The sequence below is a fragment of the Paenibacillus liaoningensis genome, from assembly GCF_059609455.1.
This window is the reverse complement of record NZ_JCAALU010000021.1, coordinates 57,672-115,342: the sequence shown is the minus strand read 5'-3', so window position 1 is coordinate 115,342 and position 57,671 is coordinate 57,672. Positions and strand designations below refer to the sequence as shown.

Annotated in this window: 49 protein-coding genes (1 of these 49 only partly in view); 43 read left to right on the top strand and 6 right to left on the bottom strand. The window is 48.7% G+C overall.

The genetic code is table 11. The features are described 5' to 3' along the window. The first annotated feature begins 12 nt into the window (after positions 1–12). The 7 genes from AC6B99_RS28230 (at position 13) to AC6B99_RS28200 (ending at position 8,757) form a co-directional block, all read left to right on the top strand. Positions 13–1,035: an SAM-dependent methyltransferase gene (locus tag AC6B99_RS28230; protein WP_056040746.1), complete on the top strand. Its 1,023-nt coding sequence runs from the start codon at positions 13–15 to the stop codon at positions 1,033–1,035. Positions 1,036–1,110: 75 nt separating this feature from the next. Further along, positions 1,111–2,850, top strand: a complete 1,740-nt coding sequence (locus tag AC6B99_RS28225) for a cache domain-containing sensor histidine kinase (protein WP_496664788.1) — start codon at positions 1,111–1,113, stop codon at positions 2,848–2,850. Positions 2,851–2,860: 10 nt separating this feature from the next. Beyond that, entirely contained in the window at positions 2,861–4,408 is a 1,548-nt protein-coding gene (locus tag AC6B99_RS28220) for a response regulator transcription factor (protein WP_327204946.1), read from the top strand. A gap of 130 nt (positions 4,409–4,538) precedes the next feature. Next, positions 4,539–5,858 (top strand): ABC transporter substrate-binding protein, encoded by a 1,320-nt coding sequence (locus tag AC6B99_RS28215; protein ID WP_056040743.1) that lies wholly within the window; start codon positions 4,539–4,541, stop codon positions 5,856–5,858. A gap of 96 nt (positions 5,859–5,954) precedes the next feature. Further along, complete coding sequence (locus AC6B99_RS28210) at positions 5,955–6,854, top strand: carbohydrate ABC transporter permease (RefSeq protein ID WP_056040740.1); 900 nt, start codon at positions 5,955–5,957, stop codon at positions 6,852–6,854. Positions 6,855–6,856: 2 nt separating this feature from the next. Then, positions 6,857–7,693 (top strand): carbohydrate ABC transporter permease, encoded by an 837-nt coding sequence (locus tag AC6B99_RS28205; protein WP_056040738.1) that lies wholly within the window; start codon positions 6,857–6,859, stop codon positions 7,691–7,693. Positions 7,694–7,722: 29 nt separating this feature from the next. Next, positions 7,723–8,757 carry a glycoside hydrolase family 88/105 protein gene (locus AC6B99_RS28200; RefSeq protein WP_056040736.1) on the top strand — a complete coding sequence of 345 codons (1,035 nt, stop codon included), beginning with the start codon at positions 7,723–7,725 and terminating at the stop codon, positions 8,755–8,757. An 89-nt stretch (positions 8,758–8,846) separates the two neighbouring features. On the opposite strand, the gene AC6B99_RS28195 is transcribed toward AC6B99_RS28200, so the two are convergent. Further along, entirely contained in the window at positions 8,847–10,100 is a 1,254-nt protein-coding gene (locus tag AC6B99_RS28195; protein WP_056040734.1) for an MFS transporter, read from the bottom strand. Between the two features lie 258 nt (positions 10,101–10,358). Here AC6B99_RS28195 and AC6B99_RS28190 point away from each other — a divergent pair, with 258 nt between their 5' ends. The 5 genes from AC6B99_RS28190 (at position 10,359) to AC6B99_RS28170 (ending at position 16,907) form a co-directional block, all read left to right on the top strand. Then, complete coding sequence (locus tag AC6B99_RS28190; protein WP_494860093.1) at positions 10,359–11,825, top strand: M14 family zinc carboxypeptidase; 1,467 nt, start codon at positions 10,359–10,361, stop codon at positions 11,823–11,825. A gap of 364 nt (positions 11,826–12,189) precedes the next feature. Then, entirely contained in the window at positions 12,190–13,746 is a 1,557-nt protein-coding gene (locus AC6B99_RS28185) for an extracellular solute-binding protein (protein ID WP_494879128.1), read from the top strand. 97 nt (positions 13,747–13,843) lie between these two features. Beyond that, entirely contained in the window at positions 13,844–14,755 is a 912-nt protein-coding gene (locus tag AC6B99_RS28180) for an ABC transporter permease (protein ID WP_235533279.1), read from the top strand. Positions 14,756–14,802: 47 nt separating this feature from the next. Beyond that, the gene (locus AC6B99_RS28175) at positions 14,803–15,684 is read left to right on the top strand and encodes a carbohydrate ABC transporter permease (RefSeq protein WP_056040726.1); all 882 of its coding nucleotides are present in this window, start codon (positions 14,803–14,805) and stop codon (positions 15,682–15,684) included. A gap of 77 nt (positions 15,685–15,761) precedes the next feature. Beyond that, a complete protein-coding gene (locus tag AC6B99_RS28170) occupies positions 15,762–16,907 on the top strand; it encodes a glycoside hydrolase family 88/105 protein (protein ID WP_056040723.1) in 1,146 nt (381 codons plus the stop codon). A gap of 27 nt (positions 16,908–16,934) precedes the next feature. Here the strand turns inward: AC6B99_RS28170 and AC6B99_RS28165 are convergent, their stop codons facing one another. Next, the gene (locus AC6B99_RS28165) at positions 16,935–19,235 is read right to left on the bottom strand and encodes a helix-turn-helix domain-containing protein (RefSeq protein ID WP_081419027.1); all 2,301 of its coding nucleotides are present in this window, start codon (positions 19,233–19,235) and stop codon (positions 16,935–16,937) included. A gap of 92 nt (positions 19,236–19,327) precedes the next feature. Here AC6B99_RS28165 and AC6B99_RS28160 point away from each other — a divergent pair, with 92 nt between their 5' ends. The 10 genes from AC6B99_RS28160 (at position 19,328) to AC6B99_RS28115 (ending at position 32,447) form a co-directional block, all read left to right on the top strand. Beyond that, positions 19,328–20,845, top strand: a complete 1,518-nt coding sequence (locus tag AC6B99_RS28160; protein ID WP_496664774.1) for an extracellular solute-binding protein — start codon at positions 19,328–19,330, stop codon at positions 20,843–20,845. Positions 20,846–21,062: 217 nt separating this feature from the next. Then, positions 21,063–22,700: a serine/threonine protein kinase gene (locus tag AC6B99_RS28155; protein ID WP_496664773.1), complete on the top strand. Its 1,638-nt coding sequence runs from the start codon at positions 21,063–21,065 to the stop codon at positions 22,698–22,700. A 273-nt stretch (positions 22,701–22,973) separates the two neighbouring features. Continuing rightward, positions 22,974–24,530, top strand: a complete 1,557-nt coding sequence (locus tag AC6B99_RS28150; RefSeq protein ID WP_056040717.1) for an ABC-F family ATP-binding cassette domain-containing protein — start codon at positions 22,974–22,976, stop codon at positions 24,528–24,530. 259 nt (positions 24,531–24,789) lie between these two features. After that, positions 24,790–25,488 carry a response regulator transcription factor gene (locus AC6B99_RS28145; RefSeq protein ID WP_046232574.1) on the top strand — a complete coding sequence of 233 codons (699 nt, stop codon included), beginning with the start codon at positions 24,790–24,792 and terminating at the stop codon, positions 25,486–25,488. Next, entirely contained in the window at positions 25,485–26,840 is a 1,356-nt protein-coding gene (locus AC6B99_RS28140) for a HAMP domain-containing sensor histidine kinase (protein WP_056040715.1), read from the top strand. The genes AC6B99_RS28145 and AC6B99_RS28140 overlap by 4 nt, the downstream gene beginning before the upstream one ends. Positions 26,841–26,857: 17 nt before the next feature. Further along, complete coding sequence (locus tag AC6B99_RS28135; protein ID WP_494879134.1) at positions 26,858–27,718, top strand: nitrilase-related carbon-nitrogen hydrolase; 861 nt, start codon at positions 26,858–26,860, stop codon at positions 27,716–27,718. Positions 27,719–27,745: 27 nt separating this feature from the next. Beyond that, entirely contained in the window at positions 27,746–28,417 is a 672-nt protein-coding gene (locus AC6B99_RS28130; RefSeq protein WP_496664787.1) for a GNAT family N-acetyltransferase, read from the top strand. A 34-nt stretch (positions 28,418–28,451) separates the two neighbouring features. Further along, positions 28,452–29,126, top strand: coding sequence for a GNAT family N-acetyltransferase (locus AC6B99_RS28125; RefSeq protein ID WP_496664772.1), 675 nt, complete (start codon positions 28,452–28,454; stop codon positions 29,124–29,126). Further along, positions 29,123–29,923 (top strand): MBL fold metallo-hydrolase, encoded by an 801-nt coding sequence (locus AC6B99_RS28120; protein WP_496664786.1) that lies wholly within the window; start codon positions 29,123–29,125, stop codon positions 29,921–29,923. Before AC6B99_RS28125 ends, AC6B99_RS28120 begins: the two co-directional genes overlap by 4 nt. Before the next feature lie 580 nt (positions 29,924–30,503). After that, positions 30,504–32,447 (top strand): endonuclease MutS2, encoded by a 1,944-nt coding sequence (locus tag AC6B99_RS28115; RefSeq protein WP_496664785.1) that lies wholly within the window; start codon positions 30,504–30,506, stop codon positions 32,445–32,447. A 40-nt stretch (positions 32,448–32,487) separates the two neighbouring features. On the opposite strand, the gene AC6B99_RS28110 is transcribed toward AC6B99_RS28115, so the two are convergent. Continuing rightward, positions 32,488–33,129: a thiamine diphosphokinase gene (locus tag AC6B99_RS28110; protein ID WP_496664784.1), complete on the bottom strand. Its 642-nt coding sequence runs from the start codon at positions 33,127–33,129 to the stop codon at positions 32,488–32,490. 256 nt (positions 33,130–33,385) lie between these two features. On the opposite strand from AC6B99_RS28110, the gene AC6B99_RS28105 reads away from it, so the two are divergent. After that, the gene (locus AC6B99_RS28105; protein ID WP_056040868.1) at positions 33,386–34,018 is read left to right on the top strand and encodes a trimeric intracellular cation channel family protein; all 633 of its coding nucleotides are present in this window, start codon (positions 33,386–33,388) and stop codon (positions 34,016–34,018) included. After that, on the top strand, positions 34,019–34,486 hold the full coding sequence (locus AC6B99_RS28100) for a low molecular weight protein-tyrosine-phosphatase (protein WP_056040702.1): 468 nt from the start codon (positions 34,019–34,021) through the stop codon (positions 34,484–34,486). A gap of 120 nt (positions 34,487–34,606) precedes the next feature. Here AC6B99_RS28100 and AC6B99_RS28095 read toward each other — a convergent pair whose 3' ends face one another. Next, the gene (locus AC6B99_RS28095) at positions 34,607–35,347 is read right to left on the bottom strand and encodes an alpha/beta hydrolase (protein WP_056040700.1); all 741 of its coding nucleotides are present in this window, start codon (positions 35,345–35,347) and stop codon (positions 34,607–34,609) included. Positions 35,348–35,658: 311 nt separating this feature from the next. Between AC6B99_RS28095 and pdhA the strand changes: the two genes are divergently transcribed. From pdhA to AC6B99_RS28045, 10 genes are all read left to right on the top strand, one after another. Further along, on the top strand, positions 35,659–36,738 hold the full coding sequence (gene pdhA, locus AC6B99_RS28090; RefSeq protein ID WP_056040696.1) for a pyruvate dehydrogenase (acetyl-transferring) E1 component subunit alpha: 1,080 nt from the start codon (positions 35,659–35,661) through the stop codon (positions 36,736–36,738). Positions 36,739–36,768: 30 nt separating this feature from the next. Further along, a complete protein-coding gene (locus tag AC6B99_RS28085; RefSeq protein WP_056040694.1) occupies positions 36,769–37,746 on the top strand; it encodes an alpha-ketoacid dehydrogenase subunit beta in 978 nt (325 codons plus the stop codon). Between the two features lie 15 nt (positions 37,747–37,761). Further along, positions 37,762–39,078, top strand: coding sequence for a dihydrolipoamide acetyltransferase family protein (locus AC6B99_RS28080; protein WP_056040692.1), 1,317 nt, complete (start codon positions 37,762–37,764; stop codon positions 39,076–39,078). A 3-nt stretch (positions 39,079–39,081) separates the two neighbouring features. Continuing rightward, positions 39,082–40,497 carry a dihydrolipoyl dehydrogenase gene (lpdA, locus tag AC6B99_RS28075; protein WP_494860107.1) on the top strand — a complete coding sequence of 472 codons (1,416 nt, stop codon included), beginning with the start codon at positions 39,082–39,084 and terminating at the stop codon, positions 40,495–40,497. 217 nt (positions 40,498–40,714) lie between these two features. Beyond that, the gene (locus AC6B99_RS28070; protein ID WP_494879138.1) at positions 40,715–41,680 is read left to right on the top strand and encodes a thymidylate synthase; all 966 of its coding nucleotides are present in this window, start codon (positions 40,715–40,717) and stop codon (positions 41,678–41,680) included. A gap of 16 nt (positions 41,681–41,696) precedes the next feature. Then, on the top strand, positions 41,697–42,188 hold the full coding sequence (locus AC6B99_RS28065; RefSeq protein WP_496664771.1) for a dihydrofolate reductase: 492 nt from the start codon (positions 41,697–41,699) through the stop codon (positions 42,186–42,188). Between the two features lie 276 nt (positions 42,189–42,464). Continuing rightward, positions 42,465–43,952, top strand: coding sequence for a glutamate synthase subunit beta (locus AC6B99_RS28060; protein ID WP_056040684.1), 1,488 nt, complete (start codon positions 42,465–42,467; stop codon positions 43,950–43,952). A 74-nt stretch (positions 43,953–44,026) separates the two neighbouring features. Then, positions 44,027–44,359 carry a hypothetical protein gene (locus AC6B99_RS28055; RefSeq protein WP_235533270.1) on the top strand — a complete coding sequence of 111 codons (333 nt, stop codon included), beginning with the start codon at positions 44,027–44,029 and terminating at the stop codon, positions 44,357–44,359. Between the two features lie 50 nt (positions 44,360–44,409). Continuing rightward, the gene (locus AC6B99_RS28050) at positions 44,410–45,609 is read left to right on the top strand and encodes a hypothetical protein (protein ID WP_496664770.1); all 1,200 of its coding nucleotides are present in this window, start codon (positions 44,410–44,412) and stop codon (positions 45,607–45,609) included. A 12-nt stretch (positions 45,610–45,621) separates the two neighbouring features. Further along, positions 45,622–47,958, top strand: coding sequence for a DNA topoisomerase 3 (locus AC6B99_RS28045; RefSeq protein WP_494860122.1), 2,337 nt, complete (start codon positions 45,622–45,624; stop codon positions 47,956–47,958). A gap of 145 nt (positions 47,959–48,103) precedes the next feature. Here the strand turns inward: AC6B99_RS28045 and AC6B99_RS28040 are convergent, their stop codons facing one another. Then, positions 48,104–48,838 (bottom strand): HAD hydrolase-like protein, encoded by a 735-nt coding sequence (locus tag AC6B99_RS28040; RefSeq protein ID WP_494860124.1) that lies wholly within the window; start codon positions 48,836–48,838, stop codon positions 48,104–48,106. Positions 48,839–48,991: 153 nt separating this feature from the next. Beyond that, positions 48,992–49,216, bottom strand: a complete 225-nt coding sequence (locus tag AC6B99_RS28035) for a hypothetical protein (protein ID WP_056040867.1) — start codon at positions 49,214–49,216, stop codon at positions 48,992–48,994. A 382-nt stretch (positions 49,217–49,598) separates the two neighbouring features. Here AC6B99_RS28035 and AC6B99_RS28030 point away from each other — a divergent pair, with 382 nt between their 5' ends. The 9 genes from AC6B99_RS28030 to AC6B99_RS27990 form a co-directional block, all read left to right on the top strand. Continuing rightward, positions 49,599–50,324 carry a phosphonate ABC transporter ATP-binding protein gene (locus tag AC6B99_RS28030; protein ID WP_056040674.1) on the top strand — a complete coding sequence of 242 codons (726 nt, stop codon included), beginning with the start codon at positions 49,599–49,601 and terminating at the stop codon, positions 50,322–50,324. Beyond that, on the top strand, positions 50,321–50,836 hold the full coding sequence (locus AC6B99_RS28025; protein ID WP_056040673.1) for a GNAT family N-acetyltransferase: 516 nt from the start codon (positions 50,321–50,323) through the stop codon (positions 50,834–50,836). Before AC6B99_RS28030 ends, AC6B99_RS28025 begins: the two co-directional genes overlap by 4 nt. Positions 50,837–50,852: 16 nt before the next feature. Continuing rightward, positions 50,853–51,464: a DUF3298 and DUF4163 domain-containing protein gene (locus tag AC6B99_RS28020; protein WP_496664769.1), complete on the top strand. Its 612-nt coding sequence runs from the start codon at positions 50,853–50,855 to the stop codon at positions 51,462–51,464. A gap of 33 nt (positions 51,465–51,497) precedes the next feature. Continuing rightward, the gene (locus tag AC6B99_RS28015) at positions 51,498–52,091 is read left to right on the top strand and encodes a response regulator (protein ID WP_081419026.1); all 594 of its coding nucleotides are present in this window, start codon (positions 51,498–51,500) and stop codon (positions 52,089–52,091) included. A 130-nt stretch (positions 52,092–52,221) separates the two neighbouring features. Then, a complete protein-coding gene (locus AC6B99_RS28010) occupies positions 52,222–53,856 on the top strand; it encodes an amino acid permease (RefSeq protein WP_494860129.1) in 1,635 nt (544 codons plus the stop codon). A gap of 378 nt (positions 53,857–54,234) precedes the next feature. Continuing rightward, on the top strand, positions 54,235–55,257 hold the full coding sequence (locus AC6B99_RS28005) for a phosphotransferase (protein ID WP_496664768.1): 1,023 nt from the start codon (positions 54,235–54,237) through the stop codon (positions 55,255–55,257). Positions 55,258–55,290: 33 nt separating this feature from the next. Continuing rightward, on the top strand, positions 55,291–56,214 hold the full coding sequence (locus AC6B99_RS28000; RefSeq protein WP_496664767.1) for a polysaccharide deacetylase family protein: 924 nt from the start codon (positions 55,291–55,293) through the stop codon (positions 56,212–56,214). 38 nt (positions 56,215–56,252) lie between these two features. Further along, positions 56,253–57,212, top strand: a complete 960-nt coding sequence (locus AC6B99_RS27995; protein WP_056040663.1) for an AAA family ATPase — start codon at positions 56,253–56,255, stop codon at positions 57,210–57,212. A 150-nt stretch (positions 57,213–57,362) separates the two neighbouring features. Next, a protein-coding gene (locus AC6B99_RS27990; protein ID WP_496664766.1) for a DUF58 domain-containing protein crosses the window boundary here: on the top strand, positions 57,363–57,671 show its start. The gene runs 666 nt beyond the window's last position; 309 of the gene's 975 nt are visible here — the first part of the coding sequence; the start codon lies at positions 57,363–57,365; its stop codon lies off the right edge, out of view.

The following is a 57,671-nucleotide window of genomic DNA, read 5'->3' as shown; positions in this document are numbered from 1 at the left end:
GGAGGTGGCGTTATGAGCCGGTGGATTGGTACGGCTAATCAAGGATATGCTGCCTATGCGGTAGAAGAGCTGAGGCGTTTATTAGGACAGCTGAAAGTGACGCAGCTTGCAGCTGGAGAAGTGTTTTTGTTTGAAAGTCCGCTTTCAAGGGAAGAAACCTTGGAAGCGGTTCAGCGGCAGCTGCCGATTTTTTTAAGGCATTTGCAGCCGGTTGACCGCGTCATTGAGGCAAGCGGCGATGCGGATGATTTGGAAGAGCTGTCCAGAGTGGTGCGGAATGCACAGCTTTCTTTTGTGGACAAGCAGGTATCGATTCATTTGCGCAAGGCGAAGGTTACCGTCTATCCGTATTCTGCGGCAGATACGAAAGCGGTGCTGGATGCGGTGCTTGAGGAAATCGGAGCCGAATCTGCGAGACAATCGCCGGATATGATTATTGCGATTTATGCTGCTGCAAGCCAGCTTTATGTCGGCTGCGGCACACCAGTGGAGATGTTATCCGATTGGCCGGGCGGCGCTGTGCGTTTTCAACGGGAGGAAGGGCAAATTTCCCGGGCGAAGTTTAAGCTGCTGGAGGCGGAACGGGAGTTTGGTCTGCACTATGAAACTTTCCAGCAGGCGCTGGACATTGGTGCGGCACCGGGAGGCTGGACGTCGCTGCTGCTGGAACGAGGTCTCCGAGTGACGGCCGTCGACCCTGGCGAGCTGCATCCTTCGTTAAATGGCCATCCTGCATTAACCTACCATAAGCGTAATGCGTCGGATGTGAAGCTGCCCGCAGAAGCTTATGATTTGCTCGTCTGCGATATGAGCTGGAGCCCGATGCAAATGAGCAGGCTCGTGCTTGATCTACAGCAGTCCTTAGCGCGTGAAGCTACAGCGATTATTACCATTAAGCTCATGCACCGCAAGCCGCTGCAAACGATTCGAGATGTGTCAGAGCGGCTCAGCTCCGCTTTTACGATTGAGAGGGCCAAGCAGTTGTTCCACAATCGCGATGAAATTACATTATATTTAAAATATCGCAAGGCTTAGTTATAGAAGCAATTCGTGATGAGCGCTCCAACCGGGGCGCTTATTGTCGATAAGGGGGCAGTTCCTTTGCGTAATATGAGAGCGCTTTATGCGAATTTGCGTATTAAACATAAGCTGTTCCTTCTCCTCTCCGCCGTGCTATTAACCGTTGCGGTACTTGGCGGCGTTCTTCAGCAATATGCCTTCGACATCTACGATCAGAAAATCTATGAGCAATCTGCCAAAGCGTTAAGTCTCTCTGCCGTAAGCATTGAGAATGAGCTTCGAAAAATCGAGCAGTTGTCCTATACGATTGCAACAGACACCAAAGTACAGGAATATTTGCGGACTATTAAGAGCGGTGGAACGGAATACGATAACTATGTGCTTCAAATGAATATACAGGACCGCGTCGTTAATTTGGGCGGCTTGGATAAATATATTCATTCCGTTCAGCTATATGATGTGCATGATAAGGCTTATGCAACCGGCGTGCGCACGATAAATTTATCCAGTTCCAGATTGGAGCGGCTCAAGCTGGAAACGAAGCGAAATGAAGGGGGCAATACGTGGGTAGCGCCTGGCGAAGGCGACAGCTCGCTATCGGCAGCCCGTGAAATTCGCAGCTATAAAAATTTGGATATGGATTATTTAGGCACCATTGTCGTGCGCGTAGATGCGGTCAAGCTGTTCCATGACTTGTCGGCTGGCCTTGACAGCAGCGGAGCTAATATGATGATTGCCAGAGGTGCAGAATTAATTTATCCAGACAAGGCTATTTTTTCTGTCGAAGAGCTCTTAAGTTTGACAGATGGGTCAAGCGGATACCGCATTATGGAGCGGGAAGGCAATTCTTTTTTTGTCACCTACGTCGCTTCCAGCCGCATGAATTGGTATTATTATACGATCATCTCGTTTGATGATATTTTTCGCAATTTAGTTTGGGTCAAAAATTTCGTTATTGCCGCTTTTGGCTTGCTGTTTATTATTTCAGGCATATTTGCGCTGCGGGTCGCTAATGGGATTACAAAACCGATTGAACGGCTTAATGCCAATATGAAGCGCATTCAATTAGGGTATTTCGATTATGTTGAGGACCCAGCGGAGCGGGCGCTTGCGATGGATGAGGTAGGCCAAATGCAGCGAAACTTCCGCATTATGGTTGAGCGTATCAATGAGCTGATTCATGAAAACTATGTCAAGCAGCTTGCGATTAAGGATACGCAGTTCAAGGCGCTCCAGGCGAACATTAATCCGCATTTTTTGTACAATACACTTGATTCGATTAACTGGAGCGCCAAAATGAGCAATCAGCTGCAAATTTCGCAAATGGTGGAAGCGCTCGGCTCCTTGCTTCGCACATCGATCAACTTGAAGGAGTCGATTATTCCGCTGCGCAAGGAATTGGAAATCGTCAATCATTACATTACGATTCAAACGTTCCGCTTTGAGGAGCGCCTCGACTTCAAGCTTGATGTTCCAGAGGAGCTGCTCAGCTGCGGTTTGCCAAAGCTGGCGCTGCAGCCGCTGATTGAAAATGCCATCCATTATGGATTGGAAGAAATGATTGACAGCTGTACCATTAACATTCAGGCTTATATAGAGGAAGGGTACCTGTATATCGTTGTGCGGGATAATGGTCCCGGCATGGAGCAGGCTTATGCGGATAAGCTGTTAAGCGGCGAGGTGAAGACGAAAGGAACAGGGCTTGGGCTGCGAAATATTGATGAGCGCATTAAGCTGCTGTATGGCGAGGAATATGGCCTTCATGTGAGCAGCCAGCCGAATGAAGGGGCAGCGGTCAGCCTGAAGCTGCCTTATGAAAGGAAGGATTAGTTTGTTCAAAGTGCTGTTGGTAGACGACGAACGTATTATTTTGGAAGGCATTTCACAAATTGTTCCATGGACAAGCTCTGGCGCAGAGTTGATCGGCACTGCCCGAAATGGTTTGGAAGCGTTGACTTTTATTGAAGAACAACAGCCTGACATTATTATTTCAGATATCAAGATGCCAGGCATGGACGGACTTCAGCTTGTAGAGCGGGTAAAAGAGCTGTATCCGCAAATGGCATTCATTTTGCTTTCTGGGTTTAGTGAATTTGATTACGCGCGCACCGCGATGGCTTATGGAGTCAAACATTATTTGCTTAAGCCTTGTAATGAGACGAAGATTACGGAGGCGCTCATCGAGGTTATCGAAGATCTCCAGACGCAGCGCACGCAGCATCAATTCGTTCAAACGATTCAAAGCGAGCTGACCAGGGTGCTGCCCCATGCGAAAGCGCAATTTCTTAAAGAGCTCGTTACGAATAAAACGTATGGCAAGCGCGATTGGGATACGTATCGCCGGATGTTTCATATTACGCATGACACATTGCCAATCAGGCTCATCTTGATGCAGGTGGAAGGGATGTTTGAATACGAGCATATTTTTGCCCTGACGAACATTGCCGAAGAAAAGCTTGGCGAGGAAATTGTGCTGCTCAGTACAACGATCGGTCGGCACGTCCTGCTGCTTATTCAGGAAACAGAGCAGGAGGAGCAGCTGTTCTCCCGGCTGTCAGGCATGAAGTGCACCTTCACTGATTTTTATAAGCTTGAAACGACGATTGCCGTCAGCGGTGCTGGAGAAATTACGGATGCACGCAAAATGTACCGCGAGACGCTTGAATGCCTGAACTTCCGCTTTCATGTAGGAGAGGGCGCGATTATTACGCCTCAGGATCTTTCTACCGCAGCAGCAGTGCTGCCTTCGAGCTTCGATTATGACGAGGAGCAGCTTGGCATGGAGCTGAAAGCGGGGAACTGGGAAGCCGCGAGCGAGGAACTAGCCCGTTTTTTCCAATTGCTTGCCGATCAGCGCATGGATACGGTGCTGACAAAATCATATGTCATCCCGCTCTTTGTTACCATCTCCCGGCAAAGCGCACCGGATCGGTTAAACGATTATTTGCAAATGCTGGCACGGCTTGATGAGTTGGAGACGCTGAAGGCTATTGAAGCTTTCGTGAGACAAGCAGCTAAAGACATATGCGAGGCGAATTTTGATTCATTTGCCAGCAAGCAATCGACGGTTATAAAAAAAATGATCGAAGTTATCGCATCCAATCTCGCTGATCCGGCATTGTCGCTCAACTGGGTAGCGAATGAAATTTTATATATGAATGCGGATTATTTAGGCAAGCTGTTCAAGAAAGAAACGGGTGAGCGCTTCTCAGCCTACGTCATGAAGCTGCGTGTAGAGAAGGCGATGGAGGAAATTATGCGGACGGAGGACGTTAAAGTTTTCGAGCTTGCGGAGCGTTTTGGCTTCGGAGACAACCCGCAATATTTCAGCCAAGTTTTTAAAAAACATACCGGCTATACGCCATCCGACTACAAGAGATCACTATAAACGTATAGTGATCTCTGTTTTTTTAACAAAAAAAGCGGTTTTCTTTATTAAGAAAACGCATACAAAACGCTATACTTTGATTTGTAAGCAACATAAATAATCACTAAGAAGAAATAAGGGGGAATACGAAATGAAGAAGCAAGCTAAAAAAGTTGTTCTCGCCCTCATGGCGTCCGCACTCATGCTGGCTACCGCTTGTGGCAGCAACGCAGGAACGAATTCGGAAACAGGCACTAATGCAGGAACGAACAGCGGTGGCGGCGACAAGCCGATAACGCTTCGCATGGCATGGTGGGGTTCTGAAACGCGCCACGAATACACGAAAAAAGTCATTGACCTTTACAAAACGAAAAATCCAAATGTAACGATTGAAGTTGAATATGCAAACTATGATGATTATTGGAAAAAAATCGCTCCGCAAGCAGCAGCTAATGAGCTTCCGGACATTATGCAAATTGATACCGGCTACTATGCACAGTATGCAGGCAAAGGCCAACTGGCAGACCTGACTCCATACTTCGGCAAAGAAATTGATGTAACCAACATTTCTGAAAATGCTTTGAACGGTGGTAAATTGGGCGATGGCGTGTTCGGGATGAACCTTGGCGTCAACTCTCTCGGCTTCCATTACGATCCAGCAACGCTAGCTAAAGCTGGCGTAGACAGCATCCCGGAAAATTGGTCGTGGGATGATTATCTGTCTATCGCGGCGAAAGCGAAAGAGAACGGCATTTATATCGACAGCGGCATGCGTGCAGAAGTATTCTTCGGCTACTACCTCCGTACAGTAGGCAAGAAGCTTTACAATGAGGCAGGCAATGGACTTGGCTATGAAGATGACCAATTGTTCGTAGATTTCTTTGGCAAACTGGCTGATCTTGTGAAATCCGGCGCAGCGCCAACTCCAGATACACTCGCTCAAATTAAGGGTGTTGAAGATGATATGACGGTGAAAGGCACTCAAATCGGCGTATGGCAGTGGTCCAACCAGTTTGTTGCCCTTCAGCAAGCGGTTAACCGTCCAATGAAATTTGCTCCAGCGTTAAACCCAGGCGCTAAAGAAGGTCTGTACCTGAAGCCAAGCATGTTCTTCTCAATTTCGAAAAACTCGAAAGCGAAAGAAGAAGCAGCGAAATTTATCAACTTCTTCGTTAACGATACAGAAGCAAACAAGCTGATTCTTGGCGAGCGTGGCGTTCCAGTATCCAGCGTTATTAAAGAAGAGCTTAAACCGCTATTGTCCCCAGAGCAAGTTCAAGTATTTGATTATGTAGCTTGGTCGGAAGAAAACAGCTCCCCAATGGATCCAGTTGATCCAATCGGTGCTATCGAAGTATTTGCATCGCTGAAAAGCTTGACAGAGCAACTGAACTACGGACAAATTTCGGCAGAAGATGCTGCTAAGAAATTTAGAAGTGAAGCAGAAAACGTATTGAAGAAAAATAAATAAAAGTTGGAAAAGCGGGCGATGGCGCTTATAAGATGGCCCATCGCCCTTCCCTTAAACCGACTTAATAGACTTCACTAGGAGCAGGAGCTGGTAACGATGAAATCATTGTCCTTCCGTAACAATCTCGTTGGATACACGTTTATATCACCGTTTGTCATTGGCTTTCTAATTTTCACCCTCATACCTGCAGCCGCGTCCCTTTATTTCTCCTTTACGGATTATGATTTGCTGTCATCGCCCAGCTGGATAGGGCTTGAAAATTATACGTCCATGTTTACTTCGGATGACCGCTATTTGCAATCGCTTAAGGTTACGATGCTTTACGTGTTTCTGGGTGTTCCACTGCGGCTGATTTTCGCTTTATTCGTCGCTATGATCTTGAATACAACCTCGAAAGCTGTCGGGTTATATAGAACGGTGTATTACTTGCCTTCCATTATTGGAGGAAGCGTCGCAGTATCGATTATGTGGCGGAACCTGTTTGGCGATCAAGGGATTATCAATGTGATGCTTAATTCGTTAGGCGTAGACAGCGTACGCTGGTTCGGTGATCCAAATGCCGCATTGTTCATGCTCGTCACGTTATCGGTATGGCAGTTTGGTTCCTCGATGTTGATTTTCCTGGCGGGACTGAAAAATATCCCGAATGAATTGTACGAAGCATCCGGTGTTGACGGTGCGGGCTTCTTTACAAAGTTTTTCCGCATCACCTTGCCAATGCTGACGCCGATTATTTTGTTCAATCTGATTATGCAATTAATTAGTGCATTCATGACCTTCGTTCCGGCCTACATTATTTCCAAAGGTGAGGGCGGTCCGCTAGATGGCACGCTGCTGTACTCCTTGTATCTGTTCCGTCAAGCCTTCGTATTCTTCGATATGGGTTATGCTTCTGCAATGGCATGGGTCATGCTCATCATCGTTGGTATTTTGACAGCAGTCGTATTCGCAACATCCAAGCTATGGGTTCACTATGAATCGGAAGGAGGCCGCTAAACATGATATTGAAAAAATTTAAGTGGCCGATTTATCACATTTTCGTTGGCCTGCTGGCGATCGTTATGGTGTATCCCGTTATTTGGCTGCTCATGAGCTCTTTTAAGCCTAGTAATCTTATTTTCACAACTTCCAGCTCGCTCATTCCTGATCCATGGATTTGGAGCAACTACGTTACAGGTTGGATTGGGTCCTCTGGGCAATCATTTATGGGTTTTATTACAAACTCGCTGAAAATCGTTATTTTCTCGACGATCGGTGCCGTATTATCATCAGCTTTTATCGCCTTCGGTTTTGCTCGTCTGCAGTTTAAGGGCAGAGCGATCTGGTTCGCGGTGATGATGGTTACGCTGATGCTGCCGCATGACGTTGTACTCGTTCCGCAATACATTATGTTTTCCAAGCTGGGCTGGATCGGTACGATTTCACCGATTGTTGTACCTCAATACTTTGGTGTTCCGTTCTTCATCTTCCTGATGGTTCAATTTATTCGGACCATTCCAAGAGAGATGGATGAAGCGGCTACGATTGACGGAGTTGGGAAGTTCGGATTGTTTTTACGCATTATCCTGCCGCTCATTATTCCGGCGCTGGCAACAGCTTCGATTTTCTCCTTCTACTGGCGTTGGGAAGATTTGATGGGACCATTGCTTTATCTGAATAAACCAAGCTCTTATACCGTATCGCTCGGTTTGAAAATGTTCCTCGATAGCGAAAGTGTATCCAACTGGGGTGCCATGTTCGCAATGTCGATCGTAAGCTTGATTCCGGTTTTAGGCGTATTCTTCTTATTCCAGCGCTATATCGTTGAAGGAATAAGCACAAGCGGGTTGAAATAGTGACGATGAATAATGAGGAGACGATTGAAATGCCACAACTGCAATTTGATGAACAACATTTACGCGAAGTGATCGATAAAGTCGTAGACCGTACATTCCGCATGGATTTTGGCTGGGATTGGCCCGGCGGCGTCGCATTTTTCGGTGTATGCGAAGCTTATGAGGCAACGGGGAATGAAAAATACTTAACGCTGCTTAAAGAATGGGTGGACGAGAAGCTTGAGGATGATCTTCCTAAGCTGTCGGTTAACGGCGTATCGATTGGTCACGCTCTCATTACGTTATATAAGGCAACCGATGACCGCAAGTATTTAGATATTGCGATCAAAATGGCAGATTATTTGCAAAACGATGCGGTACGGTTTGCCGAAGGCATTTTCCAGCATACGGTTAATTCTGAAACGTACAATTTCCCTGAGCAGGCTTGGGTCGATACGATGATGATGGCGGGTTACTTCCTCATTCGCATGGGCGAGCTTCTGGGACGGGAAGACTATTTGGAGGACGGCTTGCTGCAATACCATGGTCATGAGCGTGTATTGCAAGACCCTGTCAGCAACTTGTATTATCATGGCTGGGATAATATTGCGCAAAACCATATGTCGAGCATTTTCTGGGCACGCGGCAATGGCTGGGCTGCGCTTACGATGGCCAAAGCGCTCCCGCTCATTGCCGTACAGCACCCATCCTTTATGATTATTGAAGGGTCGCTGCGCGATCAGGCCGCTACGCTGGTGCGCCTGCAATCAGAGAAGGGACTCTGGCATACGATTGTGACCGATCCTACTTCCTATGAGGAAACTTCCGGTTCGGCAGGCATCGCGGCAGGCTTGTTCACTTTCGGGTCGCTGTACAATAAATATATCCAGAAGTCGATCGACGGTATTTTGGAGCAAATTACCGAAGATGGCGCTGTACAAGGCGTATCGGCTGGAACGGCTGTTATGAATGATGCGGAAGGCTATAAAGGAGTATCCTACAAACGGATTCAAGGCTGGGGCCAGGGGCTAACACTCGCTTTCCTGGCTGCGGTGCTGCAATCGAAAAAACGCGAGTTTTCGTAGGAGACAGCCTGTGCGATAGCTGGACAAAAAAATGCAGTAAAAACGCTTCTCCACTTAAGGTGGGGAGGCGTTTTTTACTGCATGCTTATTTACTCAGTCAAAGCCTTCTCTGCTGCAGGAGCAATGCCGCTCTGCAACTTAAACAGTGGAAGGAGTATAGCTACACCTAGTAGGAAAAATAAACCTGCAATGATGTACATAGGCACGAGTGAAATCGCATTTTTCATCAAGCCCGACAACATCATCGTAACGACCATCGAGCCCATGAACATAGGTGTTAAGATGCCATTTACGCGACCGATAAACGACTCCTTCGTGTTTTGCAAAATTAAAGTGTTAATTCCGATTTGGATGCAAGGCAAAGCTAAACCGCTAATAAATTGAAGGCTAAGCGTGAACCAATAATCCTTCGAAAATCCCATTCCGATCATCGCGATACTATCGATTGTCATGCCAAGCGCTATTAGCTTCTGCGGCGATAGTTTACTGGAGAAGCTCATCGCAAGCACGCCGCCGATAATCATGGCTATCCCATTTACTAATAGAAACCACTGCAAATAATCCTCCGGTTTCCCAAGCCGCTCTGTAATAAGGAAGATACCCATTGGCTGAATTAAGCCAAGACCAAGCCCAGCAGCAATGAAGCCGCCGCCAAGTGTACGCAGTATTTTACTGGACCATACGTAGCGAAAGCCCGCTTTAATGTCTTCTAGCACGCGGGATTGCTGCTGCTGCTCTCCAGCATCATCTCGATCACGAGGCAGGAAAGCTAGCGAAACAGCAGATAACAGAAAGGCTGCGCCCATTACGCCAATGGCCGTCTCGATGCCATAGCTTTGGTAAACAAACGTACCAACGACGGGGCCGAATATCATAAAGACGGCGAACAGTGTCTGATAAAGCGACATACCCGTCTGGACTAGATGTTCGGGTACATGCAGCTTGAACAGCTTCATGCCAGCAGGCTGAGAAAATTGCGACAAAATAGCTGAAATTAAGGTGGCAAAAAAGACGGCATGCCAAGTTCCATTTTCCATGGCGAATAATACGGCCAAAATGGATACGGCGCTTAACAGGTCGCACCACACCATCGTCTTCTTCGGCCTCCAGCGGTCGGCGAACGTCCCGCCAATAAACGAAAATACGAAGATTGGCGCGAACTCCGCAACGGATATGAGCGATACGGCGAATGCATCATCATTAGTCATTTTTTTTACATAAAGCAGAACCGCGATATTTCGTACCCAGATGCCGATTTGCAAAAATAAAGTGGACATCAATATTGCTTGTACAAATCGATTGCTTAACAGCGATAATGCTGAAGCAGGTTGATTGGCTGTCATCCTTTTCACCTATCCTTTTTCACTTTTTAAGCAGCGTTGTATTCAATGGAAATTTTACAGGACATTCCAATGTGAAAAAAGGCTCCCTAGAACGAAAGTGTACTCCGCCTTAAGACGGATAAATGGGAGCTTCTGGCATCTAAACGGTATATCCATTACTATATTATTTTGTATTTCTAGCAGGTAAATATAGTATTTTTGTCGAAATTTCATGGATGTTGTTGAAATCTATCGAATACAGACAAGGGGCTTGTTTACATGCATTTGTTTTTGAGAAAAAAGACGTTATTATGGCTGCTTATTTTGGCGATTGTGCTGCCTACTCTAGTTGCAGCGAGTGGAGGGGGCTCCAAGCAAGCGATTATAAATCCAAAACAGCTCTACAGCTATGAAATAATGACGCGTGATATAAAGAAGCTCGATGAAGCTTATCCTGAGCTGATCCGTTATCGGAGCCTCGGAAAAAGTGAATATGGGCGCGAGCTGTGGGTAATGGAAATTGGCAATGGGCCTGTTAATGTATTGCTGAATGCATCCCATCATGCAAGGGAATGGATGACGACCATTACGGTCATGAATATGGCGGAAACGATGGCTGCAAGCGCAGCTAAGCAGGGAGTGTGGAAGCAGCTTAATACGGCTGATTTATTCGATCACATCACGTTTCACATTGTGCCTATGGTTAATCCCGATGGCGTAACCCTCCAACAAAAAGGGCTAGCTGCTTTTCCGCAGCAAAATCATGCCGAATTAATCAAAATGAACAAAAATAGCCGGGATTTCAAGCGCTGGAAAGCTAATGGCAAAGGTGTCGATTTGAACAGGCAGTATCCCGCCGATTGGGACACGATACGCCAAGCCGAATATGCGCCTTCCTATAAAAATTATAAAGGCAAAAAGCCGCTGGAAGCGAAAGAAGCCCAGCTTATGTACAATTTCACCAAACAAATAAAGCCGGAAATCGCAATATCCTATCACTCGTCCGGTGAAATCATATTTTGGAATTTTAAGACGAAAGCATCTAATTTGCCAAGAGACCGGGCATTTGTCCAAGCTTACGCAGCCATGACGGGCTATCGGGCGGTAGCTCCAGAAGCTAATCCTTCGGGGGGCGGTTTTACCGATTGGTTTATTACCGAGTTCGGCAAACCGGCCCTTACGCCAGAAATAGCTCCTGCTGTAGGGGAGACGAATGTACCGCTTAGCTACTGGGATCGGATCTGGAAGCAGCACAAGGACACGATGTGGCTTATTGGGACGACGGCTTACGAGCAAGCGATGCTGACAGAAAAAGCAAAAAAAGCGTCTGCCACCATTGAGCTGACCTCGCCAGCGACATCTTATCGTTATCCGGTTCTGAACCGAGAAACAGCTAGCAGCGTAAAATCAGGTGTCTATAAGGTGACAAGGGAAAAAGGAAGCTGGTATGAGATCCAAATAAGCGGGCAAGGGAGCAGATGGATAGCTAAAAGCGTGGCGAATCCGTGGAGCAAGCCAGTTCCAACTCCAACATCAAGTACAAGTCCAAACCCGACACCGACTGCAAGTCCTATTGTGACTCCGCCTTCACCTAGCCTGGCGGCACCGATTGCGTCGGAGCCATCAGCAGAGCAGGCGTCGACTGCTCCTTCAGCAACTGAAATTCCAATAGTGGAGGGGGCGCCGGTGGAAGATTCGGGATCGAGCGTGATTCCAACACCGATTCCAGCCCCCAGCTCAACTTGAAACTAAAACCATTCAAGGTGAAACGGCTGTCGCCGTCCTCTGGCGGCGCGGCGCGTTTCATTTCGAGAAATATAGAGTGAGGATAGAAAAATTATATACTTTCTTATATTTTTAGAAAGCATGCAGGGAGCGAATGAGCAACACCCTGCATGCTTTTTTGCTGCGCTTTTTTTGGCGGAAAAAGGGCCGGATTTGGGGTATAACCGCTATAATCCTTAGCTCACATTTGGCTGTAACCCTTGCGCCACAAGGGATTGCGTCACAACATATGGCGTGGTGATTATAGGCAAACCGCCCCGGCGGAGTATACGATAAAAGGGTAACAAGCGTACCTAAATGAATTCCAAATTCGGGAGGTCAAAGCATGAGAAAGAAACAAGCGGCAACAACATTTCGCGTCTTATGTACAACGACATTAGCAGGCTGCATTTTGGCAGGCTGTGCATCAGGCTCAGGCGTGAACGAGGGAAGCGCAACTTCAGGCACCAATCAAGGAGGCGCACCTACGAGCGAAACACAGGCTCCTTTTAAACTGACAATAATGACAAACTTGCATACACCAGAAGTTCCTACGGATGCCATTGAGAAAATGCTAGAGGAAAAAACGAACACGGATTTGACGATTAACTGGGTGCCAGACGGCAGCTATGAAGAAAAACTAAACTCGTCATTTGCAACCGGTTCCTTGCCTCAGGCCGTATACATGAAAAATCAGACGACCTACATTTTATTCCGCGACGCCATTCGCAACAATCAATTTTGGGAAATTGGCCCATTCATTAAGGACTACCCGAATTTAAGCAAGCTCGATGAGCTGGTTGTGAAAAATACAGCGGTAGACGGCAAAACGTATGCCATCTATCAAGAGCGTCCGCTATCGCGCCAAGGCATTATTTTCCGCAAAGACTGGGCGGATAAGCTAGGGCTCGCTGCACCAAAAACGACAGATGAGCTTTACAATATGCTGAAGCAGTTTAAGGAAGGCGATCCGGACGGCAACGGCAAGGCCGACACGATGGGTCTGACCGACCGCAGCGATTTGGTGTATGGCGCATTTAAGACGGTCGCCTCGTATTTTGGCACACCGAACAACTGGGGCTTGGCAGATGGCAAGCTGCAGCCGGAATTTATGTTCCCGCAGTATAAAGAAACGATGGATTTCTTCAAGAAGCTGTATGACGAAGGCCTAATCAATAAAGATTTCCCGGTTACGAGCAAGGAAGATCAGCAAAATCTGGTCATCACAGGAAAAGCGGGCATGTACATTGGCTCGATGGCGGATGTGCAAAGCTTGCATCAAAAAACCGTCGAAATTAATCCAAATGCCCTTTACGATGTAGCGAACCACATTAGTGGACCGGACGGCAATGCGGGCATTTGGTCGATTCCAGGCTATGGAAACCTAGTGTTGTTCCCGAAATCGTCCGTTAAATCGGAAGAAGAGCTGAAAAGCATCCTGGCTTTCTTTGACAAGCTGATGGAGCCAGAGCTGGCTAACCTCGTGAAATGGGGAGTTCCAGACAAGCATTACACCATTGTAGAAGGCGGCTTAGTCCAAAAAGTGGAAGATACAAAGATGACAGACCGCGAGCAAAAGCCATATGAAATTTTGCAAGTGGGCGGCGAAAGCACGATTGATATGCTGCGTGCCTACAATAAGCTTCCAGCTAAAGCAAAAGCTGAAGAACTTATTATCGAAAACAACAGCATGCTGATTAACGATCCAACAGCAGCGCTTGATTCCAAAACATTTGGCTTGAAGGGCGTAGAGCTTCAGCAAATTATTAACGATGCGACATACCGCTATATTTTGGGCAATCTGGACGCGGCAGGATTTGATGGTGAAATCGAGCGTTGGAAAAAAGGCGGCGGCGAGAGCATCATCACGGAATACAATGAATCTTTGGCTAAATCGCAATAGGGCAATAGGAATAGAACTCCTGTAAAAACAGGGAACCGAAAGGATGTTTCACATGAGCAGCAACTCAGCTTCGGCAGTAGCAGCCGTTAAGCCGGACATGAAGAAGCATGACCTTCGCCGGCGCATAATGAAAAACAAAGCCATCTATCTCATGATTTTGCCGGGACTGCTGTATTTTGTCTTATTCAAATATTTCCCCATGTGGGGGCTTGTGATCTCCTTCCAGGAATACCGTCCATACGACGGTATTCTCGGAAGTGATTGGGTAGGCTTCAAGCATTATCAGCGCTTGTTTACCGAGCCGATGTTTTGGACGATTTTTCGCAATACGATCATCTTGTTTCTGATGAATTTAATTTTCTTTTTTCCCGTCCCTATCATACTCGCGATTTTGTTAAATGAAGTAAGGCTGCAAGCCTTCAAGCGTTTTGTACAAACGATTGTGTACATTCCGCATTTTATGTCCTGGGTTATCATCGTATCGATTTCCTTCGTCATGGTCACGATGGATGGCGGGATGATCAATGAGGGCCTTGATGCGATGGGCATGCAGAAAATCAACTTTCTGCTAAGCGATGAATGGTTCCGGCCCATGTACATTGTGCAGGTAATCTGGCGTGAAGCAGGCTGGGGAACGATTGTGTACCTGGCGGCCATCGCGGCCATCGATCCGCAGCTGTACGAGGCATCGCGGATGGACGGTGCCAACCGTTTCCGCCAAATTTGGCATATTACATTGCCGTCGATCCGCAGCGTTATTGTAATCCTGCTCATTTTGAAAATTGGCGACGTGCTGGAGCTAGGATTTGAGCATGTGTATTTGCTGCTTAACGCAATGAACCGGAATGTGGCGGAAATCTTTGATACGTATGTGTATACAGCAGGGCTTAAACAGGGGCAGTTCAGCTATAGCACCGCGGTAGGCTTCTTCAAATCCTTCGTCGGTTTAGTATTGGTAATGTCTGCGAACTGGCTGGCCAAAAAATTCGGCGAAGAGGGCGTTTATTAAGCTCCACGTTTGCCGCCGAAGCAACATCTTGAGGAGGAAAGGCTATTATGGTGCATGACAAAACGATTGGCGGCCGCCTATTTGATGGCGCTGTCTATGTAATATTATTTTTAGTTGCGTTAGTGACGATTCTTCCTTTCCTGCATATTATTGCCGGATCGCTAACGACGGTTGATGAGCTGGCGCAAAAGCGATTCGTCCTGTTTCCAACGAAAATTAGTTGGGATGCGTACACCTATATTTTCTCAACCAATACCATTTTTCGCAGTATGCTGGTTTCGATTGGAGTTACTGGTTTTGGTACGCTGTTCAGCATGATACTTACATCATTGATGGCCTATGGCTTGTCAAGACGTGATCTGGTTGGTCGCAAGCAGCTGATGTTTATGATTGTGTTTACGATGCTGTTCAGCGGCGGGATGATTCCGACCTTCATCGTCGTGAAGTCGCTAGGCATGATCGACAGTTATGCAGCGCTAATTGTGCCAACGGCGATTAATGCGTTTAACCTGATTATTTTGCGCAGCTTCTTTCAAAATTTGCCGGATGGTCTTGAGGAGTCGGCAAAAATCGATGGCTGCACGGATTGGGGTATTTTATTTCGCATTGTCATTCCGCTCTCCATGCCGGCAATTGCAACGATTTCCCTCTTTTATGCCGTAACGTATTGGAACACATATTTGCCAGCGATTTTGTACATTGATAGTGCTGAAAAGTGGCCGATTCAAGTATTGCTGCGGCAAATTGTTATTTTGGCAAGCGGCTTGACGGCGGATTCTTCGGGCTTCTCGGGTGATTTCGTTACGCCTCCAGATCAGACGATCAAAATGGCCGTCATCGTGGTAGCGACCGTTCCGGTACTGCTCGTATATCCATTTTTGCAAAAGTATTTTGATAAAGGCGCTTTACTGGGCTCGGTGAAGGGGTAGTCTGCCTGCAGACACTTCCCTTCGGGGGTTCACAGTTTGTCATCCTTGTATCCTATATGAAGAGAGGTTGAAGTCAAATGAGTCTATCCACTTTAGCTGAAACGATGCGTGTACGCGATGCGTTAGCGCTGGAATGGGGCGTTGCCGCCTGCGATTCCTTAATGGCGAGATTTCCCCAAGCGCATGACTTGCCTCCAGCAAACCGCTGGCATTACCATCAAGGTGTGTTTTTGTATGGTATGCTCAAGGTATGGGAGCAAAATGGCGACGAGCGATATTTGCTTTATATTAAAAGCTACGCGGATGCCTTGATCGATCCATATGGGAATCTAGCTTTTGAACGCGGCGAGCTGGATGCGATAATGGCAGGGCTGATTTTGTTTACGCTGGACGAGCAGTTTGATGATCCACGGTATCGGCTGGCGGCAGATCGCCTGCTCGGACTGTTCGGAACGCTCAATCAGACGTCGGAGGGAGGCTTCTGGCATAAGGATAAATATCCTTATCAAATGTGGCTGGATGGCCTCTATATGGGCGGCGTATTTGCAATGATTTATGGTGCGAAATATGACAAGCCGGAGCTACTGGATATGGCGCTCAAGCAGGAGCGATTAATGAATCGGCATATGAAGGATACACGTACAGGATTGCTGTATCATGCGTGGGATGAGACGCGAAGCATGCCATGGGCTAACCCGATGACGGGATGCGCACCCGAGTTTTGGGGCCGGTCACTCGGCTGGTATGGGATGGCGCTTGTCGACTTTCTCGATGTAGTGCCAGCTTCTCATCAAAGCAGAGCTGTCATCGAGCTGGAGGTTGCAGCGCTTGTTGAAGCGCTCGCCGAGTTCCAGGATGAAAAAAGCGGATTGTGGTATCAGATTGTCAATAAAGGCGAGCGTGAGGACAATTGGCTGGAAACCTCGTGCACAAGCCTCTTCCTATATACGATAGCGAAAGCGATCAAGCATGGCTGCATTCCGAAGGCTTACTCAGAGATTGCAGCAAAAGGCTATGAAGGTCTGCTCCGCACGCTGCGTTCTGATGAGGCGGGGCTAATTGTAACTGGCATCTGCATCGGAACATCGGCGGGAGATTATGACAACTATGTGACACGGCCAACAAGCGAGAACGATTTGCACGGTGTAGGTGCTTTCGTACTCGCTTGTGTAGAATTGGATGGCATACTCGGTTTGCAGTCTGCTCAAGCACAAAAGGAATAGGCACTTAGGCCGGGAAGCAGAAAGTAGTCACCCCGGCTGATGCAGCTCCCGGTATTTGCCGGGAGTTGTTCCTTCGAACTTGCGGAAGGAGCGAATGAAATTTTGCGGATTCGTATATTGCAGCCGTTCAGAAATTTCCTTGACCGATATGTTCGTATCCTGAAGGAGGCCAAGCGCAATGCGATGACGGTGTGCCGCCAAATATTCACTGAAGGAAGTACCTGTTTCCTTGCGGAATACGCTGCTCACATAGTTCGCATTGTAATGCATGCTGGCCGCGATGGCTTCCAGTGTAAGCTCCTGGTCATACTGCTGGTGAATCAAATGAATGATCTCTTCGGAAATATTTTTATACTGTGAATTGGTTCGCTCCTCAACGGATACGATAATCGGTTCCACAATGTTTTGAAGAAACCAGTTGCGAACTTCCTTCGGAGAGTGCGGCTGGAACAAATATTCAAACAAGGAAGAATGGTCGCCAAGCTCCATCTCGTGAATGCCAAGCGACTGGGACAGATGAATCAAATCAATTAACAGCCGGGCAGTCGTCAGCTCAAAATCATGGGCGCTCAGCTGCTGCTTGAACACCGCTTCGAACAGCTCCGCCAGCGCTTCGTCGCTTTTGGCCCGATCTCCAAGCTTAATAGCATCATTCAGTTCGGTCTGCAGCCGTACCGGATAAGAGGTGTTGAAGCTCAGCTTCTGAGGCAGATCCCGATAAAACATCGCCGACGAGTCGCCAAACCGCTTTAAATGCTTATAAGCCTCCATACTTTCCTCGAGGGCAGTACCCGCTGATTTCAGCTTGTCATGGTAACCGCTAAAGCCGAAGCTGACGGACAGATTCAGCACTTCTTTTACGGTGTGCGCAATTTGCTCAGCAAGTGGAACCAATTGGGCAAAAAAAGCATCCTGATTATGCTCACGGTTCAGCAGCAGTGTATTTTGCGACTGCTCGTAGACGATAGGCGCCAGCCTGTCGCTCGCATCAACCAATTCCTCCACAATATTATTCACGGCGAACAGCAGCAAATCCGTATCGCCCTTCGAATAGCTCGTCCCTTCAAAAAAATCAATGCGCAGCGTCATAACAGCATATCCTTTAAATGACGTAGGGAAAGCCAGCGTCTTAAGCCGTTCTTCAATGCTCCGACTGTTGCTTTTTCCTTGGTAGAGCTCCATCATAAACAACGTGCGCAAGCTGTCAATCTGATTGTTCATCGTGCTTTCCAGCTCGCTTTTCTCGCGAATAACATGCCGGATTTGATCCGCAATATAGACGAAGCCGTCGCGGCTTGGTTTATCATGCTTGGACGGAAACAGCTGGAAGACGCTCACAAACAGCTGTTCAATCGGCTTGTACAAGCGTTGGGAGCCGAACCACGTCACTAGCAGCGTTATGGCAAGCAGCGTTAGGCAAATAATTACAGTAAACCAGCCAATGGCACGGGATTGCTTTGACAACGCATGGAGCGATGTAATGGAAGCGTACGTCCAGCCATTATAATCAGACTTGCGGTAAGATACCGTATAGTCTGTCCCTTCGAGCTGCGTATCAAATTGGGCAAAGGCTAAGTCCGATTCGGCAATATCCTGATAAAGCGCGGCAAATAAGCCATCAGACGGCAGCAGCTCTTCATTTTGCCCAAACAGCAGCTCGCCTCTATCATTAAATACGAGTACGGCCTCGCTATTTTTGTCAAAGGAAAGCAGCTCGTTCAAATAACAGGAAGGGATCGTCGATACCGCAAGCCCATTTTTGGTTGAAGCCGTCAGCGGCAGCTTCTTTACGAGGCTGATGCCGTATGTACAACGACTGGAAGATTGCCCTAGCAGCACGGTATTGCTGACAGGCTCCGTAATCCATTGCGAATCGAAAGGAAGCTCCTTATATTGAAGCAGCCTGTCTTTTTTGTCCAAATCACTCAGCCGGTATAAGCCGGAGTTGTCAATATACCAATTTTCAAGAGTGCTTAACAAAATAATATTTTCAATTCCTGTATCAAATGTCTGTAAATGGTTGACTTCTTGCTTGATTTGGTTAAATAATTGAAATTGTTCCACATTAAGCGGTTCCAAAATGGCAGACTTCAAAAAAGATGAATTGACGAAATATGTCATGGAATGGTCTACAGTGCGCATGACCTGTTCCACATTCATTTGCATCTGCTCCAGCTGTAACAGTTTGGATGCGTTTACATTCTGTTGAATGGTGTCGGAGGATTTCATGTAGGAGAATAGTCCAACAATAATGACTGGCAACGAACTGATAAGAAAGCCGAACAGCAAAATGCGCAAAAAATACCGATTAGGTGGGGCTGCCATCATATCTCCTCCAAAACTATTGCGAGCCACTCGCTGCACGGCTACGCAAACTATAATTACTAGGGTATTATACCAGAAAGTGGGTCAAGTTGCCTATGAATTTTGTGAAGAGACAGATTCATCGCTGCGCGAAATCGGTTTTAACGGCGTTAGCATTCGGAGCAGCTTTGCTTATGGCATCCTGCCAAATGCTCGATGAGAGCGGGAGCGCCCTGACCATGGAAGCGCCGCTTGCTTTAACCTGGACGGCCGTTCAGTACACAACGAGCCCCCCGTCTGATGTCGTGCTGGGCCATATTGAGGAAGCGACCAACACGAAGCTGTCCATTATTTGGGTCCCTGATGCGATGAAGGAGGACAAGCTGAACATTGCGCTAGCCTCAGATGCGTTGACAAAAATCGTCACGATTCAGGACATTCGCAATTCTGCTTTTTTGAGTGCGGTTCGCGCCGGGACTTTTTGGGAAATCGGCCCCTATTTATCGCAATTTTCGAATTTGAACGCGATGGACAAAACCATTTTGCAAAATACATCGATCGATAACAAAATATATGGCATTTATCGAGAGCGAGACTTGTCCCGGCAAGGCATCATTTACCGGAAAGACTGGCTCGACCAGCTGCAACTGGAAACGCCGACAGATTTGGAAAGCCTATATAAAATGATGGAGGCATTCACGAAAAATGATCCTGATGGCAATGGCATAAATGATACCTATGGCCTAACGGATCGCAACGATTTGAAGTTTGGCGCTTTTCAAACGCTGGCCTCGTATTTTGGCGCGCCAAATGAGTGGGGCTGGATGGAGGGAAGTCTGCAGCCGGCATTTATGTTCAGCGCATACAAGGATACGATGAAATTTATGCGGAAGCTGTATGAGGAAAAATTGATGAATGAGCAGTTCGCAGTCACTAGCAAACAGCAGCAATGGGAGGAATTTTCGGAGGGGCGTGCGGGCGTTTATATCGGCAATATGGATGATGCCCGAAATTTATATAAGGCGCTCATTCAGCGCAACCCGAAGGCTGAGCTTGATTTGCTGAACCGGATCAACGGGCCTGACGGCAAGCCGCATGTATGGTCGCAGGCGGGGCATAACGGCATATTCGTATTCCCAAAATCGCAGGTGAAAAGCGAGGCTGAGCTGCTGCGTATTCTTGCCTTTTTTAATCGGCTTGCTGATCCTGAGCTTATTTATATGCTGAATTATGGCGTTGAAGGCATTCACTACAAGCTGGAGAATGGGGATATGGTTGAGCTGCTCTCCAATGAAAGCGAGCGATGGGAGCAGGAGGTGCGGCCGCTTATTTCGCTGATGGGGGTAAGGGCGCTTGCTATTCGGCCTCAGGGTGATCCGCTTAGGGAAAAAAGCGACCGTTTGACAGAGGAAAATCGCAGCTTTCTCGTTATTAACCCTGCAGCCTCGCTTGATTCTCCTACTGCTAACGAGCGTGGCGGCGAACTGAATATTATTATTCAAAACGCGACTAATTCCTTCATTCTTGGCTTGCTTGACGAGCAAGGCTTCAACAAGGAAGTACAGCGGTGGAAGCTGCTTGGCGGCGATCAGATTATTCAGGAGCTTAATGAGGGATATGCAGGAAGATCGTAATATTTGCTTAGTGAATAATGCTCAAATAGTCATTCATTTTTTTATGTTTGCATGTTATACTAGGCGTTAAAACTTAGCGTTTTTTCTAAGGATTATAAATAAGCGTCCTTATAATGTTAACTGAATATAAGTATGGGAAAGCATCCCGGCTGAAAGACGAACGCCATTCGTCTGTCCAGCCGGGATTTTTTGCAATCATACGGAAAGGGTGGGATGAATGGAAGGAAGCGGAGCGGAGGTTGAACTCCCGCTTTGGGAGACGGGTTCAATAATAGCGGATCGCTATGCAATTATCTCAGTGCTCGGCAAGGGTGGAATGGGCATCGTATATGCGGTGGAAGATCGAAAGCTGCAAGGCAAGCTGCGGGCCATTAAAATTACGCCTATATCTATAGAGGAGGATGCGGGCGGGACTCATTCGTTTAACGCAGAGGCAGCCATGCTGGTGCGGTTAAATCATCCGAATCTCCCTCATATAGTGGATGCGTTTCCGATACATAAACAATCTGTCTATGCAGTTGTGATGGACTTCATTCATGGAGAAACGCTTGCAGCACAGTTTCAAAAACGACAGCGCCAAATAACACTGTTAGAGGTGACCCAGCTTGGACTTCAGTTGTGTTCGGCACTTAACTATCTGCACCGTCAAACGCCGCAAATGGTTCACCGGGATTTAAAACCATCTAATGTCATGATAGAGGATGGGAGCGGACATTTGCGCCTGATTGATTTTGGCATTGCAAGGCAGGTTAAGGCAAATGGCGGACAAGATACGGCAAAGCTTGGAACGCCGGGCTTTGCCGCTCCCGAACAGTACCAGGGCAGCGGCCGAAGCGATCCCCGAACCGATGTATATGGGCTTGGCGCACTGCTCTATTATTTGGCGAGCGGGGGCGAGTACTATGAGCCCGTACCCGTTGTTCCACGCCTAGAGCCTCATTTCAAGTGGAAGGGGCGAATGAAGACAGAGGGCTCTGCCATGCTGGCTCATGTGCTTAGCCGGATGCTCGCCTATCGGCTTGAGGAGCGCATCGCAAATATGGAGCAAGTAGAGCGCGAACTGCTGGCTATCGTTCAACTGAGTGGCGATCATGTCCGTCAGTCATCGGGCTTCCCAGGCAGGCAAGGTCACATTAGCGCGGCAAATGGAATAACGATTGGCGTGTGGCCATTGTCACCCGGAGCGGGGGCAACCTTTGCAGCTATTACATTAGCCAAGCTGCTTGGTCAAGGGGGATTGAGCTGTCTTGCAGCTGAATTTCCAAGTAATCGGCCGGAATGGCATGCGCTCCTGCCCTCCCAATATGCGAGTGGAAGGCAGGTCTTCCATCATTATTGGACTTGGCAGGAAGGCGTTATTCAATGGCTTGCCCAAAAACCTGCCCAAATGGAGCAAGAAACGTTCGACTTGGAAAAATGGGAGCTTTATTTGCATCAGCGGCATTATGATGTGAAAATTGTCGATGTTTCCAGCTTCAATGAGCCGGCAGCAGGCGAGTGGTTAACTCGGTGCCAACTGGTCTGTATAGTCGCCGATCCTTTTCCGGCAAAATGGCAGCAGCCACAGCTGCGCCGCCTTCAAACGCTTCAGCAGAAGCTGAATGCTCAGGAAGGTCGTCTCGTATGGCTGGCGAATAAGGATAACCGCTTCGTGGAGCGGGAGCAATGGCTGCAATTACTGCCGGAGCGGCCACTAGCAGCGCTGCCTATGCTGCCAGCAGCTGAATGGCTTAAAGTGCTTTGGAGCGGCAAATGGGTGACGGAGGACAAACGGCTTTGCATGCCTGTAAAGCAGTCATTTGATCCGCTGCTTGTGTTAATTAGCCGAATGCTGAATAAGGGGAAAGGGAAATGAGGATGCCGAAGATGCCGAAGATGCTAGACAGTACCCTTCAAGAGACAAAATCCGCATTGATTTTTACACAATAGCGCAGCTCTTGTGGTACAATAGGTCGGGCATAAACATATATAAGCTTAAAAACGACAAGTATTGCGTACCGACACGAAGACCGAATAGGCTAGGTGTTGCGGGCGTTTTCATACGATGAGGCTTTGTTTGTCATACACCCAACACGGGAATGGAGCAAATCCTCGCGATAAACAAGTGCATGAATGGAGCTAAGTAGAAATGAGTTTATTAACAGTAGAGCAACTATCCCATACGTTTGGCGACCGCGTTTTGTTCAAAAACGTATCGTTCCGCCTGTTGGCTGGCGAGCATGTTGGCCTTGTAGGCGCTAACGGAACGGGAAAATCGACAATGATGAACATTTTGACCGGAAAGCTGCTGAAGGATGAAGGCAAAGTAGAATGGACACCACGCGTGCGCTATGGCTATCTAGATCAGCACACGAAATTAACGCCAGGCAAGACGATTCGCGATGTGCTGAAGGATGCATTTTCACCGATGCTGCTGCTGGAGCAGGAGCTGAATGATATTGCGCTGCAAATGGGCGATGCCGATCCGGATACGCTGGAGCAACTGCTCGAGCGGATGGGCGAAATTCAGGAAGAGCTGGAAATTGGCGATTTCTATTTAATCGATGTCAAGGTCGATGAGATGGCGAATGGGCTAGGACTGAATGCGGTTGGGCTTGAACGCGACGTAACGGCTTTGAGCGGCGGACAGCGGACGAAAGTTTTGCTTGCCAAGCTGCTTCTAGAGAAGCCGACCGTCTTATTGCTCGATGAGCCTACGAACTATTTGGATGAAGAGCATATTAATTGGCTCACGAACTATCTGAAGTCGTACCCTTATGCGTTCGTCCTGATTTCCCATGATACGGGCTTTATGAACCAAGTGGTAGATATCATTTACCATCTGGAGTTTGCCAAGCTGACGCGTTATTCTGCCAACTATGAGAAATTCCTTGAGATGGCAGATATGAACAAAGCCCAGCATATTGATGCCTACGAGAAGCAGAAGGATTTTATCAAGAAGCAGGAAGACTTTATTTCGCGAAATAAAGCGCGTGCTTCGACTTCTGGACGGGCGAAGAGCCGTGAGAAGCAGCTTGACCGGATCGATCGTATTGACAAGCCGGAGGAAGCGGCTAAGCCGACCTTTGGTTTTAAAGAGGCCCGTACTAGCGGTAAAACGGTATTCGAGGCGGACGGTTTGTCCATTGGCTATAATAAGCCGCTGCTGCCTAAGATGAACATGCTCATTGAGCGCGGTGACAAAATTGCCATCGTAGGCTGCAATGGTGTGGGCAAATCAACGCTGCTCAAAACGATTCTCGGCGTTGTTCCGGCGCTAGACGGTAAAGTTTATCGCGGGGATTATTTGCATCCGGCCTATTTCGAACAGGAAGCCAAGGCGCCTACGATGACGCCGCTGGATGATGTATGGAATGAATTTTCGCATATGACGCAAAGTGAAGTTCGTGGAGCTCTTGCCCGTTGCGGCTTGAAAAATGAGCATATTACGCGGGCGCTCAACCAATTGAGCGGTGGCGAGCAGGCGAAGGTTCGCCTTTGCAAGCTAATGCTGCGCGAAAGCAACTGGATTTTGTTCGATGAGCCAACGAACCATTTGGATGTCATTGCAAAAGCCGAGTTGAAGCGCGCGCTTAGCGTATTCAAAGGCACCGTCGTTCTCGTATCCCACGAACCTGATTTTTACGAGGATTGGGTTACGAAAACTTGGGATGTCGAAAGCTGGTCCATGCAAACCCAAAATTAATCAAGTTGCAGCCTGAAATATAGGAAAGGATATGATTTTGCCATCCTTTCTCTATATTTCTCGGACTGAAACGTGCCGCGCCGCCAGAGGACGGCTTTCGGCCGTTTCACCTTGATCGTAATAACGCTTGAAGAAAACAAGCAAGCCGGACTGCAAGCGGCAGTAGTCCGGCTTGCTTGCATTTCAATTGAATATTCCTTTATGATGAGTACAAAACGGGTCCATGCAGACTATTTGCTAAGGTAGGTGAACGCTTAAGATGAAAGAACGTGTCCTGGTAGTAGAAGATGAAGCAGGCATATCCCGCATTTTACAGCTTGAGCTTGAGCATGAAGGATATACAGTAGGCACGGCTTTGGACGGACGGACAGGCTATGAAATGGCTTCGTCAGGGGAGTGGGAGCTTGTGCTGCTTGATGTCATGCTGCCGGAGCTTAACGGTATTGAGGTGCTGCGCCGTCTGAGACAGGCGGGCAATGCAGTTCCAGTCATATTGCTTACAGCGAGAGATACCGTTCCCGATAAAGTAAGCGGCTTTGAGCATGGAGCTAACGATTATATTACGAAGCCGTTTGCGATGGAGGAGCTGCTGGCGCGCGTTCGCAATATTTTGCGCATATTCCAGCAAAATCCGCGTGAATCCGAAGGCTCGGATATGATTAAGGTAGGCGATTTGACGATTGAATTGCGTACGCGCAAAGTTTTCCGCAAAGATATTATAATCGAGCTGACGCCGCGAGAATTTGAATTGCTCGTTTATTTGGTTGAGAACAAAAATGAAGAGAAATCCCGAGAGGATATTCTCTCCGAAGTATGGGGATATGATTTTATCGGCGAGACGAATCTGGTCGATGTGTATATCCGTTACTTGCGGCAAAAGCTGGACAAGGGCTACCGCCACAAGCTTATTCATACCGTTCGGGGTGTTGGTTATATGGTCAAGGAGCCTGACGCATGACGCTGCGTAAACGATTTACGCTTTTCACGATTTTCTGGCTCATTTTTATATTGATTTTGTTTAACATTTTCGTTTATTTTTATGTCATTAAAATTACGACAGAAAGCGAAGAGCGCGTCATCGCGAACAAAGTCAATCTCATGCTGGAAAATCCGCAAATCCAAAGCGGCAAAGGGCTTAACAATTCGGATTTGCTTAGTGAATATTATAATGTAAATGAAATGATTCGCATTGTGCAGCCTGATAGCAAGGTCGTCAATATTACAGGCTCGGACCCTGTGCTGCTGGGGCTTCCAGCAGCTTTCGACAGCCAGCATGATACCGGAATGATTTCGAAGGGCGGCGAACGTATTTTGTATATGCGCGTTCCCCTATACGATGGGACCGAAATCGTCGGCATGCTGGAAATTAACAGAGTACTTAACGAGCTGGACAATTATTTGCAAATTTTAGTGGCCGCTCTCACGGTAACAAGTGCGGGTGCGATTTTGTTCGCGATATTCGGTACGTATTGGTTTACGTCCAGACTGACAGCGCCCATCCAGCAAATGGTCACGACGATGCGAGAAATCGACCGAAGCGGGAAGCTGCGGGTTATTGAGACGACCAGCCACGAGGAATCCGCGGAGCTGCAGCAGCTGATCCGAGCTTTCAATCAGATGATTGAGCGGCTCGATCGTACGTTCGAGAAGCAGAAGCAGTTCGTGGCAGACGCATCTCATGAGCTCAAAACGCCGCTCACGGTCATTTCCAGCTACGCCAATATGCTTAAGCGCTGGGGGCGCGACGATGCCGCAGTGCGAGATGAAGCGATTGAAGCGATTGACCGAGAAGCGAAGCGGATGCAAAATTTGACCAAGTCCATGCTTACGCTTGCTGAAGCTGAGCAAGAGGATTGGTTGAAGCAGGAGCAGTTCGATGTCGTTCAGGCTATTGATGAGCTGGCAGGCATGCTGCAGACGACGTTTCATCGTCCGATTCGGATTAAAACAAGCTCGAAAATCATCAGAATGTATGGCGATAAAGAAAAAATTAAACAACTGTTCGTCATTTTGCTTGACAATGCCATAAAGTATAGTAAGGATTCGATTGATGTTTCGGTTAGCCAAGTGAAAACAATCGTCAAGATTGAAGTAAAGGATAGAGGCGTAGGCATTCCAGAGAGTGACCTGCCACATTTGTTTGAACGTTTTTATCGGGTCGACGGTGCTAGAAGCCGTGCGACTGGCGGGGCTGGACTCGGTCTTTCCATTGCCAAACGAATTGTTGATTTGCATGATGGCAAGGTAGATGTATTCAGCCAGCAGGATATTGGCACGACGATTACATTGCAATTTAAACAACGAAAGTAACGGTAGGAGGGTCGGTTTTGAAATATAGAGTAGCGGCCGTTCAATACAAATTGGCCGACATCAGCTCATTTGAGCAATTCGCCAAGCAGGTCGCGCATTATGTGCGCAATGCCTCAGAATACGGCACACAGTTTCTGTTATTTCCTGAGTTTTTTACAACGCAGCTGTTGTCCATCAGCGACAGCAGCGGCACACCATTGGCTTTTGACAAACTCCCGAGTTTTACAGCTGCCTATGAAGAACTGTTCACCAAGCTGGCGGCGGAATACAATATGCACATTGTGGCAGGAACCCATGTTGTAGAAGCGGAAGGCGGCAAGCTTCGCAATGTTGCGCACCTGTTTCATCCGGATGGTAAGATCGACCGTCAGTCGAAAATCCATCTGACGCCAACGGAAGTGAGCGACTGGGCGATGTCGCCGGGAGAAGGGCTGGAAGTGTTCCAAACCCCATATGGCACGATTGCCATGTTAACCTGCTATGATATCGAATTTCCGGAAATCGTGCGGATGGCGAGGGCAAAAGGGGCGGACGTCATTTTTTGCCCATCCTGTACGGATGATCGCCATGGCTTTTATCGCGTTCGATATAGCGCTCATGCACGGACGATAGAAAATCAAGTATATGTGGTCACGACTGGTACAGTGGGCTCGCTGCGGAAGGTCGATTTTATGCGGGCCAACTTTGGGCAGGCGGCGATTTTGTCGCCAAACGATATCCCCTTTCCGCCGGGCGGCATTTTGGCAGAAGGAATCATTAATGATGATATGCTCGTTGTGGCTGATCTTGATTTGAAGCTGCTGGAAGATGTGCGTACCGCAGGCTCCGTTACGACATGGCGGGACCGTCGCACCGATCTTTATACCGATTGGTATTAAAGCTTTCCCTGGCAGAAGGGATGTGGCATTATTCGTAAGCAATTATATGTATATCATGAGGGCGTACCGGTAGAGGCAGTAATAAGACGATACACGGAGTTGGATTTTGAAGGGCTAATCGATGTGCAGCGCGAAAGCTTCCCGCCACCGTTTCCTGCGGAATTATGGTGGAGCAAGGAGCAGCTTGCCGAGCACGTTTCCCGGTTTCCCGAAGGAGCGCTTTGCGCTGAAGTTGGTGGCAGGCTTATCGGCTCGATGACAGGCCTTATCATTCATATGGACGATTACGGACATTCGCACAGCTGGGAAGCGATTACGGATAATGGTTTTATTCGCAATCATAACCGCAGCGGCGATACGCTTTATGTGGTAGATATTTGTGTAATTCCAGAGTACCGAAAGTCGGGCATTGGAAAATGGCTAATGCAGACGATGTATGAGACGGTCGTGCATCTGCAGCTTGAAAGGCTGCTTGGCGGCGGGCGGATGCCCGGCTATCATCGTTATGCAGAAGAAATAACACCGGAAAATTACGTTAGCGGGGTCGTAGCTGGAATATACAGCGACCCTGTTCTTTCATTCCTGCTCCGCTGCGGCCGTACGCCGACAGGCATAGCGGCAAATTATTTGGAAGATGAGCAGTCCTGTGGCTATGCCGCACTGATGGAATGGCGCAATCCATTTTTTGCTGCCGATTAAATAACAACCGATACATAAGGAGAGGGGATATTTTATGCTGTACCATCGTATTACCTCCATTGATGACCCTTATTTTGCTGAGCTGCATAAGCTGCTTCAAACGATTTTTCCGCCGGAGGAAGTGCTGGCCTATGAGCTGTGGAGAGAACCGCTTGAGGATGCTGGCATCCATGTTTATGTTGCGGTAGAAGATGGCAAAGTAGTAGGCTCAACCGAATATCGTTATTATCCTGAGCTGCGCGTAGCGATGACTGACTTCACTATTATCGGACAAGCGGGCAAGGGCATTGGCCGCTTCCTGCTGCGTGCTAGAGAAAAGGATTTGGCGCGTCTGGCTAAACAATCCGGTACAGAATCGATCGGCATGTTCGCGGAAATTTATAACCCCTATGAAACGGAAGAGCAGCATGCATTTGGCGGCGTAACACCTATGAATCCATTTGTGCGCCGTGAAGTATTGTCGCATATTGGGTATAACCGATTGGATTTCCCATATGTGCATCCTTCCTGGGATCATGAGGGTCAAGCGGTAACAGGACTTCAGCTCAGCTTCCTGCCAGCAGATGAAAATATGGCATTTTTGCCGGCTTCGCTCATCGTAACTTTCCTTGAAGGCTATTATGAGGCGCTTCCTAACAAGCCGCAAGCTTGGCTGGATATGATCAATCAGTTGCGACAGCAGGAGCAGGTCGCGCTGCTGCCACTATAATGCGTATTACCTTTCGTGGAACAGGCGATTCGATGGGCGTTCCGCGTGTTTATTGCAGCTGTGCTGTATGTGAAGAGGCGAGAAGCACGGGCATTAATCGCCGTTTGCGTTCACTCGTACAGCTTGATGGATTGGGTGCAGAGCCTGCAGGTGGAGCTGATGATCCGGTTTGGATTGACTGCGGTCCTGATTGGGGAAGGCAAATGGAAGCGGCTGGCCTCAGGTTCGTCAGACGGATTTTAATTACCCATGCCCATTTTGACCATATTGGCGGTCTTGTGGAATGGGCCGACGCTTGCCGCTGGCTGAACGTCAAGGGCGAGGCTTTTGCAGCGGCTGAGGTAATTGGCGAAATTAATGCGCGTTTTCCTTGGCTGCAGCGGCAAATCGATTTTCATGCCATAGACGGCGGTAATCTGCGAATGGGCAACTGGGATATAACGAGCTGGCGAATCAATCATGGCAAAAATGGCTATGCTTATGCTTTTCGTTTTGATCATGCGGTCGAGAAACGTTCCTGGGCTTATTGCTCTGACGCGATTGGGCTAACAGACGAACAGCAGCAGCAGCTTTATGGCCTTAATCTGCTTGTGCTCGGAACAAGCTTTTATAAAGAGCCCTTCGCCTATGAAACCCGCTCTGTTTATGATGTAACGGAAGCACTGGAGCTGCTTCAACTTTGGCAGCCGAATCATACGATATTTACCCATATGTCTCATGACATTGATCTGAATAGCGATTATGGGCTTCCAACCTCTGTGCAATTTGCAAGGGCAGCACTTGAAGTGACGGTATAGCTAGGCCTAGACCAATGTAGCATAAGCAGCATGAAGTTTCTTGCAAACGCCGATAGGGTTGACAAGGAGCTTGTTTTTGAAGTAAGTTGAAGTTATATTTTGTTGGCTGGATGGTTCAGGAAGGGGTTTATTTTATGTTGACAGGTGTTCTTAACTCATAAATTGGATAGATCAGATCGCGCTTGATGGCGAATGGAGGCTTGCCGGCTGCTTTATGCAGTTCAGGCAGGTTTCTATGAACGTATCTTCAGCAGCGTTCTGATACCAAGAGTTAAGAACATGTGGACTCCGCCTGAATGCCATTCGGCAGCGGCCTGACCACCGTGCTCTTGCAGCACGGTTTTTTTGCGTTATTTGCGCTAATGACAACCGTTTTTGTGTGGCGGTTACGTTAGGCATGATTAATAATGCTTGGTTAGGTATAGCAGCCGATTGAAACAGGAATGGGACGCTCATGCGTTCTGTTCCTGTTTTTTTTGGTAAATAGGCTTTTATAGGTGCGCCAAACGGTTGATTTCGAATCATTCACGCCAACGAAATGGTAAATACAACCGATTATAATGAGGAGCGATAGAAAATGATGCACGAAGCTACGCTAACGCGTTTGGAATATGACAAATTAAAAGAACAATTGATCGGCTATACGGTTTCTCCAGCAGGGAAAATATTAGCGGAACGCCATCTGCCCAGTATAGAAATGAGGCAGATTCAAGCATGGCTGTTGGAGACAGAGGAAGCTTCCGCCTTGCTGGCAGCGGGGGCAAGCGTTCCCTTATCCGCTATGGAGGGGATTGATCCTTTTCTGGCACTGCTTGGCAAAGGACGCATTTATGTTGAGCAGGAGCTGGAGCAATTGCAGACATGGCTCGCTTCTGTCATGCAAATGCGCAGATACATGGCGAGCAAACGGGCAATTGCCCCGATCATTGCCAGCTATGCAGATTCCATGCATGATTGCCCGCAGCTGCGCGAAGAGCTGAGCCGCTGTATTCGCTACGGAAGCCTCACCGATCAGGCAAGCGCTTCGCTTGCGGAAATTAGGAGGCATCGCTACGCGGTCGAGGACAAAATCAGTCGTAAAATGGAAGCTTCGCTTTCTAAATACAAAGCAGCCTTGCAGGAGCCGATAGTGAGCAAGCGGAGCGGCCGGCTTGTTATTGCAGTAAAGCGCGAGCTGCGCAAGCAGGTACCGGGTACGGTGTGGGATGAATCGGCCAGTGGGCAAACCTTATTCGTAGAACCGGTTGATGTAGCCGATTTGCAGGTCGAGCTGCGGCAGTGGGAGGCGGAGGAGGAACGCGAACGCACCGTTATTTTATCGGGTTTATCCGATCTGGCTGATGCGCACGAAGCTGAGCTAAGACTTAATTTAGAGGCGATGGCCTCTTTCGATTTCATTATGGCGCGCGGCAAGCTTTCGCGTTCCTACGATGGGAAATCGTTTCAATTAACCGATGAACCTCTCATCTCTTTATCGCAGGCTCGTCATCCATTGCTTGGCCCGTCGGCAGTTCCACTTGATGTGGAGCTTGGTACGAGCTGGAGTCAGCTCATTATAACAGGGCCCAATACTGGCGGGAAAACAGCAACACTAAAAACAATCGGCCTGCTTGCACTGCTCGCTCAGTCAGGACTGCTTGTTCCAGCAAAGGAAGGGAGCCGATTCGGCATTTTCCGCACGATTATTGCCGATTTAGGAGATGGGCAAAGCTTGGAGCAATCTTTGAGCACCTTCTCCTCGCATATCCGGGTGCTCAGAGAAATGCTGGAATCTGCCGAACCGCGCTCCTTGCTGCTGCTGGATGAGCTGGCGGCAGGCACCGATCCCGGAGAAGGCATAGCGCTATCTATTGCCGTGCTGGAGGAGCTTCACCAGAAGAGAGCTTTAACAGCGGCAACGACACATTTTAATGAGATTAAGCAATATGCTTCCCGTACGAGGGGCTGCATGAACGCGCGGATGGCTTTTGATCCGCAGACGCTGCTTCCGCTGTATCAATTGATCATTGGGGAGGCAGGCGAAAGCCAAGCCTTCGCCATTGCCCGCCGTTACGGTTTACCGGAGCGGGTTATGCAGCGTGCGGAGCAGCTCGCAGTTAACCGCCAGCAGGTAACAATGTTAAACCCAGATGCTGCAACCGTGCATACCGAAGATAATAGCGAAGCTCATACGGAGATTGATGTCAAAAATAGCAGCAAAAAACAAGAGGGCGCCCGTAAAAGCGCCTTGCAGACTTTTCAAGCGGGCGATGCGGTATGGATTTATCCGCTCAAGCGCCTGGGTATCGTTTTTCGTCCGGCTGATGCCCGTGGAGAAGTCATTGTTCAGGTGCAGGGCAGCAAGCTGGCCTTTAACCGAAAGCGGCTCAAGCTGTCGATCAGCAGGGAGGAGCTTTATCCTGGGGAAGATTATGATATGAGCATCGTCTTCGATTCCAAGGAGAATCGCAAGCTTCGCAAACAGCTGAGCCGCAAGCATGTGGAAGGGCTGGTCATCGAGATGGAGCCAGAGGCTTTTGAGTAATGCTTGTGCTTTTAGTTCCTCATTGTTTAATGTTTAATGTTTAATCGCGGCTTTGAATAATGAGCAGCAGCCCAGTATCAATCGTAATGCTGCCTTCCGTCTCCGTCAGTATATTGCTAATGCCAAGGGATTGGCCAATTTGCAAGTTTGCTTTTTGCAGAGGATACTGAAAGCCAGTTAGCGTAATGCCGGAAACAGCAGAAGACAAGGGCAGCAGGGAAACATTCGCATACAGCCCTTTCTGTATTATTCGTTTAGAGGAAGTAACAGTAATACAGTTATGTTGGTCGATAATACAGGCGGGGATACCCCGCTGTTCGGCGAGCATCAGCAGCTGTACATTCGATAACGAATGGTCAAAGCGGGTGCCTAAAGCACCCAGTAAAATAATTTCATCTGGATTTTGCTCCAGCGCATAACGCAAAGCCATTTCTGTATCCGTATAGTCTTTATAAATCGGATCACAGGTGATGAGCTCCGTGCTGGCGGAACGTATTTGCTCCAGCTGCTCGTCAGTGACCGAATCAAAATCGCCGATTGCGAGCTGTGGGGAATATCCCTGCTCCACCAAAAATAGTGCGCCGCGGTCTGCGCCAATGCGGAAGGCATCCTGCTTCAGATGAGGCAGTGCCCAAGTTCCAAGCTCGCCGCCTGAGCAAATGACTATTCGTTGTGGCATAATCGCTTCCTTCTTTCTTTATCACTTTTGTAGCTTTGCCGCCAAAGGACGGCGACAGCCGTTTCACCTTGTAGCTTGTCGCTTTTGCTAGTATATAGCTACTTTGAGCAGGAACACCAGCAGCAGACAGAAAATCGGCAGAGATTTGGCGAAATATGTCGTTGCTTTACGAAAGCGGCGAGGCTAAAATGGGAAAGGACATACCGTCTGATAGATGACATCGGACGGGAGAACGGAAGCGGGGGCGTACACGTTGGATTTGGAGATTTTTGGCGTATTCAGCATCATCGGCACCATTGCCTTTGCCGTCAGCGGCGCGGTTGTGGCAATGGAGGAGGAATACGACATACTTGGCGTTTTTGTGCTGGGCCTGGTTACGGCGTTTGGCGGGGGGGTAATAAGGAATTTGCTGATCGGCGTTCCGGTTACCTCGCTTTGGAGCCAGGGGAGCTTGCTGAAAATCGCGCTCATCGCGATGACGATTGCTTTTTTGCTGCCGGTTAAATGGATTTATACGTGGCGCAAAAGCGAAGCTTTTTTCGATGCGATCGGTTTATCAGCCTTTGCGATTCAGGGCGCGCTCTATGCGACGCAAATGAACCACCCGATCAGCGCGGTGATGGTAGCGGCTATGCTGACAGGCATCGGCGGAGGCATCATTCGCGATGTACTGGCAGGGCGCAAGCCGCTTGTGCTGCGGGATGAAATTTATGCCGTTTGGGCGATGATTGGCGGCTTGGTTATTGGCAAGGGCTGGTTTCATTCAACACTCGATTTGCTGTTCCTGTTCGTGCTTATTATCGTGTTCAGGATGCTGTCGGTATATTACAAATGGAAGCTGCCGCGCCGCTCGCTGCGGGAGAAAATTGTTCAGGAGAAAGGAGAAGCCTAAATGAAGCAAAAAGTGTTGTTTGTTTGTCTTGGAAATATTTGCCGTTCACCGATGGCGGAGGCTGTTTTTCGCAGCAAGGTGGAGCAGGCGGGGCTGTCAGAGCAAATTATTGTAGATTCGGCGGGTACGGGAGATTGGCATATCGGCCATCCGCCGCATGAGGGCACACGCAAAGAGCTTGACACGAATGGCATATCCTATACAGGGATGAAGGCACGTCAGTTCACACAGCAGGATGATGCGGATTTTGACTATATTGTCTGTATGGATACGAAAAACGAGCGCGATGTGCGTGAAATTCTCGGAACGCGTGTGGGGAATGCGGAAGTGCTGACCTTTATGAGCCTGCTGCCCGAGCGTGGCGTAGCGGATGTGCCAGATCCTTATTATACGGGACAATTTGATTATGTATTTGAATTGGTGGATGCAGGCTGCGAGCGGCTGCTGGACCATGTGAAGCTTAAGTAACCAAGCTAAGCGAGCATGCAGTTGATAGAATGGCTCAAAATAAACAAACAAAGCCTTGGCTTCCTCCTTGGGCGGGGGAAATCAAGGCTTTGTTTCATTTGTTAGGCAAGGCTGCCGCGCTTATTGGCGCTCGATAAAATACATTAATGCTTCCGGCAGCTCTTTCTGCCAAAAGCCCCATTGATGTTGGCCTTCTTTTTCCGCATAATAAAAGGGAGCTTGTCTTTCTTCGAGCAGCTTTTTGGCTTCACGGTTTAATTCGACAAAATTATACACGCCTCTATCTGTTGTTTCATATGCCGTTTCCTGCAGGCCGACAATCATGTACAGCTCCAGCCAGGAAAGGTCATTCTGTGCAGCCATAATTTCTAGCGAGCGCTCGAAGTAGGCGCCTGATAAAGAAAGCACACGGTTGAACAACTGCGGATAGGCCAGCGCAAGATGAAAGGAGATGGTGCCGCCAAGCGAATCGCCAGCAAGCACGCGATGCTCGGCCTCACGCCGGACCGGATATTTTGCTTCTATAAAGGGAAGCAGCTCCTCGCCGAAAAAGCGGACATAAGCCTCATGGCGGTCTCCGTCAGGAGCATATTCCGCTGTGCGAAATGTTTTATTCACATCGACGCCAACAATAATGAAGGGCTCTACGCCTTCATCCAAAATAATGCGGTTCGCCGTCGTCGCGATTCTTCCGAAGTTGAAGAAGTCTTCTCCGTCCTGGCAGTAGACGACAGGGTAGCTCAGCAGCTCATTGTAGCCGGGCGGCAAATAGACGCGAAGCGAGCGCTGCCCATCTTGCAAATAGTTGCTTGCAACCGTTTCCCTGAGGACGGTGCGTTTCAAATAACGTTCATCTGTCATCATTTCTTCCTCCGTTGGTTGAATGGAATGGGAGCTTGTGGGTAAACAATAGAGAGATGCCTTAGTAATGCGAGTTCGGCAGCAGACTGAAAGGCTGTACAAGCTCCACTGTTTCAACATTGTATTATGCTGTTATATAACTTTGTGGCAGCTGTTACATATACAATTTCTTAACAAAAAGGGCATAAGCGTTGAAAATACAGCGGATTTTTTGCTTTTTGCTTTGACCATTTTTGTTAAACAGGTTTATAATAATTCTATAACAGAGTACTGTAATATTCAAATATTAATGATTGAGGTGAGCGTTCACAATGAGCAAAGTGCTTAGCAAACTGCCATATGAAGTTCAAACGGAGCCAGTTACACCATTGTCCGTCTTGTCGCTTGATGGTGAAGTTGTTAACCCGGATGAAATGCCGGAGCTTACGGACGACCAATTAAAAGAAATTATGTACCGTATGGTATTTACCCGCACTTGGGATGATCGTGCCGTGAATTTGGGCCGTCAAGGCCGTCTGGGCTTCTACGCTCCAGTATCCGGTCAAGAAGCAGCCATGATTGGTAGCGAATACGCTTTGAATAAAGATGACTTCATCTGTCCGGGCTACCGCGATATTCCGCAGCTCGTATGGCATGGTCTTCCGATGTACCAAGCGTTCCTATATTCCAGAGGACATCAGCATGGTGGTCAAATCCCTGAGGATGTTCACGTTCTAATGCCGCAAATCATCATCGGCGCGCAAATTTTGCACGCTACTGGTGTTGCGATGGCATTTAAGAAAAAGAATGAAAAACGCGTAGCAATTACGTACACAGGCGACGGCGGTTCTTCCGAAGGTGATTTCTACGAAGGCATGAACTTCGCAGGCGCGTTCAAGCTTCCGGTTATTTATGTTGTACAAAACAATGGCTATGCGATTACAACACCTTATGCTAAACAAACAGCTGCACATTCTGTTGCCCACAAAGCGCTTGCTGCTGGTATCAAAGGCGTGCAGGTTGATGGCATGGACGTGCTTGCTGTAATTAAAGCAGTTAGAGATGCTGCTGAGCGCGGCCGCAACGGCGAAGGCGCTACGCTGATCGAGCTTCTTACTTACCGTTATCGTGCGCATTCCATGGCGGATGATACGACAAAATATCGCACCAAAGATGAGGAAGCGGAATGGGCTCCTAAAGATCCACTCATTCGTTTCGGCAAATATTTGGAAAGCAAAGGTCTCTGGTCAGAAGAGGATACGACTCGCGTGAAGGAAGAAGCGAAAGCGACTGTTAACGAGCAAATCAAGAAAGCAGAAGCTGTTGAAAAAATGACGGTTGAAGGCTTGATTGACTCGATGTTTGAAACAACGCCGCAGCACCTCGAAGAGCAAAAAGCTGATTTCAAATAATAGCCTTTAACGAAGGAGGAACTATAGATCATGGCTCAAATGAATATGAAAGAAGCGATCCGTGACGCAATGCGCGTTGAACTTAAACGGGATCCGAATGTACTACTTTTTGGCGAGGATGTTGGTAAAGTCGGCGGCGTGTTCCGTGCGACTGAAGGCCTTCAAGCTGAATTTGGCGAAGACCGCGTATTTGATACGCCGCTTGCCGAGTCCGCTATCGGCGGTTTGGCAGTGGGTATGGGGATTCAAGGCTTCCGCCCAATTGCCGAAATTCAATTCGTAGGTTTCATCTACGAAGCGATGGACCAAATGTTCATTCAAGCGGCTCGTATGCGTTACCGTTCCGGTGGACGCTACAATTCGCCAATCGTATTCCGTACGCCTTTCGGCGGCGGCGTGAAAGCAGCTGAGCTGCATACGGATTCCCTGGAAGGTCTTGCAGTACAGACGCCAGGTATCAAAGTTGTTATTCCATCCAATCCTTACGATGCAAAAGGTCTTCTTATTTCGGCTATTCGCGATAATGACCCTGTATTTTTCATGGAGCATTTGAACCTTTACCATGCTTTCCGTACAGAAGTGCCAGAAGGCGAATATACGGTTGAAATCGGCAAAGCCAATGTCGTTCGTGAAGGCAGCGACGTTACAATCATTGCTTACGGCTTGATGGTTCACACGGCTGTCAAAGCAGCTGACGAGCTTGAGAAAAAAGGAATCAAGGCTGAGGTTATCGACCTTCGTTCCCTTGTGCCTCTCGATATCGATACTATTGTAGCTTCGATCCAAAAAACGAACCGTGCAATTGTCGTTCAAGAAGCGCAAAAAACTTCCGGCGTTGCCGCTGAAGTAATCGCTCAAATTAATGAAAAAGCAATTCTGCACCTGGAAGCTCCAGTGCTTCGGGTTGCAGGTCCGGATACCGTTTATCCGTTTGCGCAAGTTGAGGATGCATGGCTTCCAACGGTAGCCCGCATTTCTGCAGCTGTCCAAAAAGTACTTGATTTCTAAAGGAGGATACACGCGGTGGCTAAATTCGAATATCGTTTCCCTGAGCTTGGCGAAGGCTTGCACGAAGGCGAGATTATTAAAGTGCACATTAAAGCCGGCGACAAAGTAACAGATGATGACATTATTATGGAAGTGCAAAACGACAAGGCAATTGTTGAAGTGCCATGTCCGGTTAACGGAACAGTGCTTGAAGTTTTAGTTAAAGACGGCCAAGTTTGCCACGTAGGCGAAGTAGTCGCTTTGATTGATGCGGAAGGCGAAGTGCCTGAGCAAGCAGCTCCGGCAGCTGAAGAGCCTAAGAAGGAAGAGGCGGCTCCGGCCCCAGCTCCAGAAGCGGCTAAAGATGCTCCAGCAGCAGAAACAGCTAAAGAAGCTCCTAAAGCTACAAATGCTTCTGTGCTTGCTACACCAAGCGTTCGCAAGTTCGCTCGCGAGCAAAATGTTGATTTGACGCAAGTAAGCGGCACTGGCAAAAACGGCCGTATTACGCGTGAAGATGTTACTGGCTTTGACGGTTCTGCTTCTGCAGCAGCCGATCAAGCAGCGGCTCCGGCTGAGCAGCAAGACAACGCAACTGCAAAAGGTGCTGGCGAAGCGAAAGCAGCTCCAGTTGCTGCTGGTACAGCTTACCGTCCGGAAGAGCGCTTGCCATTTAAAGGCATTCGCAAAATTATTGCAGGCGCTATGTCCAAATCCGTTTATACAGCTCCGCATGTAACGATCATGGATGAAGTGGACGTTACTGAGCTTGTGGCACTTCGTGCAAAATACAAGCCTTATGCAGAGAAAAAAGGTGCTAAGCTTACGTACTTGCCATTCATCGTGAAGGCGCTCGTAGCTGCTGCCCGTGAATTCCCAATTATGAATGCGACGCTTGACGAAGCTAATCAAGAAATCGTTTTGCGCAAATATTACAACATCGGTATCGCAACAGATACAGACAACGGCTTGATCGTTCCTGTTATTGAAGATGCGGATCGCAAAAACATTTGGAAAGTGGCTGACTCGATTCGTGATCTGGCTGTACGTGGACGCGATGGCAAGCTTTCGGCTAACGAGCTGAAAGGCAGCACGATTACTATTTCCAATATTGGTTCGGCAGGCGGTATGTTCTTTACACCGGTTATCAACTTCCCTGAAGTTGCAATCCTCGGTACTGGACGTATTTCCGAAAAAGCAATCGTACGCAACGGCGAGATCGTAGCTGCTCCTGTAATGGCTCTGTCACTGAGCTTCGACCACCGTCTAATCGATGGCGCAACCGCTCAAAACTTTATGAACTACATTAAACAGCTGCTGGGCAACCCAGAACTGTTCATTATGGAGGTATAAACGATGGTTGTTGGAGATGCTTCATTAGATATCGATACTTTAGTCATTGGTGCAGGTCCTGGTGGTTACGTAGCGGCAATCCGCGCTGCGCAATTGGGACAAAGCGTGCTTTGTGTAGATAAGGAATATGTAGGCGGCGTTTGTTTGAACGTGGGTTGTATCCCATCCAAAGCTCTGATTTCCGCTTCCCATCAATATGAGTCCATCAGCCACGCTGATGTATTCGGTATTACAGCTAGCGATGTAAAAGTTGACTGGAGCAAAGTACAGGAGTTCAAAAGCGGCATTGTCAAAAAATTGACTGGCGGTGTTGGCTCTTTGCTTAAAGCGAACAAAGTACAGTTTTTCAATGGTGAAGTGATGTTCATCAATGAAAACGAAGCGCGTGTGTTCAACGATCAGGAAGCTCCGCGCTACCGTTTCAAAAACTGTATTATTGCTACAGGCTCCCGTCCAATCGAACTGAAAGCTTTCCCTTATGGCAAGCGTATTATCTCCTCTACAGGAGCTTTGTCGCTGCCTGAGCTGCCGAAAAGCGTTATCGTTATCGGTGGCGGCTATATCGGTATCGAGCTTGGTCAAATGTTCTCGAAATTCGGTACGAAAGTAACGGTTATCGAGGGCGGAGACAGCATTCTGCCTGGCTTCGACAAAGACATGTCTTCTCTTGTCGTTAAGAAGCTTAAAGGTACAAAAGTCGATATCGTAACGGGCGCGCTTGCACAAAGTGCTGAGCAAACGGATAACGATGTAACGTTGACTTACAAAGTCGGCGATAAAGAAGAAAAAGTAACAGCAGACTACTTGCTTGTTACCGTTGGCCGTCGCCCTAACACAGATGGCGATCTTGGTCTGGAACTGGCTAACATTAAAGTTGGCGAGCGCGGTCTGATTGAGGTTGATGATCAATGCCGTACTAGCAATAAAAACGTTTATGCAATCGGCGATATTATTGCTGGTCCTGCACTTGCTCACAAAGCAATGTATGAAGGACGTGTTGCGGCAGAAGTTATTTCCGGCCTGCCTAGCGTGATTGATTATAAATGTGTTCCTGCTGTCTGCTTCTCTGATCCAGAATGCGCAAGCGTTGGCTACACGGAGAAGGATGCAAAAGACAAAGGACATAATGTAAAAGTGGGCAAATTCCCATTTGCTATCAACGGACGCGCGATGTCGATTAATGCGAATGAAGGCTTCGTGAAGCTCGTTGCGGATGCAGACAGCGGTCTTGTACTTGGCGCGCATATCGTCGGTATGGAAGCTTCCAATATGATTGCTGAGCTTGGTCTTGCAATCGAAATGGGCGCTACGCTTGAAGATATCGCCCTTACGATCCATGCGCATCCAACACTGGGTGAGATCGTGCTTGACGCTGCAGAAGTAGCGCTTGGCCACCCGATCCACACGTTTCTTAAGTAATTGATTGTTATGATTCACTAAATTTAGTCGCCGCATTTGCGGCGGCTATTGAAGAGGTCCCGCGGCTGCTGAAGCCTGCGGGCCTTTTTTTATAAAAAATTAATAATTATGTGCTTTGTTGAGAATTTATACGGAATCAGCAGAGGCAACTATTTTAAATGATTGACTATAATGATATAATACAAATCTATATGTCCAAAATAGGAGTTGTAAGGGAATGAGTGTTCATACTAGTGAGAACGAATACTTGCAGCTGCTGCGCAGCGTTCTGGAACGCGGCACGGTCAAGGAGGATCGTACCGGAACGGGCACGATTTCCACGTTTGGCTACCAGATGCGTTTCGACTTAAACGAAGGCTTTCCGCTCATTACGACGAAGCGTGTACCGTTTAAGCTGGTTGTCAGCGAGCTGTTATGGTTTATTAAAGGCGATACGAATATTCGGTACCTGCTCCAGCACAACAATAATATATGGAATGAATGGGCCTTTAAGAAGTGGATAGAGAGCTCTGATTATACAGGTCCAGACATGACCGGCTTTGGCCTGCGTTCGCAAAGCGATGAAGCTTTTAATGTGCTTTATTTGGAGCAAATGGAGCTGTTCAAGCAGCAAATTTTGCAGGATGACGCTTTTGCAGAAAAGTATGGCGAGCTCGGCAATGTATATGGAAAGCAATGGCGCGACTGGAAAACCTCGCAAGGCGAATCCATTGATCAATTGAAGGATGTTATTCATACGATTAAGACGAATCCCGATTCCCGGAGAATGATTGTCTCCGCATGGAATCCAGAGGACGTTCCTAGAAATATGGCTCTACCGCCTTGTCATACGATGTTTCAATTTTACGTATCAGAAGGCAAGCTTTCTTGCCAGCTGTACCAGCGCAGTGGAGATATATTTCTCGGAATTCCTTTTAATATTGCCAGCTATGCCTTGCTTACGTTGCTTATTGCCCATGAATGTGGCTTGCAGCCTGGACAATTTGTGCATACGCTTGGGGACGCGCATATTTATTCCAATCATATGGAGCAGATTAAGACGCAGCTTGCCCGCGAACCTCGCGCGCTTCCGCAAGTGCGGATTAATCCAGATGTGAGCTCTTTATTTGATGTAGAAGTGGATGATATTGTACTGGAAAACTACCAGCCTCATCCTGCAATCAAAGCGCCTGTAGCCGTATAGAAGGGATGGACAAACGATGTCGATTACATTAATAGCAGCGATGGACCGCAACAGAACGATTGGGATCGGCAATAAGCTGCCGTGGCGGCTTCCAGCAGAGATGGCGCTGTTCACGAAGCACACACTTGGCAAAACCGTTTTAATGGGCCGTAAGACGTTTGAATCGCTGCCTAAGCCGCTGAAGGACCGCCATAACGTCGTCTTAACTAGGCAGTCTGATTTTGCCTCAGAGGGCTGTGAGACCGTTCATTCCATCGAGGAGGCTTTGTCGCGTTTCGGCGAGGAAGAGCTTATGGTTATTGGCGGAACGGAAATTTATACGCAGTTTCTGCCGATTGCAGACAAGCTTTACCTGACAGCTGTTGATGTGGAAGTAGTGGGTGGCGACGCTTTTTTTCCTATGTTCAATGAAGCCGATTGGGAGCTAGTGGAAGCTATTCCTCATCGCAAGGATGAACGCAATTTGCATGATTTTACATGGCAAACTTTTAAACGTATAAACCGTTGAATCGGTTTTTCGCGGGGGTACAAGGACAAATATGACATCTTAAGCTCATTTTTTTGTGCTCTTCTGCATAGAACGTACGAACATTATGTTATAAAGTGCAAATGATTGTACGGATAATCCATTAACGATGGCAGGGTAAGAGTGTTAGGATTTTGTAAAATGCCTCGCGAAAAATTGAAAATGTTTGTTATTGAATAATTGCTGAGTTCCCGATATAGTTTGTTTAGAGAAGCCTTACAACGGTTGACGGGAATAACGGATGGAGGAAAAGCGATCATGTCTACACCTACTGGTTTTATGGAATATCAACGAGAACTCCCAGCCGATCGCGATCCGATTGAGCGGATTAAAGATTGGGAAGAATTTCATAAGCATTTGTCCGATGAACAGCTTCGTACGCAAGGTGCGCGCTGCATGGACTGTGGAACACCTTACTGTCATTCTGGGATGGAGCTTGCTGGCTCAACGTCAGGTTGTCCGATTAACAACCTCATTCCAGAATGGAACAATTTGATTTACCGCGGTTTATGGCGTGAGGCGCTGGATCGTTTGCACAAAACGAATAATTTCCCAGAATTTACAGGGCGGATTTGCCCAGCTCCATGTGAGGGCTCCTGTACGGTTGGCTTGATTGGTGATGCGGTTACGATTAAGACGATCGAGCAAGCGATTATTGACCGTGGCTTTGATGAAGGCTGGGTTGTTCCACAGCCTCCGAAGATGCGCACAGGCAAACGTGTAGCGGTTGTCGGTTCGGGCCCAGCGGGCCTTGCTTGCGCAGCGCAGCTTAACAAAGCGGGACATCTTGTAACAGTGTACGAGCGCGCGGACCGCATCGGCGGACTTCTCACTTATGGTATTCCTACAGTCAAGCTTGACAAGAAGGTTGTTCAGCGTCGTGTAGACTTGATGGCGGAGGAAGGCATAGACTTCGTTGTTAACACAGAGATCGGTAAAGATGTATCGGCTGATGAGCTGCAAGGCCAGTTCGATGCAATCGTATTGTGCGGCGGCGCTACGAAAGCGCGCCCGGTAGATATTGAAGGACATGAGCTCGAAGGCGTTCATATGGCGATGGATTATTTGAACGGCACGATTAAGAGCTATCTGGATTCCAATCTGGAGGATGGCAACTACATTTCTGCGAAAGACAAAAATGTCATTGTTATCGGCGGTGGCGACACGGGGACGGACTGCGTGGCAACAGCACTTCGTCATGGCTGTAAATCGGTTACGCAATTCGGTACGCACGCTAAGGCTCCATTAGTACGCGATAGCGTAAACAACCCTTGGCCGCAGTTCCCGAACGTCTACACGCTGGATTATGCGCATGAAGAGGCAAAAGCGCTGTTCGGAGAAGACCCGCGTGCCTTCTCGGTTCTGACGAAAAAATTTGTTGGCGAGAATGGCAAGCTTACAGAGCTTCACACCGTACAAATCGAGCGTACAGTTGATCCGGAAACGGGACGCCGAATTTATACAGAAATCGAAGGCTCCGAGCAAGTATGGCCGGCTGATCTCGTGTTTATCGCGGTTGGTTTTGAAGGCCCAGAAAACACGCTGATTGATGCTTTTGGCCTAGAGCAGGACCGTCGTACGAATGTGAAGGCGCCTTATGGCAAATATACGACGAATGCTGAGAAAATATTCGCAGCTGGCGATATGCGTCGTGGTCAAAGCTTGGTTGTATGGGCGATTAACGAAGGTCGCGAAGCGGCTCGTGAAGTGGATAAGTTCCTGATGGGATCTTCCTTGCTTCCCTAAATTAATGGTATGATGAATTGAATAGCAGCTTATGAGAAGCGCCCTAGGGCGCTTTTCTTGTCGATAGGAGGGAAATGAAGCGATATATGATTAAATATGGACTGGATACAGTAACGGAACTAAAATTTGAGAAAATCGTGGCGAACATGGAGCGGCGCAATGATCAATGGGTAGATATTGAGCTGTTGTTTGAGCTGTCGGAGGCAACGCCCGCGCCTGATGATCTCATTGATTTTAGTGGACTGGTCATTTGTACACCAGAGGGCAGAATTGCCCAAATTGTGCCGCAGGACGAAGACTGTGACTGTGAATATCAATTTACTGCATTTGAGAAGGAGCAAATTACGGCTTTTATTTTGCAGGAGCAAAATCAGCTGAGAATTAGGCAGCTCCCCTCCCCAATATAAGGAAAGTTGTGGTAAAATCAGTGTGAGATGACGTAAAGGAGCGATTCGTCATGCATGCTGAAGAAGCTTATGTGTTATCCCCGGCAGATGTCAGCAATATTCGAAAATATGTCCAGCATAAATATGGCGCGCTGCCGCAGGAGAAGAAAACCGAAATGATTGCCGATGCGGTGAACCGCATTATACATAAGCAGCTTCCGTCGTTTGACGAGTCGATTAAGCGCCAGGTGACGGCGCAGCTTATTCGCACTGCGGTGCTGGAACAGAAGCGCCCTGTACGTGCAGATGATATTTTTGCAGCCTGCTTGCTGCTGGACGAGCGTGAGCAGGAGATTGAGCAGCCGATGCACGCGTGGGTGGAGAAGCAGCTGCAAAGCGTTGTCGAGATTGAACGCTATCGGCTGGCGATGGACAAGCTGCGCAGTTCTGCCGAGCGAATGGACACGAGCGCAGATCCTTTGCCAAATGCAAGTTTGTCGGTGAACGAGAGCTGGCTTCAGTTGAAAAATGAGCTGCAGCCAGCCGGCGATGAGCAGCTGGCCAAAGAGCCGCTTGCAGCCGGGGCGGCTGGCGCCTCCGGCTTGGCGGATGTCATACCTCTGCCATTGCCGCTGGCAGTGCCTCAGAACGCGCCAGTTCCTCGCAAACGGCGCAATCAAGCTATCGTGTACGGATTTCTCAGCTTGCTGCTTGTGAGCGTCTCGCTGCTGTATGGAGAGTCTCTGACGCGTGCGTTAAGAGGGGCACAGCCGGAGCCGGTCCTTCTTGCTCCCATTGAACCAGTGAAGATCGTCGAGCTGGATGGCTTGCCGCAAGAGCTGCGGTATGTAGAAATTGATAAGAAGAGGCTGACTCAGTATTTGAAAGGCAAATCGTCGATACTTGCCAGGCAGCCTTATTTAGATGCGATTATTGCCCAAGCGAAATCATTTGATATTCATCCGCTCTTGCTATTTGCTATAACTGGGCAGGAGCAGGCTTTTGTACCAACCACGAACAAACAGGCGAAGGAAATTGCGAATAATCCATTCAATGTGTTTCATAGCTGGAAAGAATATAATACGACGATTAGCGATTCCGCTGAAATTGCGTCGCGAACGATTGTGAATTTAAGCAAGGGACGACCTGAAGGCATGGACCCATTCACATGGATTAACCGTAAATATGCGGAAGACCCTAACTGGTCGAATGGTGTTCGGTCGATTTTTGCTTCTATGAAGCAATATGTGGAAACAACAAGCAAGAAGTAAAGAGGCGATTTGTTGAAGACATTAATTATTGCGGAGAAACCGGATATGGGCAGGACGATTGCTGCCGTGCTTGAACCAAAGGCAGCTAATCGCCGGACGTATTTGGAAGGCGACCGCTATATTATTACATGGGCGATTGGGCATTTGGTGTCACTCGCTGAGCCTGACCAATACGATGCACGCTACAAACGGTGGAATGATCAGGACTTGCCGATCATTCCACAGGTGTTCAAGCTATGGCCGAATCCGCGGACGAAGGATCAGCTTAAGACGATTGGCGAGCTTGCGAAGCGCTGTGGCAGACTTGTTAACGCATGCGATGCCGGGCGCGAAGGCCAGCTTATTTTTCACCTAATCAGGCAATATTTAAAGCTGGCGCAGCCTACGGACCGGTTATGGATATCGGATTTGACGGCGGAGACGATTCGCCGCGGTTTTGATACGCTGCGCAGTGATGATGAATATGAACCGCTGACGAAAGCGGCTCGTGCCCGCAGTGAAGCCGATTGGCTGATCGGGATGAATGCTTCTCGCGCATTTACGATTCGCCATAAAGCCTTGCTTTCTGTCGGTCGTGTGCAAACGCCAGTTTTGGCGCTGCTATATGATCGTCATAAGGAAATTACGGCTTTTCAGTCGGAGACTTATTTTGTCGTTAAAGCGGCATTTGACCAGTCTGGATTTGGGTATTCTGGCATTTGGCAGGGGGAGCGTCTAACCGATAAAGCAAAGGCTGAGGCATTGGCAGCGAAAACAGCAAATAAGCCTGCGAAGGTAGAAGATTACCAGATAGCGGAAAGCAAGGAGTATCCGTTCAGGCTTTATGACCTGACGCTATTGCAGCGCGAAGCGAATGGCAAGCACGGCTATTCGGCTAAGAAGACGCTGGATATTGCCCAAGCGCTCTACGAGAAGCATAAGGTGATTACGTACCCGCGGACGAACTCCAACTATGTAACGGAGGAGAACATTCCGGTCATGGGCAATGTATTAACGATGCTTCAAGGCACTAGCGGCTATGGCGAGCTTGCGAAAGGAGCAGACCGCTCTCGCGTTCACAAAGGGAACAAAGCGGTTTGCAATCCGTCCAAAGTCGAGGATCACCATGCCATCATGCCTACACCGAAGCGTGCTTCTGGCCTCAGCCAGGAGGAGCAAAACGTCTATGACATGATTGTCAGACGTTTTCTGTCGCACTATTACCCGCCCGCCGTATATAAAAACCACACAGTGCTAACGGTCGTCGAAGGCGAAACCTTCCGCACGAAAGCGAAGGAACAGCTGGAGCCCGGCTGGAAAGTGGTGTTGCCCCAGCAGGATTCCACTGCGGCCAAGCCTGCTAAGCGCGCCAAAGCCAAGGATGACAAGGAAGCCGATGACGAGGAAATGGTAACCGATCAGCCCTTTAAGCTCGACCCGAATGGGCCGGTTCATTGCAGCAGTGTTGAGGCGATGGAAAAAATGACGCAGCCGCCCAAGTCCTTCACAGAGGGAACGCTGCTCAAAGCGATGGAAGGCGCAGGGAAGTCGATGGAGGATGATGAGCTGCGGGAAGCGATGAAGGATACCGGTCTTGGCACGCCGGCGACACGGGCAGCGACGATCGAGCGGCTGAAGCATGTCGGCTATATCCAGCTAGCAGGAAAGAAGCTGGATATTACGTCGAAAGGACTCGCTGCGATTGAGCTCATCCGCAACGCCGGTGTTGAGCTGCTCGCTTCGCCCGAAATGACGGGACGCTGGGAGCAGCGTCTGCACCAAATTTCTAAAGGCGAAGCTTCGGATGATCGTTTTATTGCGCAAGTTAAGCAATTCGCAGCCGTCATCGTCGATAAGGTTCGTCAGCAGCGTCCTGCCGCACCTGGAACGTTCGAGGACACATCTGCGAAAGGGAAGAAGGCAGCAGGCTCGACGAAAAGCGGCAGCCGTACAAGCAGCTCACGCTCGTCAGAAGCGAAAGCAGGGGGGAAGTCGCCTGCCGGAGTTGGCAAGAGCAGAAGCTCCGCACGGTCAGCTGAGGGTAGCGAAGCAGTGAAGCCGCCCAAGCAAGCAGCAGCGTCTGCGGCTCCAAGAGGGCCGCTCGCTGCCTGCCCGAGGAAGGGCTGCAACGGCAGTGTGATTGAAGGCAAGCGCGGTTACGGCTGCAGCAGCTTTCGCGAGGGCTGTTCTTTTGTGATTTGGAAGGAACAGCAGGGGAAGAAGATTACGCTGCCGATGCTCCATTCGCTGCTGGAGAAGGGGGCAACGAGCCAGCTCGCCTTTAAGCAGTCCGATGGAAGCAGCATGAAGGGCAGGCTTGTATTGACCGACCGTGACAAAGGGACGCTAACGATTCGGCCTGCCGACTAGTTAGCAGGCCGCCATAACCTGCTTGAGGTTGTTCGATGTGAATGATGTGAATAAGCGCTAACGAAAATCGCAACAAAATAAGCCGCCAAACCAACGAGTATGCTGGTTTGGCGGCTTATTCTAGTTAAATATTGTGTTTGTTCATCTAGCGGTTGATATAACCGTAGATGGCTTCCGGCACTTCCACTAAATCATTCAAAGTGAAAAAGGCACCTTTAGGCTGAACTTCAATATTGACAACATTATATTGCCATTCGGTATCCTTGCGCATATGAATGGCATGGATGCCTGCAGTCAAGGCGGGAACAACATCCGTCCGAATAGAATTGCCAATCATCCATGTGCGTGCGCGATCCAGCGATGTTTCAGCTAAAATGTCCTCCAGCGCTTCATTCGTTTTGTGTTGGCGAATATAGATTCGGTTATTAAAATATTTGCTTAAATTTAATTGATTAATTTTGCGGGATTGAATGAGCTGCTCGCCCCCTGTGTACAAATGCAGCTCATGACCTTGATTAGCTAAAGAATACAGCGTCTCCTCCATATTCGGATAAGGCTCTGTATCATGCTCATACACGCTGAGCCCAAGCTTCCATAGAAAATCTTGTTCTACAGCGGAGCGCTTCCTTCCGGTTACATCGGAGAAATAAACATAGCTGTCAACGAAAGATTGAGGAAAATGCTCGCTCTTAAAACCAAGCACGGCAATTCCAGCAATGTCGATCTCTGTTTGTTTATCTCGTACAGTGTCCGCGGTTACTTCTTCATATCCGGCAAACCAGGTGGTCATCGCATCAACAAATTGACTAATGACCAAATAGAAATATTTATTACAATGAATTAATGTATCGTCGAGGTCAAACATAATGTGCTGCTTCATAGAAAGCACGGCTCCTTTAGCGCAAAATAGACTGTGTATGAAATCAATCTACAGTATCAGGAGCCTTACGTCAACGCAGCAAACCCGTTTCGGCAACACTGAATTAGGAAAATTAAGGATGAAAATTAGATTAGCTGGTCATTTCCAGAAAAATCATGCATATTTAAGCTGCGACACAAGCAGCGTTGTCTTGATAAAGGCAATGCGGCGGCGGATATAGAAATCCAGGCTGTCGCCCCGCAGGTCATTCGGAGAGATCACCTCCTCAGAGCTGTTATCAATAATCGTCAATTCTCCGTTTGAATAAAATTTAAAAGTCAAATCTCGACGTGGCCAACTTTTCTCAACGAAACGAAAATTTTCACAAGTGCTCTTCATGGTGATCCTGCCTCCCTTATTGGATGTTTAATAAATAGTCAATCAGAACTTTTGTTCAAATATAAGAATTTATAAGTTGTACACATATAAACTCTTATATTTCATCGCGAAACGGTAGCTTTGCCACCAGAGGAGGGCTTCAGCCGTTTCCGCTTGCTGTTTTCATTATACCAAACATTTGTTCGTGTGGAAACTGTTTTTTGTTTCCCGTAAACTAGATTTATATAAAAGAGCATTTTGCATAAATCCCCTGAGCGACTTTCAATGTACAATATTTAGAACGAAGCGGTTTTATCGCTCTAAATATTGCACCTAGAAGCGACCCGAATCGAATTATACAAAATGCTGAAAATATGATGCGTGAAACAAAGGGGCGCGAAAAATGATAAGAATTTCGAATTTGACGAAGGTTATTCCAGGCGGGCCGAAAGTGCTCGACGATATACATTTGGATGTGGAGGATGGCGAGTTTATCGCCATTAAGGGAGCGAGCGGAAGCGGGAAGTCGATGCTGCTTAAATGCTTGGCGCTGCAGGAAAAATGGACGCGGGGAAGCTACAAGCTGAATGGAACGGATGTTTTGAAGCAAGGGCTGACCGGCAGATTTAAAGTTCGCCGCGAGGTAGCTTATTTAGAAGAGAAGCCTGTACTGTATCCAAGCAAGACGGGGCTCAAAAATGTGATTATCGGATCGGTGACCCAAACCCCCGCTTGGCGGCGATGGACCGGCATGGTGCGCAGCGACGATTATATGGGCGCTATGGATACGATAGAGAAGCTGGGCCTTATCGATAAAGCACATCTGAAGGCGGAGAAGATGAGTGGGGGAGAGCGCCAGCGTATCGCTGTTGCCCGCGCGCTCGTGCACGGCGCAAAAATCATTTTGGCGGACGAGCCGGTATCCGGACTTGACCCGCATACGGCCGATCAGGTGCTCGCCGATTTAAAACGGCTTTGCACGGAGCAGCGAGTTACGGTTATTGCCGTGCTGCATCAAGGCGATTATGCTGAACGGTTTGCGGACCGCATTATTGGTCTCAATAATGGCAAGCTTGTTCTAGACATTAGAGGCAGGCGCTTAACCGAACGGGAGAAAATGCAGCTATGAACGAAGTGAAGCTGAGATTGATTCAGCAGCATGAGCTTTCACAGGCGCTGGAGCTTGAGCAGCGCTGCTACTCTCCTGAGGCCGCGGCGACGGAAGCGGGATTCCAGTACCGTTTTCAGGAATATCCCTCGTATTTCTGGTCCGCTTGGTCGGATGACGGCAAGTTGCTTGGCATAGCCAATGGAATTCGGACGGAGCAGGAAAGCTGCGGTGACGAGATGAAGGGAAGCCATCAAGGCGAATACGCGGGAGACAACTTTTGCATACTGACTATTGCGGTAGATCCGGCTTTCAGGCGTAGGGGAATTGCTGCAAAACTGCTGGACAAGCTGATCCAGGCATGCGAAAATGAGAGGCTGAATGCGATTATTTTAATGTGCGAGCCGCATTTGATTTCTTTTTATGAACAGGCGAAATTTACATACGTAGGCAAGGCTTCTTCCACACATGGAGGAATTGAGTGGCATGAGATGAGGCGTAATCTGCATACAATGGAGCATTCTAGCGAATAGGCAGGTGTAGCCCGATATGGCGTTTCAATCTCCTGTAATCATTCAGTCTGTCCGCAGTACGTTTCCAAAGGCCGAGCTGTGGCTGCCTCATATTAGCGGGGGATCCAATGAGGCAGCAGATAGTCAAATCAATGGGATCATTCACTCAGCAGCGCAGCATCTCATAGCTGAGCAAGGCACGCTTGAAGACCCGCATGCGGAGATGCAAGGATATTTTGAGCTCAAAAACAACCAGAAGGATGTGCTCAGCCTGTCTTTGTTCAACTACGCCTATACGGGTGGAGCGCATGGACTGACACTGCAGCAGTCGCTTACCTTCAAGCTGACTACGGGACGTTCTTACGCGCTTGCTGAGCTGTTTAAGCCTGGCAGCAATTATATCGTCAAGCTGTCCGCGCTGGTCACCGCTCAAATCAGGTCGCGAGATATTAGCACGCTGTCGCCGTTCAAAGCGATAAGGCCGGATCAGGACTATTATGTGGCGGACCGGACGCTGGTGCTTTATTTTGCCCTGTATGAGCTGACGCCTTATGCATTTGGTTTTCCGTATTTCCCCATCTCCGTCTATGACATTGAGGATATGATTAATGAAAATGGCCCGCTCGGACCAATGGTCGTCAATTATTGATATGTGCAACTTTGCAGCAGGAGAGAAGACAGCATGATTTATATCATTTTATTATGCGCTGTATTTGTCACGACGATCGCTTTCGTTGTTTATTTGCAGTATGTGAAAAAGGACAAGGGGCCGCGCTTTTCGGCGCCCCCCATTCGGCGACAGTCTTCAAGCTTGCAGGTCAGCCCAGTGAAAAAAAACGTTCCCAGCAAGCTGGAGGACGGTCGCAGCAAACAGGCGCACCAAGCTTTGGCGGGCAGCGCGGATGCAGCAAAGCTAGCTGAGGGGAAAAAGCTGCTTATTGTTGACGACCAGCCGCTCATTCGCCTCATGCTGGCAGAGCTGTTTCAGAAGGCGGGATTTACCGTCTATGAAGCTGCAGATGGGCTGAACGCGCTTGAGCAATTCGAGCGATATGGAGCGGACTGCATTTTGCTGGATTTTATGCTGCCTGATATGGACGGATTGGACGTGCTCTGCGCGATTCGCAAAAGCGATGCGAATGTTAAAGTATTGCTTATTACCGCGTACGGGGAGCCTGAAAAAATAGAGGCAGCGGCTGAGCTGGGCATTACCGAGTGGATAGAAAAACCGTTTGACACCGACCAATTGCTGAATCGGGTACTCGCGCTAGTTTAGCTAGTTTAGTGTGCCTGCTTCCGCCCTATAGTTAATGTCATAAAATATTAATGTCGTGATATATTTCGTTTGTTTGCTGGCATGAGCCCTTCCACCCTCACATATACTGCTTAATGATGGGGGTGGTGGAATGATTGCGCTCGTAATCGGGCTGGCTTTATTTTTCGCTGTATGTGCTGCTGCATTAGCCGGAGCTGTCAAGGCGCAGCAAAGTATCAAATCGTCGAGCCATCAGAGCATGACGGCTTATGCCACCTATATTCAAATGCAGCAGGATAAGCATGATTTGAATTTGTTTGGCCTTGCCCAGCAGCTCAGACGCAAATTTGGAGCGGCAGCTTCATTTGGGCTTTCCTTCAACACGATGGGGCTGTGTGCAGCAGCTTTGTTGTTTCTGGCGCCTGCCCTGCAGCAGGGCGGGCCAATTGTCGTCGGTATAGGCATTCCGCTTGCCGCGTTGTTTGCCTTAATGGTAAGTGCATCGCTGGCCGAATTGTCCTCGGCTATTCCAACCGCCGGGGGCGTCTATCATTGGTCCTCGGCATTAGGAGGACGTGTATGGGGCTGGCATGCGGGCTGGTTTCACATGGCTGGCTATATGGGGCTTCTGCTGCTGACCAATCTGCTGTGCGCCTCCTTGCTGGATGGAATGCTTGCAGGCTGGCTCGGTTACATGCCTTCAATATGGACGAAAGCAATCATTGCCTTGGCAATGGTGGTTACGCAAGCTGCTTTGCACAGTCGTGGTGTCCGTCTGCTGGCTGTTCTGCTGAGAAGTGGACTATGGCTGCAGCTTGTCGCTGCAATCGCTGCAATCGTCATTTTAATGGCGCTGTATTGGCCGGGTGCTTTTGCACCTGAGCTGTTATTTACGCTTCCTGCCCTTAGTGGGGAGGGGAAAGGCCAATCCGCCTTAGGGATGATTGCGGGCTTTCTGCTGCTGCAAAAGCTGTTTCTCGGCATGGACAGCGCTGCCCAAGGTGCCGAGGAGACGTCCGATCCCCGCATTCGCGTGCCATGGGCGATCTATTTGTCGACGGCTTACACGTTTATTATCGGCTTTGTGCTGCTGGCTGTGCTGACACTTGTGTGGCCTGGCTTCTCAAATGGAGGCATACCGACTGGCGGGAGCGAGTGGTTTGCAGGCAGTTTGCTGGAAGCTATCAGCCGTTCACCGCTGGTGACCCTGCTCCTAGTCGTGCTTCTCTACTCAAGCAGCAGCAGCGTGCTGATCGCTTGCTCCCGATTATTGTACAGCCTGACGCGCGATAAGGCTCTGCCTTTCAGCAAGCAGCTGGCAGGCGTTCACCCTGCAACTCAATCTCCCAGGAAATGCGTCTGGCTAGCAGCCGCATTGTTTTTCATTATCCTTGCAGCCTCTTGTGTGCTCCTTACAGAGCGCCTGCTCACAGCTGCTGTCCCTAGCTTCACACTAATTTGCCTTTACACGGCGTATGCAATCCCGATTGCGTTAGCGCTGCGCTCAGGGAAGAAGCACAAGCTGCTCATGGATGCGCCTTGGCATCTCGGAAGGTGGAGCCGCACGGTGAATATGTCAGCCCTGGTCTGGCTGCTGCTCAGTGTTGTGCTAGCGGCCAGCGTGCTTGGCAAAGAAGGTATTCTGGGTGCGGGGGCTGTGCTGCTTGTATCCGCAGTGCTGGATTTTCGATACCGGAGACGTCATCTGGAGACGCTGCAAAGCCGCCTGAATAAACCTCACGGGGAAATTATTAGAATTGAGCGAAAATTCAAGCTAACGGAATGAGGGGGAATCGCGGGAAATAGAAAGGTGGAAATGAGCCGTCTATTTCCCGGGGAAGCGCACAATCCAACATGTTTAAAATGATTTCGACAGCAGGCTAACGATTGCCTAATAAAGCTTAAAACATAGGATATCCTTCCCAGCTACAACAGATGGAGGGAGCAAAATCAGGGGAAACTAGATATGGCAAAATGAAGGCGCAAGAACGCGAAAAGCCCGCATTAAGCTGATACAAAATGTGTCGAAGCTTGCCTGTAAAAGGACGGTTCAGTTACGGGGAAATAGCGAATGTCCGCGGCTGATTTCCGCTTTTTTGCCAACTTCTGCTCCCAGCAAGTATAATAAAGGCAGCAACTGGTAGCTTAGGGGAGGACAAAACTATTGAGTCAGCATGATTTTTCAACGTTTTTAGACCAATATGAGCTTGGCGCACGATGGGAAATAGCTGCCGGAGACAGCGGCATGAACAATACAACGCGGATCGTGCAGGCGGGAAATAACCGCTACGTGCTGCGCATTTACAACAATCATCAAAATAAATCGACGGTTTTGCTGGAGCATGAGGTGTTATTTGGGCTGCTGGAGCAAGACGCACGCCTTTTTGACGTTCCAATGCCTGTAGCGAATCGCGCAGGGCAGACCGTAACGGAGGCGCCAAGCGGCAAGCTGGCTACACTATGCCATTTCATTGAAGGCAAGAGGCCTTCGGTCGAAAATATTTCCCACATTACAGGGCTCGGCATCGCTACGGCTGCTTTATGCAAGGGATTAAGTGCCATTAAGCCTCAAGGCGAGCCTATTTATGATCCGTATTATAAGCTGGAGCAATCTTATGAAGCCATAGGCATTCCAGCTATGCGGGAAATTGCTAATGAAGCGGGGCTGCTGCCGGAATTTGAGGAGCAGATAGCTTGCTTGCAGCAGGAGCGAGAGCGTTTACAAAACGAGTTGAAAAACATAGCCGAGCTTCCCCGCCAGTGGATTCATGGCGATTTGAATTTCAGCAATTCCGTTGCACGTGGGGATGCTGTAGTCGGATTGCTGGATTTTGAATTTTGCACAGTCGATGTAAGGGCGATGGAGCTCGCTGTCGTTATCGTGGATTTGATTGATGGGGCTGATGAAGGGCGACTGGAGCGAATCGCATTGTTTTGTGAAGGCTTTGGGTCGGAATTACGGCTGATGGAGGCGGAAGCAAATGCGATAACGCTGCTGCTTAAGCTGCGTATGCTTGATGTGACGCTGCATTTTATGACGCGCTGGCGGGAGCAGCTTGACGAAGCGGCGGTATTGCAGAAAATTGTGAGCCAAGCGGCAAAAATCGTGAACTGGACAGGCAGCAATGAACCGCGTTTGAAAGCGCTATTTCTTAAGCATCTTGCCGGCGTTGAACAACCATTGTAGTCATTAACCACTATAATTTGAGGAGTTGGGCTCATGAGTGTTGCAGCAGCATTAGGATACAGCAGTGATGAAAGACTGCTCATTGTTAATGCAGATGATTATGGCTTATGTGGTTCAGTCAATAAAGCGGTGGAGCAACTGCTGGAAGAGCGCGCAGTAAGCTCGGCAACGATTATGATGCCGTGCCACGCAGCGCGGGAAGCGACGAAGTGGTGCGCGCTGCATCAGGAGCATGATGTAGGCATTCATTTCACTTTTACAAGCGAGTGGGACAATTATCGCTGGGGCCCTGTGAGCAAGCCGGAGGATGTTCCTTCCTTGCTCGTAGAGGGCGGATATTTCCCGAAAGACAGCCGAACATTCGAACTGCAGGCCGAATCCGAGCAGGTAGAGCGAGAAATGGTTGCCCAAATAGAGCTTGCCCTGCAATTAGGGATGAAGCCGAGCCATGCTGACAATCATATGGGCAGCTTGTATGGGCTTGCGACAGGCAAGCATTTTTTACCTATTGTATTCGACGTATGCGCCAAATATGGCTTGCCTTTTCGCCTACCGCGCCATTTGCTTGGTGATCGCGCGCAAACAGCCTCTCCAGAGCTTGCTGAGCAGGCGAAGCAGCTCGGAATGCTGGCGGATTCCAAAGGCGTCATCATATTGGATTATTTAGTCGGTTTGCCATTTCAGCTGCAGGCTGGAGAAACATATGCGTCGTTCAAAGAGGCGATGAAACAGCAGCTGCGCAGCTTGCCGCCGGGTTTGACAGAGCTTATTATTCATCCTTCGCTCGTAACCGATGAGCTGCTATCCTTCCATGGGCAGCCTGAGAAGCGCGGGCTCGAGTTCCAGCTGTTCCGCGACCGCGAGATTGTGCAGACGCTGCAGGCCGAGGGCATCCGGCTCGTTCGCTGGTCGCAGCTGCAGCGTGTGCAGCGCGAGCGCTGTGGCTGGAGTCAATAAAACATCCTATTTATAGTGAGAAAAAAGGAGCTGCTAGCATGTCTTACCAATCCATTGCTGCATTATCTGAACAGCTGAGAAGCAATATTGGCCGCGTTATCGTAGGGAAAGAGCATATAGCCGATCTATTGTTTATCGCGTTAATTACCGGCGGTCATGTGCTGCTGGAGGATGTACCCGGGACGGGAAAAACGCTGCTTGCCAAATCGCTGGCGAAGTCGCTCAGCCTGACCTTCCGGCGTGTGCAATTTACGCCGGATTTAATGCCGTCAGATTTGACGGGCATCCATTTTTACAATCAGAAGCAGGGGGATTTTGAGTTCAGGCCCGGTCCTTTGTTTACGAATATGCTGCTGGCTGACGAAATTAACCGTGCAACGCCACGTACCCAATCCAGCCTGCTCGAATGTATGGAGGAGCGGCAAATAAGCCTCGAGGGCGAGACGATGCCGCTTTCGCGGCCGTTCATGGTTATGGCGACGCAAAATCCGGTCGAGCATCAAGGAACGTTTCCGCTGCCGGAAGCGCAGCTGGACCGTTTTTTATTCAAGGTTAAAATGGGCTACCCCACAACGGATGAGGCGCTGCAAATTTTGAAGCGCTTTAAAGAGGGAGACCCGCTGGAGCAGCTTGCACCAATTGCTGGAGCAGACGAAATTGCTGAAGCCCAGAAGCTATACACCTCCGTACGCGTATCGGATGATGTTCTGCTTTATATGCTGAAGCTAGTAGAGCAGACGCGGAGCAGGGAAGAGGTGCAGACGGGCGTCAGCCCTCGCGGCAGCCAGGCGCTGCTGAGAGCCTCGCAGGTGCAGGCGATTTTGCGGGGAAGAGATTTTGTAACGCCGGATGATGTAAAAGCGATGGCGCAGCCTGTGCTGGCCCATCGTCTCGCGCTTCGTGGACTGCAGCGTACACAAGGCAGCGCAGAGAAAATTATCGAAGATATTATTAGGCGAACCGAGGTTCCTGCCGAGGCAGGGCTTCTCGCTAAATAGGCTAGTAAATAGACGATGCTCGTCGTTTCTTTTATTATCGCTGCAATCATTATAGTTATGCTACAAGCTAATGTATTTCGTAGGTTTGCCTTGCGGAACATTAGCTATTCCAGGCGCTTTAGTCAAAAAACCTGCTTTAGTGGGGATCGTATGGAACTAGTAGAGCAATTGTCAAATGGCAAATGGCTGCCTGTTCCTTGGCTGCGCGTCGAATCCCAATTGTCTTCCCAGCTCATCTTTCGCTCGCAGGATAATCTTGCGGTGAGCAGCGGGGAGCATTACCAGAATCATAAAAGCTTCTTCAGCCTTATGCCTTATACGAAAATTACTCGCACGCATTCGTTCCTCAGCGCCAGGCGCGGGGTATACAAGCTTCGCTCCGTTGCTCTGACCGGCGGCGATTTGCTTGGCATTCATCATGATATGAAGCAAATGATGATAGAAGGCGATCTGCTTGTA

Coding starts and splice junctions, on each gene's coding strand:
- AC6B99_RS28195 (WP_056040734.1), bottom strand. CDS start 10,100: ATGACAGCCAATCAACCTGCTTCAGCATTATCGCTGTTAAGCAATCGA.
- AC6B99_RS28180 (WP_235533279.1), top strand. CDS start 13,844: ATGAAGAAGCATGACCTTCGCCGGCGCATAATGAAAAACAAAGCCATC.
- AC6B99_RS28000 (WP_496664767.1), top strand. CDS start 55,291: ATGAGTGTTGCAGCAGCATTAGGATACAGCAGTGATGAAAGACTGCTC.
- AC6B99_RS27995 (WP_056040663.1), top strand. CDS start 56,253: ATGTCTTACCAATCCATTGCTGCATTATCTGAACAGCTGAGAAGCAAT.
- AC6B99_RS28230 (WP_056040746.1), top strand. CDS start 13: ATGAGCCGGTGGATTGGTACGGCTAATCAAGGATATGCTGCCTATGCG.
- AC6B99_RS28095 (WP_056040700.1), bottom strand. CDS start 35,347: ATGACAGATGAACGTTATTTGAAACGCACCGTCCTCAGGGAAACGGTT.
- pdhA (WP_056040696.1), top strand. CDS start 35,659: ATGAGCAAAGTGCTTAGCAAACTGCCATATGAAGTTCAAACGGAGCCA.
- AC6B99_RS28160 (WP_496664774.1), top strand. CDS start 19,328: ATGAATTTTGTGAAGAGACAGATTCATCGCTGCGCGAAATCGGTTTTA.
- AC6B99_RS28170 (WP_056040723.1), top strand. CDS start 15,762: ATGAGTCTATCCACTTTAGCTGAAACGATGCGTGTACGCGATGCGTTA.
- AC6B99_RS28225 (WP_496664788.1), top strand. CDS start 1,111: ATGAGAGCGCTTTATGCGAATTTGCGTATTAAACATAAGCTGTTCCTT.
- AC6B99_RS28070 (WP_494879138.1), top strand. CDS start 40,715: ATGAGTGTTCATACTAGTGAGAACGAATACTTGCAGCTGCTGCGCAGC.
- AC6B99_RS28085 (WP_056040694.1), top strand. CDS start 36,769: ATGGCTCAAATGAATATGAAAGAAGCGATCCGTGACGCAATGCGCGTT.
- AC6B99_RS28025 (WP_056040673.1), top strand. CDS start 50,321: ATGAACGAAGTGAAGCTGAGATTGATTCAGCAGCATGAGCTTTCACAG.
- AC6B99_RS28060 (WP_056040684.1), top strand. CDS start 42,465: ATGTCTACACCTACTGGTTTTATGGAATATCAACGAGAACTCCCAGCC.
- AC6B99_RS28030 (WP_056040674.1), top strand. CDS start 49,599: ATGATAAGAATTTCGAATTTGACGAAGGTTATTCCAGGCGGGCCGAAA.
- lpdA (WP_494860107.1), top strand. CDS start 39,082: ATGGTTGTTGGAGATGCTTCATTAGATATCGATACTTTAGTCATTGGT.
- AC6B99_RS28145 (WP_046232574.1), top strand. CDS start 24,790: ATGAAAGAACGTGTCCTGGTAGTAGAAGATGAAGCAGGCATATCCCGC.
- AC6B99_RS28150 (WP_056040717.1), top strand. CDS start 22,974: ATGAGTTTATTAACAGTAGAGCAACTATCCCATACGTTTGGCGACCGC.
- AC6B99_RS28190 (WP_494860093.1), top strand. CDS start 10,359: ATGCATTTGTTTTTGAGAAAAAAGACGTTATTATGGCTGCTTATTTTG.
- AC6B99_RS28175 (WP_056040726.1), top strand. CDS start 14,803: ATGGTGCATGACAAAACGATTGGCGGCCGCCTATTTGATGGCGCTGTC.
- AC6B99_RS28200 (WP_056040736.1), top strand. CDS start 7,723: ATGCCACAACTGCAATTTGATGAACAACATTTACGCGAAGTGATCGAT.
- AC6B99_RS28155 (WP_496664773.1), top strand. CDS start 21,063: ATGGAAGGAAGCGGAGCGGAGGTTGAACTCCCGCTTTGGGAGACGGGT.
- AC6B99_RS28020 (WP_496664769.1), top strand. CDS start 50,853: ATGGCGTTTCAATCTCCTGTAATCATTCAGTCTGTCCGCAGTACGTTT.
- AC6B99_RS28210 (WP_056040740.1), top strand. CDS start 5,955: ATGAAATCATTGTCCTTCCGTAACAATCTCGTTGGATACACGTTTATA.
- AC6B99_RS28185 (WP_494879128.1), top strand. CDS start 12,190: ATGAGAAAGAAACAAGCGGCAACAACATTTCGCGTCTTATGTACAACG.
- AC6B99_RS28035 (WP_056040867.1), bottom strand. CDS start 49,216: ATGAAGAGCACTTGTGAAAATTTTCGTTTCGTTGAGAAAAGTTGGCCA.
- AC6B99_RS28115 (WP_496664785.1), top strand. CDS start 30,504: ATGCACGAAGCTACGCTAACGCGTTTGGAATATGACAAATTAAAAGAA.
- AC6B99_RS28100 (WP_056040702.1), top strand. CDS start 34,019: ATGAAGCAAAAAGTGTTGTTTGTTTGTCTTGGAAATATTTGCCGTTCA.
- AC6B99_RS28010 (WP_494860129.1), top strand. CDS start 52,222: ATGATTGCGCTCGTAATCGGGCTGGCTTTATTTTTCGCTGTATGTGCT.
- AC6B99_RS28065 (WP_496664771.1), top strand. CDS start 41,697: ATGTCGATTACATTAATAGCAGCGATGGACCGCAACAGAACGATTGGG.
- AC6B99_RS28215 (WP_056040743.1), top strand. CDS start 4,539: ATGAAGAAGCAAGCTAAAAAAGTTGTTCTCGCCCTCATGGCGTCCGCA.
- AC6B99_RS28205 (WP_056040738.1), top strand. CDS start 6,857: ATGATATTGAAAAAATTTAAGTGGCCGATTTATCACATTTTCGTTGGC.
- AC6B99_RS28040 (WP_494860124.1), bottom strand. CDS start 48,838: ATGAAGCAGCACATTATGTTTGACCTCGACGATACATTAATTCATTGT.
- AC6B99_RS28015 (WP_081419026.1), top strand. CDS start 51,498: ATGATTTATATCATTTTATTATGCGCTGTATTTGTCACGACGATCGCT.
- AC6B99_RS28140 (WP_056040715.1), top strand. CDS start 25,485: ATGACGCTGCGTAAACGATTTACGCTTTTCACGATTTTCTGGCTCATT.
- AC6B99_RS28125 (WP_496664772.1), top strand. CDS start 28,452: ATGCTGTACCATCGTATTACCTCCATTGATGACCCTTATTTTGCTGAG.
- AC6B99_RS28165 (WP_081419027.1), bottom strand. CDS start 19,235: ATGATGGCAGCCCCACCTAATCGGTATTTTTTGCGCATTTTGCTGTTC.
- AC6B99_RS28055 (WP_235533270.1), top strand. CDS start 44,027: ATGAAGCGATATATGATTAAATATGGACTGGATACAGTAACGGAACTA.
- AC6B99_RS28050 (WP_496664770.1), top strand. CDS start 44,410: ATGCATGCTGAAGAAGCTTATGTGTTATCCCCGGCAGATGTCAGCAAT.